This window comes from Pseudomonas sp. SDO5271_S396 (genome assembly GCF_054071795.1).
Genome location: NZ_JBSVWB010000021.1, coordinates 1 through 57671, shown reverse-complemented (window position 1 = coordinate 57671; position 57671 = coordinate 1). Strand labels below are relative to the sequence as shown.

49 protein-coding genes, 4 tRNA genes and 2 pseudogenes (1 of these 55 running past the window's edge) are annotated in these 57671 nt (G+C 60.8%); 17 read left to right on the top strand and 38 right to left on the bottom strand.

Going from position 1 to position 57671, the window contains the following annotated elements:
- On the top strand, positions 1-300 hold the 3' end of the coding sequence (locus tag ACW9IN_RS16045; protein WP_457366806.1) for an alanyl-tRNA editing protein. The gene continues 327 nt to the left of window position 1, outside the view; only the last 300 of its 627 coding nucleotides appear in the window; its start codon lies beyond the left edge, outside the window; its stop codon occupies positions 298-300.
- Positions 301-477: 177 nt separating this feature from the next.
- Positions 478-2217: a dipeptidase gene (locus ACW9IN_RS16040; RefSeq protein ID WP_457366805.1), complete on the top strand. Its 1740-nt coding sequence runs from the start codon at positions 478-480 to the stop codon at positions 2215-2217.
- A 43-nt stretch (positions 2218-2260) separates the two neighbouring features.
- Here ACW9IN_RS16040 and ACW9IN_RS16035 read toward each other — a convergent pair whose 3' ends face one another.
- Positions 2261-3922, bottom strand: coding sequence for a M24 family metallopeptidase (locus ACW9IN_RS16035; protein ID WP_457366804.1), 1662 nt, complete (start codon positions 3920-3922; stop codon positions 2261-2263).
- Between the two features lie 77 nt (positions 3923-3999).
- On the opposite strand from ACW9IN_RS16035, the gene pdxR reads away from it, so the two are divergent.
- Positions 4000-5481, top strand: a complete 1482-nt coding sequence (pdxR, locus tag ACW9IN_RS16030) for a MocR-like pyridoxine biosynthesis transcription factor PdxR (RefSeq protein WP_457366803.1) — start codon at positions 4000-4002, stop codon at positions 5479-5481.
- Between the two features lie 53 nt (positions 5482-5534).
- Here the strand turns inward: pdxR and ACW9IN_RS16025 are convergent.
- From ACW9IN_RS16025 to ACW9IN_RS16010, 4 genes are all read right to left on the bottom strand, one after another.
- A tRNA-Gly gene (locus tag ACW9IN_RS16025) sits at positions 5535-5610 on the bottom strand.
- Between the two features lie 4 nt (positions 5611-5614).
- Positions 5615-5690 (bottom strand) — tRNA-Glu (locus tag ACW9IN_RS16020).
- A gap of 104 nt (positions 5691-5794) precedes the next feature.
- Positions 5795-5870 (bottom strand) — tRNA-Gly (locus ACW9IN_RS16015).
- Positions 5871-5874: 4 nt separating this feature from the next.
- Positions 5875-5950: transfer RNA gene (locus ACW9IN_RS16010), tRNA-Glu, on the bottom strand.
- A 357-nt stretch (positions 5951-6307) separates the two neighbouring features.
- On the opposite strand from ACW9IN_RS16010, the gene ACW9IN_RS16005 reads away from it, so the two are divergent.
- A complete protein-coding gene (locus ACW9IN_RS16005) occupies positions 6308-7078 on the top strand; it encodes a hypothetical protein (protein ID WP_457366802.1) in 771 nt (256 codons plus the stop codon).
- Positions 7079-7209: 131 nt separating this feature from the next.
- Complete coding sequence (locus ACW9IN_RS16000; protein ID WP_457366801.1) at positions 7210-8022, top strand: alpha/beta fold hydrolase; 813 nt, start codon at positions 7210-7212, stop codon at positions 8020-8022.
- A 36-nt stretch (positions 8023-8058) separates the two neighbouring features.
- Here ACW9IN_RS16000 and ACW9IN_RS15995 read toward each other — a convergent pair whose 3' ends face one another.
- From ACW9IN_RS15995 to ACW9IN_RS15980, 4 genes and pseudogenes are all read right to left on the bottom strand, one after another.
- Positions 8059-8901 (bottom strand): methyl-accepting chemotaxis protein, encoded by an 843-nt coding sequence (locus ACW9IN_RS15995; RefSeq protein ID WP_457366824.1) that lies wholly within the window; start codon positions 8899-8901, stop codon positions 8059-8061.
- Between the two features lie 15 nt (positions 8902-8916).
- Positions 8917-9144, bottom strand: a pseudogene (locus ACW9IN_RS15990) (HAMP domain-containing protein); the annotation flags it as partial.
- A 997-nt stretch (positions 9145-10141) separates the two neighbouring features.
- Positions 10142-11554: an aminotransferase-like domain-containing protein gene (locus tag ACW9IN_RS15985; RefSeq protein WP_457366800.1), complete on the bottom strand. Its 1413-nt coding sequence runs from the start codon at positions 11552-11554 to the stop codon at positions 10142-10144.
- Positions 11555-11757: 203 nt separating this feature from the next.
- Positions 11758-12519 (bottom strand): SDR family oxidoreductase, encoded by a 762-nt coding sequence (locus tag ACW9IN_RS15980; RefSeq protein WP_457366799.1) that lies wholly within the window; start codon positions 12517-12519, stop codon positions 11758-11760.
- A gap of 232 nt (positions 12520-12751) precedes the next feature.
- Between ACW9IN_RS15980 and ACW9IN_RS15975 the strand changes: the two genes are divergently transcribed.
- Positions 12752-13759, top strand: a complete 1008-nt coding sequence (locus ACW9IN_RS15975) for an NADP-dependent oxidoreductase (protein ID WP_457366798.1) — start codon at positions 12752-12754, stop codon at positions 13757-13759.
- A gap of 99 nt (positions 13760-13858) precedes the next feature.
- Here ACW9IN_RS15975 and pyrF read toward each other — a convergent pair whose 3' ends face one another.
- Positions 13859-14557, bottom strand: coding sequence for an orotidine-5'-phosphate decarboxylase (gene pyrF, locus ACW9IN_RS15970; protein ID WP_457366797.1), 699 nt, complete (start codon positions 14555-14557; stop codon positions 13859-13861).
- A gap of 258 nt (positions 14558-14815) precedes the next feature.
- On the opposite strand from pyrF, the gene ACW9IN_RS15965 reads away from it, so the two are divergent.
- Positions 14816-15580, top strand: coding sequence for a response regulator (locus tag ACW9IN_RS15965; RefSeq protein WP_457366796.1), 765 nt, complete (start codon positions 14816-14818; stop codon positions 15578-15580).
- The gene (locus ACW9IN_RS15960) at positions 15580-16617 is read left to right on the top strand and encodes a sensor histidine kinase (RefSeq protein ID WP_457366795.1); all 1038 of its coding nucleotides are present in this window, start codon (positions 15580-15582) and stop codon (positions 16615-16617) included. The genes ACW9IN_RS15965 and ACW9IN_RS15960 overlap by 1 nt, the downstream gene beginning before the upstream one ends.
- On the opposite strand, the gene ACW9IN_RS15955 is transcribed toward ACW9IN_RS15960, so the two are convergent.
- The 9 genes from ACW9IN_RS15955 to ACW9IN_RS15915 all read right to left on the bottom strand — a co-directional run bounded on the left by ACW9IN_RS15955 (position 16614) and on the right by ACW9IN_RS15915 (position 24461).
- Complete coding sequence (locus ACW9IN_RS15955; RefSeq protein ID WP_457366794.1) at positions 16614-17675, bottom strand: AI-2E family transporter; 1062 nt, start codon at positions 17673-17675, stop codon at positions 16614-16616. The genes ACW9IN_RS15960 and ACW9IN_RS15955 overlap by 4 nt on opposite strands.
- A gap of 71 nt (positions 17676-17746) precedes the next feature.
- Complete coding sequence (locus ACW9IN_RS15950; RefSeq protein ID WP_457366793.1) at positions 17747-18568, bottom strand: DUF4892 domain-containing protein; 822 nt, start codon at positions 18566-18568, stop codon at positions 17747-17749.
- A gap of 102 nt (positions 18569-18670) precedes the next feature.
- Positions 18671-19525, bottom strand: a complete 855-nt coding sequence (locus tag ACW9IN_RS15945) for an alpha/beta fold hydrolase (RefSeq protein WP_457366792.1) — start codon at positions 19523-19525, stop codon at positions 18671-18673.
- A complete protein-coding gene (locus ACW9IN_RS15940) occupies positions 19522-20325 on the bottom strand; it encodes an alpha/beta fold hydrolase (protein WP_457366791.1) in 804 nt (267 codons plus the stop codon). Before ACW9IN_RS15940 ends, ACW9IN_RS15945 begins: the two co-directional genes overlap by 4 nt.
- Positions 20326-20422: 97 nt before the next feature.
- Positions 20423-20866 (bottom strand): hotdog fold thioesterase, encoded by a 444-nt coding sequence (locus ACW9IN_RS15935; RefSeq protein ID WP_457366790.1) that lies wholly within the window; start codon positions 20864-20866, stop codon positions 20423-20425.
- 30 nt (positions 20867-20896) lie between these two features.
- Positions 20897-22546 (bottom strand): AMP-binding protein, encoded by a 1650-nt coding sequence (locus ACW9IN_RS15930; RefSeq protein WP_457366789.1) that lies wholly within the window; start codon positions 22544-22546, stop codon positions 20897-20899.
- A gap of 85 nt (positions 22547-22631) precedes the next feature.
- Positions 22632-23081 carry a phosphohistidine phosphatase SixA gene (gene sixA, locus ACW9IN_RS15925; protein ID WP_457366788.1) on the bottom strand — a complete coding sequence of 150 codons (450 nt, stop codon included), beginning with the start codon at positions 23079-23081 and terminating at the stop codon, positions 22632-22634.
- The gene (locus tag ACW9IN_RS15920; protein ID WP_457366787.1) at positions 23078-23425 is read right to left on the bottom strand and encodes a DUF4389 domain-containing protein; all 348 of its coding nucleotides are present in this window, start codon (positions 23423-23425) and stop codon (positions 23078-23080) included. The genes sixA and ACW9IN_RS15920 overlap by 4 nt, the downstream gene beginning before the upstream one ends.
- Positions 23426-23435: 10 nt before the next feature.
- A complete protein-coding gene (locus ACW9IN_RS15915) occupies positions 23436-24461 on the bottom strand; it encodes an NAD(P)H-dependent glycerol-3-phosphate dehydrogenase (RefSeq protein WP_457366786.1) in 1026 nt (341 codons plus the stop codon).
- Positions 24462-24647: 186 nt separating this feature from the next.
- Between ACW9IN_RS15915 and ACW9IN_RS15910 the strand changes: the two genes are divergently transcribed.
- The 5 genes from ACW9IN_RS15910 to fabB all read left to right on the top strand — a co-directional run bounded on the left by ACW9IN_RS15910 (position 24648) and on the right by fabB (position 31605).
- Complete coding sequence (locus ACW9IN_RS15910) at positions 24648-26780, top strand: TonB-dependent receptor plug domain-containing protein (protein WP_457366785.1); 2133 nt, start codon at positions 24648-24650, stop codon at positions 26778-26780.
- A gap of 1 nt (position 26781) precedes the next feature.
- Positions 26782-27711 (top strand): ABC transporter substrate-binding protein, encoded by a 930-nt coding sequence (locus ACW9IN_RS15905; protein ID WP_457366784.1) that lies wholly within the window; start codon positions 26782-26784, stop codon positions 27709-27711.
- Positions 27708-29609 carry an ATP-binding protein gene (locus ACW9IN_RS15900; RefSeq protein ID WP_457366783.1) on the top strand — a complete coding sequence of 634 codons (1902 nt, stop codon included), beginning with the start codon at positions 27708-27710 and terminating at the stop codon, positions 29607-29609. Before ACW9IN_RS15905 ends, ACW9IN_RS15900 begins: the two co-directional genes overlap by 4 nt.
- A gap of 248 nt (positions 29610-29857) precedes the next feature.
- Positions 29858-30373: a 3-hydroxyacyl-[acyl-carrier-protein] dehydratase FabA gene (fabA, locus tag ACW9IN_RS15895; protein ID WP_010211704.1), complete on the top strand. Its 516-nt coding sequence runs from the start codon at positions 29858-29860 to the stop codon at positions 30371-30373.
- 11 nt (positions 30374-30384) lie between these two features.
- A complete protein-coding gene (gene fabB / locus ACW9IN_RS15890; RefSeq protein ID WP_457366782.1) occupies positions 30385-31605 on the top strand; it encodes a beta-ketoacyl-ACP synthase I in 1221 nt (406 codons plus the stop codon).
- 176 nt (positions 31606-31781) lie between these two features.
- Here the strand turns inward: fabB and ACW9IN_RS15885 are convergent, their stop codons facing one another.
- From ACW9IN_RS15885 to ACW9IN_RS15875, 3 genes and pseudogenes are all read right to left on the bottom strand, one after another.
- Positions 31782-32645 (bottom strand): methyl-accepting chemotaxis protein, encoded by an 864-nt coding sequence (locus ACW9IN_RS15885; protein WP_457366823.1) that lies wholly within the window; start codon positions 32643-32645, stop codon positions 31782-31784.
- A pseudogene (locus tag ACW9IN_RS15880) lies at positions 32637-33407 on the bottom strand (MCP four helix bundle domain-containing protein); the annotation flags it as partial. The gene ACW9IN_RS15885 and the pseudogene ACW9IN_RS15880, both read right to left, overlap by 9 nt.
- 96 nt (positions 33408-33503) lie before the next feature.
- Positions 33504-34517, bottom strand: a complete 1014-nt coding sequence (locus ACW9IN_RS15875; protein ID WP_457366781.1) for an amidohydrolase family protein — start codon at positions 34515-34517, stop codon at positions 33504-33506.
- A gap of 138 nt (positions 34518-34655) precedes the next feature.
- On the opposite strand from ACW9IN_RS15875, the gene ACW9IN_RS15870 reads away from it, so the two are divergent.
- Positions 34656-35072, top strand: a complete 417-nt coding sequence (locus ACW9IN_RS15870) for an OsmC family protein (RefSeq protein ID WP_457366780.1) — start codon at positions 34656-34658, stop codon at positions 35070-35072.
- A gap of 64 nt (positions 35073-35136) precedes the next feature.
- The gene (locus ACW9IN_RS15865; RefSeq protein ID WP_457366779.1) at positions 35137-36003 is read left to right on the top strand and encodes a pirin family protein; all 867 of its coding nucleotides are present in this window, start codon (positions 35137-35139) and stop codon (positions 36001-36003) included.
- Between the two features lie 99 nt (positions 36004-36102).
- On the opposite strand, the gene ACW9IN_RS15860 is transcribed toward ACW9IN_RS15865, so the two are convergent.
- The 4 genes from ACW9IN_RS15860 to ACW9IN_RS15845 form a co-directional block, all read right to left on the bottom strand.
- Positions 36103-36831, bottom strand: coding sequence for a dienelactone hydrolase family protein (locus ACW9IN_RS15860; RefSeq protein ID WP_457366778.1), 729 nt, complete (start codon positions 36829-36831; stop codon positions 36103-36105).
- Between the two features lie 135 nt (positions 36832-36966).
- Positions 36967-38871 (bottom strand): molecular chaperone HtpG, encoded by a 1905-nt coding sequence (gene htpG, locus ACW9IN_RS15855; RefSeq protein WP_457366777.1) that lies wholly within the window; start codon positions 38869-38871, stop codon positions 36967-36969.
- A gap of 87 nt (positions 38872-38958) precedes the next feature.
- Entirely contained in the window at positions 38959-39411 is a 453-nt protein-coding gene (locus ACW9IN_RS15850; protein ID WP_457366776.1) for a PaaI family thioesterase, read from the bottom strand.
- Positions 39408-39887, bottom strand: coding sequence for a PaaI family thioesterase (locus tag ACW9IN_RS15845; RefSeq protein ID WP_457366775.1), 480 nt, complete (start codon positions 39885-39887; stop codon positions 39408-39410). The genes ACW9IN_RS15850 and ACW9IN_RS15845 overlap by 4 nt, the downstream gene beginning before the upstream one ends.
- Before the next feature lie 158 nt (positions 39888-40045).
- On the opposite strand from ACW9IN_RS15845, the gene ACW9IN_RS15840 reads away from it, so the two are divergent.
- Positions 40046-40297 (top strand): hypothetical protein, encoded by a 252-nt coding sequence (locus ACW9IN_RS15840; RefSeq protein ID WP_010211724.1) that lies wholly within the window; start codon positions 40046-40048, stop codon positions 40295-40297.
- 216 nt (positions 40298-40513) lie between these two features.
- On the opposite strand, the gene brnQ is transcribed toward ACW9IN_RS15840, so the two are convergent.
- The 10 genes from brnQ to sdhC form a co-directional block, all read right to left on the bottom strand.
- Positions 40514-41827 carry a branched-chain amino acid transport system II carrier protein gene (brnQ, locus tag ACW9IN_RS15835; RefSeq protein WP_457366774.1) on the bottom strand — a complete coding sequence of 438 codons (1314 nt, stop codon included), beginning with the start codon at positions 41825-41827 and terminating at the stop codon, positions 40514-40516.
- 368 nt (positions 41828-42195) lie between these two features.
- Positions 42196-43077 carry a succinate--CoA ligase subunit alpha gene (gene sucD, locus ACW9IN_RS15830; RefSeq protein WP_457366773.1) on the bottom strand — a complete coding sequence of 294 codons (882 nt, stop codon included), beginning with the start codon at positions 43075-43077 and terminating at the stop codon, positions 42196-42198.
- The gene (gene sucC, locus ACW9IN_RS15825) at positions 43077-44243 is read right to left on the bottom strand and encodes an ADP-forming succinate--CoA ligase subunit beta (RefSeq protein ID WP_457366822.1); all 1167 of its coding nucleotides are present in this window, start codon (positions 44241-44243) and stop codon (positions 43077-43079) included. The genes sucD and sucC overlap by 1 nt, the downstream gene beginning before the upstream one ends.
- 202 nt (positions 44244-44445) lie before the next feature.
- Positions 44446-45882 carry a dihydrolipoyl dehydrogenase gene (gene lpdA, locus ACW9IN_RS15820; protein ID WP_457366772.1) on the bottom strand — a complete coding sequence of 479 codons (1437 nt, stop codon included), beginning with the start codon at positions 45880-45882 and terminating at the stop codon, positions 44446-44448.
- Between the two features lie 99 nt (positions 45883-45981).
- Positions 45982-47205 carry a 2-oxoglutarate dehydrogenase complex dihydrolipoyllysine-residue succinyltransferase gene (gene odhB / locus ACW9IN_RS15815; protein ID WP_457366771.1) on the bottom strand — a complete coding sequence of 408 codons (1224 nt, stop codon included), beginning with the start codon at positions 47203-47205 and terminating at the stop codon, positions 45982-45984.
- A 43-nt stretch (positions 47206-47248) separates the two neighbouring features.
- Positions 47249-50080 (bottom strand): 2-oxoglutarate dehydrogenase E1 component, encoded by a 2832-nt coding sequence (locus ACW9IN_RS15810; RefSeq protein WP_457366770.1) that lies wholly within the window; start codon positions 50078-50080, stop codon positions 47249-47251.
- Between the two features lie 260 nt (positions 50081-50340).
- A complete protein-coding gene (locus tag ACW9IN_RS15805; RefSeq protein WP_457366769.1) occupies positions 50341-51045 on the bottom strand; it encodes a succinate dehydrogenase iron-sulfur subunit in 705 nt (234 codons plus the stop codon).
- Between the two features lie 11 nt (positions 51046-51056).
- Positions 51057-52829 carry a succinate dehydrogenase flavoprotein subunit gene (gene sdhA / locus ACW9IN_RS15800; RefSeq protein ID WP_457366768.1) on the bottom strand — a complete coding sequence of 591 codons (1773 nt, stop codon included), beginning with the start codon at positions 52827-52829 and terminating at the stop codon, positions 51057-51059.
- A 3-nt stretch (positions 52830-52832) separates the two neighbouring features.
- Positions 52833-53201 (bottom strand): succinate dehydrogenase, hydrophobic membrane anchor protein, encoded by a 369-nt coding sequence (gene sdhD / locus ACW9IN_RS15795; protein WP_016974690.1) that lies wholly within the window; start codon positions 53199-53201, stop codon positions 52833-52835.
- A complete protein-coding gene (gene sdhC, locus ACW9IN_RS15790) occupies positions 53195-53569 on the bottom strand; it encodes a succinate dehydrogenase, cytochrome b556 subunit (RefSeq protein ID WP_457366767.1) in 375 nt (124 codons plus the stop codon). The genes sdhD and sdhC overlap by 7 nt, the downstream gene beginning before the upstream one ends.
- A gap of 364 nt (positions 53570-53933) precedes the next feature.
- Between sdhC and gltA the strand changes: the two genes are divergently transcribed.
- Positions 53934-55223: a citrate synthase gene (gene gltA / locus ACW9IN_RS15785; RefSeq protein ID WP_457366766.1), complete on the top strand. Its 1290-nt coding sequence runs from the start codon at positions 53934-53936 to the stop codon at positions 55221-55223.
- A 257-nt stretch (positions 55224-55480) separates the two neighbouring features.
- Here gltA and ACW9IN_RS15780 read toward each other — a convergent pair whose 3' ends face one another.
- Both ACW9IN_RS15780 and ACW9IN_RS15775 read right to left on the bottom strand, forming a co-directional pair.
- Complete coding sequence (locus ACW9IN_RS15780; RefSeq protein WP_457366765.1) at positions 55481-57139, bottom strand: cation acetate symporter; 1659 nt, start codon at positions 57137-57139, stop codon at positions 55481-55483.
- The gene (locus ACW9IN_RS15775) at positions 57136-57447 is read right to left on the bottom strand and encodes a DUF485 domain-containing protein (protein ID WP_457366764.1); all 312 of its coding nucleotides are present in this window, start codon (positions 57445-57447) and stop codon (positions 57136-57138) included. Before ACW9IN_RS15775 ends, ACW9IN_RS15780 begins: the two co-directional genes overlap by 4 nt.
- Positions 57448-57671: the final 224 nt, after the last annotated feature.

Below are 57671 nucleotides of genomic sequence, written 5' to 3'. Positions count from 1 at the left end.
TGGATGCCCATCAAGGCCCATCACTGGCCAGGCGAAGGCAAGATCACCTTTACACGCGGCGAAACGGCACAGCCCCTGGACGCCGAGACCGTTCAACGGCAGGTCGACCAGTGGATCGCCGCTGACTACGTCCGTCATACCACCCTGGAAGACGGCACCCGGGAAGTGGGTTTCGGCGAGCTGCCAGCCTATGCCTGTGGCGGCACCCATGTGCAGCGGTTGAGCGAACTGGGCCGGGTGACGATCCTGGCCCTGTCAGAGAAAAAGGGTGCGCTGTCAGTACGCTACAGCCTCGATTGAACCGCCAGGACAGCTCTGCGGCGCGGCTTTTCAGTTCTGCGCCGCTTTGTTTTATCCGAAGGACAATTCCTGCGTCACCCTCCCCAGCGCCTCCTTTGCAGTGTTAGTGTGTAAAATTGTTTCTGACTTTTTAATCAGAATCCTCCTACTCCCTTCTGCAAAGGAATGCCGCTCACCATGCATTTTCCACTCAAGCAATTGGCACTCGCGAGCCTGTTCGCGGCCGGTCTTTCGGCGTTCACCACCCCCGCTTCCGCCAACATCACGCCGGATCAAAGCCAGGCAATTCTCAAAAGCTTCAGCGAAACCTCCGTCACCGACTTTCGCGGTTTCCTCGAGACTCTGGCCAAGGGTGATCTGGGCAAAACCACTGACACAGGTCCGGCCATCAGCGCGTTTCTCGCCAACAAAACCCTGAGCGCCGACCAGCAGAACGAGATCAACCGCCTGCTGGGCCTGTACACACGAGCAAAGTACGGCAAGGCCGCCATCGAGACACTGCGCGAGCTGGTGGAAATCCCGACCTTCAATGTGGACGGCGTACCCCAGTATAAAAACCCGCAGTTCCTCAAGATCGCCGAGAAGATCGAGAGCCTGGCAAAAGCCTTCAACCTGAACTTCCGCAATATCGATAACCGGGTGTACGAGATTTCCCTGGAAGGCAGCGGCGATGAGGTGGTGGGTATTCACGCTCACGCGGATGTGGTGCCGGTAACGCCAGAGAACTGGGTGTTGAAGGATGGCACCAAGCTCGACCCGTTCAAGATCACGCTGATTGGCGACCGCATGTATGGCCGCGGCACCGAGGATGACAAGAACGGCATCGTGGTGGCGCTGTATGCCATGAAGGTGATCAAGGAAGAAAAACTGCCGCTGGCACGCACGTTCAAATTGCTGGTGGACACCACCGAAGAAACCCAGGGCGACGCGATCCCCTACTACTTCGAACATAACCCGATCCCGCAGTACAACCTGGCGCTGGATGGCGGCTATCCGGTGGTCATCGCGGAAAAAGGTTACGGTACCGTAATGGCCACCTTCCCCCGTCGCAAAGGCACCGGTAACGGTGCAGAAATCATTGCACTGACCGGCGGCATGGCGACCAACCAGATTCCGTCGGCCTCGGTGGCTACGTTTACCAGCGCCAAGCCCGCCGAGCTGGCCACTCAGTTGCAGAAGGCCGGCGCGGAGTATGTCAAACGCAATGGCGGCAACTTCGAGGTGGCTGCCAAGGTGGCCGGTAAAGAGGTCAGGCTGACGGTGACCGGAGTGTCTGCGCACTCGTCCGAACCGGAATCCGGTGTCAACCCGGTTGCGCGCATGCTGGAGCTGATTCACAGCCTTGAAGACAAGGTCGCCCTCAAGCACAACCACATCACTGATGCCGCGCGATATGCCGCCGACAACTGGGGCCTGGATTACCTGGGCGGCAAATTGGACGTGGGTTTCTCCGACGACTTCATGGGACCGTTGACCACGTCGCTCACCTTTGTTGGCCTGGATGACAAAGCCTTGAAGCTGGCCGTGAACCTGCGTGTGCCGAAGGGCAAGTCGCCGGAAACGCTGAAAGCGCAAATCGCCGAAAAACTGAGTGCGTGGGACAAGAAAACCAAGGTCGCGGTGGACTTCACGTATTCGGTGGCCGAACCGATGTACCGCAACCCCGAGGGAGAGTGGGTCAAAGCCTTGCTCGCGGTGGCCAGTGAAAACCTCGGCATGGCGCACAAGTTCGGCACCTCGGCTGGCGCGACCTCCGTGCATGAACTGCCCAATGGCGTGCAATTTGGTCTGGCGCGCCCGGAAGTGAAATACACCGGGCATACCGACAGCGAGTTCAAGACCGTCGACCAGTTCCTGCTGGACCTGCAGATCGTCACCGAGATGATGGGCCGTGTCGGGCAGTTGCCGAAACTCTGACCCAACCCACTGATATAAGCAGCCCGCCGCAACGGCGGGCTCTTCAGGCTTGCAGCATCAACATATCCTCGAAAAAACCACCGACAGGCTCCGTGGGATGGCACAGCTGAATTTCCAGCACCCAGGCCATTTCACTCGGCGGGATTTCCAGGTCTGCCAGCACCTTGCTCTCGAACAGCGCGTGGGGGAAATCCGCGAGGCGATGCCCAGCGAGGTTGCGCGCCAGCTTCCAGCCTTTTGACTCGGCGCTCTGCTCGGCAAAGTCATAGAGTTCGCGACCGGTGAGGCCACGCAACCAGGCTTCGCGGGTCTCGTCGAACACTTCATGCAGCGCGGTCCTGCATGCCAGGTGCAGCGGCGAGTCACCGAACACAAAGGTATCGCCATAATCGCCCTCATAGCCGTCCCAGACCGGGCCCAGGTCAACCACCACGATATCGCTGGCGCGCAGCCGGCGCTGGCGGTCAATGCCTTCGCGGGGTGGCCGCACCGTGTCGTCGCCAAAACGGATATAGGTGGGGTGCCACGTGTGGGACGCGCCCATGGCCTGCAATCGTTCGGCGGCCATGTCGAGGGCTTCGCCGGTGGTCATGCCTACTTGCAGTCGACTGGCAATCGCCGCGAGGGCCCGTATCGACTGATCACGCGCGGCGAGCATGCCGTCCAGCGAATAACGCGGGCCGACTTTTTCCCAGATCGGATGCAGCGGCTTCGATATGACTTCGGCGCCCGACCGACCGCTGGGCACAAAGGCTTCGGCGACAAACCGATGACCGGGCAGGCCTGCCTCCAGGCATTGCGCACGCACCTGATTGATCATTGCGCCGTTACCGCACGCATACACTTGGGCGGCTTCCCAGGCATGCCCGTGACTCAGGGCAACTTCCTGCACCCGTCCCTGGGACGCCAGCACCGGGTGCCAGTGAAAACGCGGATGATCAATGACCGATTGCTCCAGGAACACCCCGTCGTAAAAGTCCGCCGGCTGCGCACCACCCCAGTACAACGTGATGTCGACATCCCGCGTCAGGGCGGTCAACAGGATCGGCTTGATACCCGCGTAGCCGGTGCCCGTGGCGAACAGGACCACAGGCGCCTCGTCATTGTCCTGCCAGGTGCAGGCGCCAAAAGGCCCCTCCAGTTGCAACAGGTCACCCGCCTCAAGGTCGCCCAGAAGCGTTTCGGAAAACAGCCCGCCGCTCACTTGGCGAATCTGGAAGACCAGACGCCCATCGTCTTCATGCGGCAGGTTGGCGATCGAGAAACACCGCGAGTCGCCATCGACCAGACGAAATTTCAGGTACTGGCCGGCCCGCACTGCCAACGGCCTGTCCGGCATCACCACCAGCTCGACAATGTCGGGACTCAATGCGCGCTTGCCCACCACTTGCGCTTCGACCACCAGCGCGGGCGTGTCCAGCGACCAGCCTGGAATTTCCAGGCGCATATCGCCGCAGGCGTGGCTTTGGCACAACAACAGCTCATTGGCTGCCAACGGATAACACGGCGCAGGCGCGCCCGGCGCCAGCTGTTTGGCTCGGTATTCGCCTTGGGCGACCACGACCTTGCACGACCCGCAGGCACCGCGCCGGCAGGAAAACGGCACGGACAGGCCACTGGCAAGCATCGCGTCCAGCAGCAGCTCGTCACCGGCTTCAAAGGTTTTCCCCGAGGGGGACAGTTCGATGACATGGCGTGTATTCATAACGACCTCGGGTAAGTGAGGCTTGGATTGTTGCGCTAGACTAGGCCCATTAAAACCTCCAGTTTTGGATACTTCAGATGGTCCAGATGCGAAAATGGCGCCCGCTGCTCAAGCTGGACGACAGTGACAACCAGGCGTCCTACAGGAAGATTGCCGAAGGTCTGATGACCGCCATCGTGGAAGGTCGATTGCCGCCCGGCACCCTGTTGCCGGGAACCCGGGAAATGGCGCAGTTGCTCGACGTCAACCGCAAGACCGTGATCCTCGCCTACGAAGAAGCCATGACCAAAGGTTGGCTGGTCAGCGAGCCGCGACGCGGAACCTTCGTCAACACGCAGTTGATGCCCAAGCAACTGCCGAGCCGTGCGCAACAAGACTTCGCCCCTCCTGTGCTTGCTCATGTGGCCGCTCCATACTTCACCCAGAATGCCCAGGTAACGGCACTGCGGCATCGCCATGACGCATTGTTTTTCGATAACGGCACCAGTGACCACCGCCTCCTGCCCCAGGCCGTGCTGCATCGCTACTACCGCAACGCCCTGCGCAGCAGCTTTACCTCCAACACTGTGCGCTACGGCAGCGAGGGAACCGGCTATCACTTGCGGGGCACCCTGGCCGAGATGCTGCGCAACAACCGCGGGTTGACAGTCAGCGCCGAGAATATCTGCCTGACCCAAGGCACCCAGATGTCGCTGTACCTGACCGCCAGCCTGCTGCTCAAGCCTGGCGACGTGGTGCTGGTGGAACGCCTGAGCTACCCACCGGCGTGGGAAGTTTTCCGCAAACTGGGTGCGCAACTGGTCACGGTGGACATTGACGATGAAGGCTGCCGCACAGACCAGATCGATCAGCTGTGCCGCGCACATAACGTGCGGATGATCTACCTCACGCCGCACCATCAATTCCCCACCACCGTGAGCCTGCACGCCGCGCGTCGGCAACAACTGTTGGCATTGGCGGCGCAACATGACTTCTGCATCGTCGAGGAGGACTACGATCACGAATATCACTTCAACGGGCGGCCCTATCTGCCGCTGGCCAGCGACCGTTCGCAGCGCCATGTGATTTATGTCGGCTCATTGTCCAAGGCGCTTGGCTCAACCTTTCGTTGCAGCTATGTGGTCGCCCCGACGCAAGTGATCGAAGCCCTGCACCACAACGCCGCGCTGATGCTGGGGGATGCCGACGGAGTGGCGCAGAAAATGCTCGCCGACCTGATCAACGATGGCGAACTGAAGAAACACCTGCGCCGGGTTTCGAAGGAATACCGCGCCCGCCGCGAAGCCTTGCAGAATTGCCTGCATGACGCCTTCGGCGAACGAATCAGTGTGCGGGAGCCGGAAGGCGGCCTGGCGCTGTGGGTGCGCTTCGACGATGGGATCAACGTCGATCGGATGGCGGCCAGCGCATTGGATCACGGGCTGGTAGTGCGCAGTGGCCGGCAGTTTTCGCCACAGGACCTGCCAGAAAATGCGCTGCGCCTGGGCTTTGCTTCACTCAATCAGGAAGAAATCCGTGAAGCGACATTGCGCCTGGCCAAAGCGGCAAGCGCGCGATAATACGCGCACAAACAAAAACGCCGATCATTGCTGATCGGCGTTTTCATTGAATATGGAGCGGGAAACGAGACTCGAACTCGCGACCCCGACCTTGGCAAGGTCGTGCTCTACCAACTGAGCTATTCCCGCATATTGGCGTCCCCTAGGGGACTCGAACCCCTGTTACCGCCGTGAAAGGGCGGTGTCCTAGGCCACTAGACGAAGGGGACACACAACTGAAATACATGGTGTGTATTTCAGTGTCCAGAGATTAGATCCGAAGATCATGCCCTGGTTTCACTCAGTGCCGCCCGAGAGCAACACTGCTTAAATTTGGAGCGGGAAACGAGACTCGAACTCGCGACCCCGACCTTGGCAAGGTCGTGCTCTACCAACTGAGCTATTCCCGCATATTGGCGTCCCCTAGGGGACTCGAACCCCTGTTACCGCCGTGAAAGGGCGGTGTCCTAGGCCACTAGACGAAGGGGACACACGTACAACATTCACTCCCTGCCGCGTTTCGCTGTGTGCTTTACGCTGCAAGTGGCGCGCATTCTATGGATGGATTGAAAGGTCGTCAACCCCCAAGGATAAATTTATTTAAATCAATGACTTCGCCCTGCTTTGCGGGCTTTGTGGGCATTTTGCCCGTCCGGGCTTTGACGCCTATATTCTGGCGCCCGACAAGACGCTATAGTTCAGGCTGGCAAATGATGGCAATGTGCATCCATGCAGGGAACGCCAACCTATAGAGAAGAAAGTCGCTGGGCAACTGGTCGAACAGTCCTATCCGCCGGATGGCCCAATCACTACACTCCACTGTAAACCCTATAAAGAGGTCACACCGGTGACACCACTCATGATCACCCTGCTGGTAATAGCCGGGATCGCAATACTGATCGCCATTGGCTACATGAACCACGTGGTGGAAAACAACAAGCTGGAAAAGAAGCGCACCGAGATCGAACTCAACGATCGCCTGCGCCGTTGCGGTGAAATCACCGAGACCTTCCCCGGCCAGTTGATGACCCCGGCACTCAAGCTGTTGCTGACCCGGCTCGAGCTCAACGTCAACCAGCGCCTGTTGGCCCTCAACAAGTCCAGCGCACCGCTCAAGGCCCGTGTCGCCGAATTGAACACCCTGGCAGCCCAGGGCGAATCGATCCCGGTGAACAACCCGCCCTCCCCGATCCAGACCGAAGCCAAGGCCAAAGATGTGCGCTTCCTGCTCGAAGCCCTGCATGGCCAGGTTACCCGTGCGGCCCAGGACGGTTTCCTGCCGGCCAACGAAGCCAAGCACTGGATCCGGGAAATTCGTCATATCCTGGTGTTGTTGCATATCGAGTTCTTCAACAACCTCGGCCAGCATGCCTTGCAGCAAGGCCAGCCCGGTCAGGCCCGCCTGGCTTTCGAGCGTGGCGTGCAGTACCTGCGCAAGCAACCGGAACCGGTGGTCTACAGCGCCCAGTTGCAATTGCTGGAGAAACAACTGGCACGCGCCAACTCCACGGTGCTCACCAACAGCAAGCCGGCCGAAGACGAGGTCAACGAATTGACCGAAGGCCTGAAAGTGGTGGACGCCGACGCCGACTGGAAAAAGAAAGTCATCTACGACTGATCGCTGCACCTGTGGTGGGCGGGCCCGCTCACCACCTCCCTCTATGCAACATGCCATCACTTTGCATCTATCCTCCGCCCCGCGACTAGCGTAAAAACATGCCCCTCACTCCGTGAAGTCAGAGGCCTGCTATGCCTGTCGCCATCATTGATGGACAACCGCTGCACTACCTTGACCAGGGCACCGGCCCGGTCGTTCTGCTGGGCTCGAGCTACCTGTGGGGCCGCGAAATGTGGACGCCGCAGATCGAAGCCCTGTCGCAACAGTACCGCGTCATCGTGCCTGAGCTGTGGGGTCATGGCGAATCGGGCCAGTTGCCTGAGCACACTCGCTCACTGGACGACCTGGCACGCCAGACCCTGGCATTGCTGGACCACCTGGATATCGCCCAGACCAACCTGGTGGGCCTGTCGGTCGGCGGCATGTGGGGCGCACGCCTGGCATTGCTCGCCCCGGAACGCATCAACAGCCTGGTGCTGATGGACACCTACCTCGGCGCCGAGCCCGAGGCGACCCGCCAGTACTATTTCTCGCTGTTCAAGATGATCGAAGACGCCGGGGCCATCCCGGAGCCATTGCTGGACGTGGTCGCGCCGATCTTCTTCCGTCCGGACATCGACCGTGAATCCGCGCTGTACCAGGACTTCCGCCAGGCCTTGCAGGCATTCCCCAGAGAGCGCCTGCTCAATAGCATTGTCCCGCTGGGCCGGGTGATCTTCAGCCGTGATGATGTACTTGAGCAACTGTCACGCCTGGACGCCGATACCACCCTGGTCATGTGCGGCGAGCAAGACAAACCCCGTCCGCCGGCAGAGTCGCAGGAAATGGCCGAGCTCATTGGCTGCAGCCTGATCCTGATCCCGAATGCCGGGCATATCTCCGCCAGGGAAAACCCCGACTTCGTCAATGAAGCGCTGCTGACGTTCCTCGCCAACAACGCCTGAGGTGCCTGCCCTTTGGTCGCTGCGCTTGGGCAGCGATCAAAGGCGGAAGTGCCCCACCATTCCCTTGAGTTCAGCCCCCAACTGCGCCAGCTGAATGCTCGACGCGGCGTTGCCCTGCATGCTCAACGCCGATTGATCGGCGCTCGCACGAATGCTGGTCACACTGCGATTGATCTCTTCGGCCACCGAGCTTTGCTCCTCGGCGGCGGCGGCGATCTGCTGGTTCATCTGCTGGATCAACGACACCGCCACAGCGATGCTGCCGAGCGCGCTTTCGGTTTCCAGCGCATCGCTGACCGCCAGCTTCACCAGTTCCCCGCTCTGCTGGATCTGCTGTACCGATGATTGCGCAGCACTGCGCAAGGTGCTGACCAGCCGCTCGATTTCTTCGGTCGATTGCTGGGTGCGCTTGGCCAATGCCCGCACTTCATCGGCCACCACCGCAAACCCGCGGCCCTGCTCGCCTGCGCGGGCGGCCTCGATAGCGGCGTTGAGCGCCAGCAGGTTGGTTTGCTCGGCCACGCTTTTGATCACGCTCAACACCGTGCCGATATGCTGGATTTCCGCACTCAGGCTTTCGATGCTGGCGCTGGCACTGGTGCTCGAGGTCGCCAGCAATTCGATGCGCTGCAAACTCTGGCGCACCACCTGCTGACCACTGTCGACCTTGTCATCCGCCGTCTGGGCAGCCTGCGCCGCTTCTTCGGCGTTGCGCGCCACATCATGCACCGTGGCGGTCATCTGGTTCATGGCCGTGGCCACCTGTTCGGTCTCTTCCTTCTGGCTGCTGACCTCGACATTGGTTTGCTCGGTAACGCTGGACAGCGAATGGGCGGAACTCGCCAGTTGCTCGATACCCGCCTGCAACCCGCTGACCATCTGGCTCAGGCCGTTGCCCATCTGCTGCATGGCCTGCATCAACTGGCCGATTTCGTCGCGACGGCTGACTTCCATTCGCCCGCTCAGATCGCCCGAGGCAATCTGCTGCGCCACCGCGATCACACTGCGCAGAGGCGCGACGATCAGGCGAGTAATCACCCACGCGGCAATCAACCCCACCAACAGGGCCAAGGCCGACGACCCCACGATCAACAGCGCGCTTTTCTTCAACTGCGCCTGCATCGACTGGTCTTCGGCGTCATACGCCTGGTTGACCCGGCTGACCACTTGGTCGGCACGATCATGCAATTGCTTGTAGACCCCTTTCTCCTGGGCCAGCAACCCGGTGTATTCGCCGAGTTTTTCGCTGAAAGAGGCGATATGCCCCGAAACCTCGCCGAGCACCGTCTGGTAGCCCGCATCCTTGACCGAGGCTTTCAGTTGCTCGACCTGGGCCAGGGCCTGATCAGCCTGCTCGATCTTGCCCTGCTCGGCATTGTCTTCATCCCCCTTGCGACTCTGGTCGAGGCGCACCCGGGCTTCGTTCATGGCTTGCAACATCAGCCGCGAGACCTGGCTGACCTGCCCGGCCTGTTCGATGAACTCTGCACCCTCCTTGCCCTGGCTCTCCTTGAGGCCATAGGCGCCGTCGTCCGCGAGGCCGGCCTGCAACACGTCGAGGTTGTTGGCGACGCTGGAGACCGACCAACTCGCCATCTCCAGGGCCAGGTCCTTGGTCTGGGTCAACTCGACAAACTCATCGAACGCCTTGCGATACGCCGCCAGGGCTTGCTCGACATCGGTCATCACCGGCACATTCGCCGCCGACTGCGTCTTGAGGCTCGCGGCCAGGGTGGCCAGGGCATCGACACTTTCATGCAGGGCATCGACGGATTTGGGGTCGGCGTGCAACGCATAGTCCTGCTCGATCAGGCGTACCTTCAGCAAGCCACTATTGAGGGCGGACATGCTCTTGAGCCCTTCGAAGCGCTGCCCCACGGTTTGCAGGGACCACACGCCAATCGCCGCCACCACAGCGGTCAGCAAGAGCACCAGGGTGAAGCCCAGGCCCAGTTTTTTCGCCATACCCAGGTTGGCGAAACGTCGTTGCACGCCCGAAATCATTGCACTTGAATCCTCTCGCAATGGCAGATGCCATCAAGCCCGGTTTCCAGAACACGAGATTCGCAACGAGAAGGCATTGAACACAAGTCGTTGGCGCCGGAATAATGGCAAAAAGCTACACTCTCGTCGTTTTCAGAATGGTCGAGGTCGATCTGGCGGGCCCCATGGCTCGGAACAAGGCCAGTGCCCGCCGATCATCAGCATAGGCCACATTGATGCGCTGCCAGTCACTGTGTTCCTGCGTCGGACTGAACAGCGCCCCGGGAGACAGCAAGACCCCCAGCTTCCGTGCACAGACCTGCAGCTGAGTACCCACCCCCAAACGAGGCCGGGCCCACAGGAACATGCCGCCTGCGGGCACGGCGAACACCTCCCACTCTTCATCCTCCAATACCTGCAAGGTCGCGGCCATCTGGGTTTTCAGCCGCCTGCGCAGGCGCTGCACCCATTTGCGATAGGTGCCATTGGCCAAGAGCGTGGCGATCACCGCTTCGGCAAACCGCGATGTGCCGAACCCCGTCAGAGTCTTCACGCTTGCCAGTTGCTCGATGAATGCGCTGCTCGCACAAAGATAGCCCACACGCAGGGCGCTGCTCAGGGTCTTGGAAAAACTCGAGACATAGATCACCCGCCCATCATGGGGCAATGCCGAAAGCCGGGCGCAACTGGCATGTTGCAAGTCGCCGAACACGTCCTCTTCGATGATCAGGAAATCGTCCCGGTGGGCCAGTTGCACGATGCGTTCGGCGACCGCGCGCCCCAGGCTGGTCCCGGTGGGGTTGTGGTACAGGCTATTGATGAACAGGCACTTGGGACGATGACTCTGCAGCAGCGTTTCCAACCTCGAGATATCCGGCCCGCGGGAACTGCGCGGCAGCTCCAGCAGCGTGACCCCGTGAAAGGCCAGTTGTCGATACAGGTTGGCATACCCTGGTGTTTCAACAATGACCTTGTCACCCGCCTTGAGCAAGGTACGGATGAGCAAGTCCTGTGCATGGCTGGCGCCGGCCGTGGTGAGAATGCAATCGAGGCTGGTGGCCACCTGATTGCGGGCCAGACGCTTGAGCAATTGCTCGCGCAGCGCCGGCAGGCCCAACGGGGTGCTGTAGTTGAACAGCCCGGCGGTATCGGTGCGGGTGACTTCCCGGATGGCGTAACTGATGTCATCGCTCTCGTGCCAGGCTTCCGGCAACCAGCCACATCCCAGCTTCAACTCGCCCAGCGGGCTATCGGTAAAAGTCCCCCAGCCTTGTTCGGCGCCCTCATACCAATGCTGTTCAGGGAGCTTGAGCGGTTGCGCCACAACAAAACCCGCCCCCTGCCTGGAAGCCAGCAAACCTTGGGCTGCCATACGCTCGAACGCTTCGATCACATTCGACTGGCTGAGCAGGTTGTCGAGCGCCACTTGCCGGATGGACGGGAGGCGCGTCCCGGGCTCGGCACCACTCGTGCGAATCCAATCCGTCATTGCACTGACGATTTGCTGCACCACCGGTACAGGGGCTTGCCGATCGATCCCTAATTCCATGCGCCACTCACTTCAACTGTCTGTTATTCAACCCCAGCAGTTAAGCACAGAAGCCCATCGCTTCCGGTCGCCACATTTTATTAAATTATTGATTTTATTGAATTATTTACCTATTGACACACATTCGACCAAGGCGTTTTGCCAGCTTGGGAAAAACCTCACAGCGCTCCAAACCGCTTTCGGGTGGAGCGCAGCCAGAGTTCCTAGATGGCGGTGGCGCCACCGTCGACCGCCAGGGCCTGACCGGTGGTGAACGCCGCACCGTCACTGCACAGGTACAACACCGCGCCGGCGATTTCCTCGACCTTGCCAATGCGCCCCACCGGGTGCATGGCTGCTGCGAATTCGGCCTTGCGTGGGTCGGCTTCATAGGCGCGGCGGAACATATCGGTATCGATCACCGCCGGGCACACCGCATTGACGCGGATTTTCTTTTTCGCGTATTCGATGGCCGCCGACTTGGTCAGACCGATCACCGCATGCTTGGACGCCGCATAAATACTCATCTTCGGCGCCGCGCCCAACCCCGCGACCGACGCCGTGTTGACGATGGCCCCGCCGCCCTGGGCCAACAGCAACGGCAATTGGTGCTTCATGCACAGCCACACGCCCTTGACGTTGACCCCCATGATCGCGTCGAACTCATCCAGGGTGCCGTCTGCCAGCTTGCCTTTCTCGATCTCGATCCCGGCATTGTTGAAGGCATAGTCCAGTCGACCGTAAGCCGCGATGGTCTGCGCCATCAGTTGCTGCACATCCGCCTCCAGCGTGACGTTGCAGCGCACGAACAGCGCTTCGCCACCGCCCTGCTGGATCAGCGCAGCCGTGGCCTCGCCGCCCGCAGCATCCAGGTCGGCCACCACCACTTTCAAACCTTCCGCGGCGAACGCCAGCGCCGTGGCGCGGCCAATGCCGGCGGCGGCGCCGGTCACCAGGGCAACCTGGCCGGAAAACGTCATGCTCATGGGGAGATGTCCTCTGCAAGAAATAACCGTGGGCCGAGTCTAGCCAAGGCTGCGACGGATGCGTCAGCACTATCAAAAGGCCGGTTGAGACCGCATGAATCACAGTGATAACACCACCTGGACAACTATCAGCCACACCTATCGAGGAGCATTCGCCTCCCTGGCGGACCTTGCCCCGAGGCCGTTCCGGGTCTATCAATCAAAGTTCATTTCCAAGCAAAGAGTCGTTGCCATGACCGCCCAGACCAATCGCCAGTTCCTGCTTGCCAAACGCCCTGTCGGCGCGGCCACGCGGGAGACGTTCACCTACCAGGAAGTACCGGTGGGCACGCCCCAGGACGGGCAGGTGCTGGTACGCAACGAATACCTGTCCCTCGACCCGGCCATGCGTGGCTGGATGAACGAGGGCAAGTCCTACATTCCACCGGTGGGGATTGGTGAAGTGATGCGCGCGCTGGGAGTCGGTCAGGTGATTGCCTCGAGCAACCCTGAATTCGCGGTGGGGGACTACGTGAATGGTGCCCTGGGCGTGCAGGATTACTTCCTCGGCGAACCTCGGGGTTTCTACAAAGTCGATCCGAAACTGGCACCGCTGCCGCGCTACCTGTCGGCCCTGGGCATGACTGGCATGACTGCCTATTTCGCCCTGCTCGACACGGGTGCGCCCAAAGCCGGCGAGACCGTGGTGATTTCCGGTGCCGCGGGGGCCGTGGGCAGCATTGCCGGGCAGATCGCCAAGATTAAAGGCTGCCGTGTAGTGGGGATTGCCGGTGGGGTCGATAAATGCAAGTTCCTGGTGGATGAACTGGGCTTCGACGCGGCCATCGATTACAAGAGCGAAGACGTGCCCGCCGCGCTCAAGCGCGAGTGCCCCAAGGGCGTGGATGTGTATTTCGATAACGTGGGCGGTGAGATTCTCGACGCCGTGCTGAGCCGCCTGGCGCTGAAAGCCCGCGTGGTGATCTGTGGCGCGATCAGCCAGTACAACAACAAGGACGCGGTGAAAGGCCCGGCCAACTACTTGTCATTGCTGGTCAACCGCGCGCGCATGGAGGGATTTGTGGTGATGGATCATGCCGCGAATTTCGCCGCCGCCGGGAAGGAAATGGCGGGCTGGATGGCGCAGGGCAAACTCAAGAGCAAGGAAGATATCGTGGAAGGGCTGGAGACGTTCCCGGAAACCCTGATGAAGCTGTTTAACGGGGAGAACTTCGGGAAGCTCGTACTCAAGGTCAACTGAGTCGATCGTTCCCAGGCTTTGCGTGGGCGTTCAGCGCGTGACGCAGAGCGTCACAAAAGGCATTCCCACGCAGAGCGTGGGAACGAGCCAGACAAGCTATCAGGCGATTTCGGCGACGACTGTCGCCAGCGCCTTGGCCGGGTCCGCCGCCTGGCTGATCGGGCGACCGATCACCAGGTAATCAGAGCCCGCATCCAGTGCCTGGCGTGGAGTCAGGATACGGCGCTGGTCATCCTGGGCGCTGCCCGCCGGGCGAATCCCCGGCGTCACCAGTTGCAACGACGGGTGTGCGGTCTTCAGGGCCTGGGCTTCCAGCGCCGAACAGACCAGGCCATCAAGCCCCGCCTTCTGTGCCAGGGCCGCCAGGCGCAAAACCTGCTCCTGGGGTTCGATGTCCAGGCCGATGCCGGCCAGGTCTTCACGCTCCATGCTGGTCAGCACGGTGACGCCGATCAGCAAAGGTTTCGGGCCGCTGCGCTGTTCCAGCACGTCGCGGCAGGCCGCCATCATGCGCAGGCCACCGGAGCAGTGCACGTTGACCATCCACACGCCCATTTCGGCGGCGGCCTTGACCGCCATGGCGGTGGTGTTGGGGATATCGTGGAATTTCAGGTCGAGGAACACCTCGAAGCCCTTGTCACGCAGGGTGCCGACGATTTCCGCGGCGCAACTGGTGAACAGTTCCTTGCCCACCTTGACCCGGCAAAGCTTGGGGTCCAACTGGTCAGCCAGCTTCAGTGCGGCGTCACGGGTGGGGTAATCCAGGGCGACGATGATAGGCGTCTGGCAAACGGACATTGGAATGGGCTCTCAGGCAAGTCGAAATCGGCGCGGATTGTAGCGCAAGCGACGCCATTGCGGGATCCGATGATCGGTAAATACTCGTCAACCGCCGCCCGGCGGGCGTTACGGTCAAATATTTCAAAGCTGATACATTCACGACATGCCCTCAACACGCCCTACGGCTAGCCTAGCACGCACGACCCATTGTCCAGCACTTCCAGCCATGGGGCTGGACGCCTATGCTGGACATCACCCCCGGCAGATGATCGCACTATGCATACCCCTTCCGTCCCTGTGAACGACGAGCCAAAAAGCGCGGTGATCGCCGATGACAAGCGTTGGAACACCCGTGCGCTGATCGTCGATGACGATGTGCCGATCCGCGAGCTGCTGATCGATTACCTGGCGCGCTTCAATATCCTCGCCACGGGCGTGACCGACGGTGCGGCCATGCGCCAGGCCATGCAGGCCGAAACCTTCGACGTGGTAGTGCTCGACCTGATGCTGCCCGGCGAAGACGGCCTGTCGCTGTGCCGCTGGTTGCGCAACGAATCGGACATTCCGATCCTGATGCTCACCGCCCGCTGCGAACCCACCGACCGCATCATCGGCCTGGAGTTGGGCGCCGACGACTACATGGCCAAGCCGTTCGAGCCACGCGAGCTGGTGGCACGCATCCAGACCATCCTGCGCCGCGTGCGGGATGACCGCACCGAACAGCGCGCCAACATTCGTTTCGACAACTGGCGGCTCAACAGTGTGCTGCGCCAACTGGTCGCCGACGATGGGCTGGTGGTGCCGTTGTCCAACGCCGAGTTTCGCCTGCTGTGGGTATTCATCGAACGTCCGCGCCGGGTGTTGAGTCGCGAGCAGTTGCTGGACGCCGCCCGTGGCCGTTCCATCGAAGCCTTTGATCGCAGCATCGACCTGCTGGTCTCGCGCCTGCGCCAGAAACTGGGGGATGACCCGAAGGCGCCGCAATTGATCAAGACCGTGCGCGGCGAAGGCTACCTGTTCGACGCCCGAGACATCGGCTGATGCGCGCGCCCTTCAATACGCTGTTCGGACGGCTGTTCGGCGTATTGCTGGTAGCCATCGTGCTGGCCCATGGACTGGGGATTTTCTGGTTTCACCTCTACGGCCCGCCGCCCCCTCCCGTGGGCCAAATGTTCGTGCAACAAGAGGACGGCACGCTCAAGCCGCTGCACCGAAAACACCGCCGCCCCTGGTTTGGCGGGCCGGTGGTGCCGCTGACGTTCCAGTTCATCTCCCTGATCATCGCCGCCTGGTACGGGGCCAAGCTGCTGAGCCGGCCGATCCAGCGCCTGAGCGAAGCCGCCGAGCGCCTGAGCCTCGACCTGGACAGCCCGCCCCTCAACGAGTCCGGGCCACGTGAGGCACAACAAGCCGCATCGACCTTCAACCTGATGCAAAAGCGCATCCGCGAGCAGGTGAGCCAGCGCGCACGCATGCTGGGCGCGGTGTCCCATGACCTGCGCACGCCGCTGTCGCGCCTCAAGCTGCGTCTGGAGCAGATCGACGACAGCAAGTTACAGGGTCAGATGCGCCAGGACCTGGACGACATGATCGACATGCTCGACGCCACCTTGAGCTACCTGCACGAACAGCGCACCAGCGAAACCCGCCACTGGCTGGACGTGCAGGCGCTGGTGGAGTCCATGAGCGAGAACGCTCAGGATCAGGGCTCCGACGTGCAGTTTTCCGGCAGTTGCGCACCGTTGCAGGTGCAACCGATGGCCCTGCGCTCCTGCCTGAACAACCTGATCGACAATGCCTTGCGGTACGCCGGTACGGCGCGTGTGGAACTGGAAGACAGCCGCGACGCGCTGGTCATCCGCGTGATCGACCACGGCCCCGGCATTGCGCCGGACAAACGTGAGGCGGTGTTCGAGCCGTTCTTTCGCCTGGAAGGCTCGCGCAACCGCAATTCCGGTGGCGTAGGCCTGGGCATGACGATTTCACGGGAAGCCGTCGAACGCCTCGGCGGACGCCTGAGCCTGGAAGAAACCCCGGGCGGCGGCCTGACCGCCGTGATGTGGCTGCCCAGGGCTTAAAGGGTTTTGTCGTCGCTACGCCCCTGGGCCTGGGTCGCACTCCAGTCCATCAACAGGCTGTAGGCCACGGCCAATAAGGTCGGGCCGATAAACAGGCCAATGAACCCGAAGGCGATCAACCCGCCGAATACCCCCAGCAATACGATCACCAGCGGCAGGTTGCCACCTCGGCTGATCAGGTACGGCTTGAGCACGTTGTCCACGCCGCTGATGATGAAGGTGCCCCATACACCGAGGAATACCGCGTAGGTGTAGTCACCCTTCCAGACCAGCCAGGCCGTAGCGGGGATCCACACCAACGGCGGCCCCATGGGGATCAGGCTGAGCAGGAAGGTGGCGATCCCCAGCACCAGCGCACCAGGCACGCCGGCGATCAGGAAACCGATCAGCGCCAGCAGGGCCTGGGCGGCGGCGGTGCCGATCACGCCATTGACCACCCGTTGCACGGTGCCGGCCACCAGTTCGATGTAATAACCGGCACGTTCGCCAATCAAGCGCTCCAGCAGGCGATGCACGAACATCGCCAGCCGTGGCCCGTCGCGATAGAAGAAGAACACGAACACCAGACTCAAGGTCAGTTCGAGGATCCCGCCGCCAATCTGCGCGCTGCGCGCCAGCAGCCAGTTACCCACCTGCCCCAGGTACGGCTTGATGCTGACCATCAGCGCTGCGCCCTGCTGGTCAATGCTGTCCCACATGGCGACCAGTCGTTCACCGACAAACGGAATCGATCCCAGCCAGGTGGGCGCCGCCGGCAGGCCATCGACCTGGATATCCTTGATCAGGCCCACGGCATCCCGCACATGGTCAGCCAGATTGAAGCCCAGCCATACCAGCGGCACCGCCACCAGCAACATCCAGCCCAGGGTCAGGATGCCGGCCGCAAGGGATTCCCGACCGCCCAGCGAGCGCGTGAGCAGGCGCATCAACGGCCAACTGGCAAACGCCAGCACCGCGCCCCAGAACAGCGCCGACCAGAACGGCGCCATGACCCAGAAACTGGCGCCGAACAGCACCAACAGCAGGATTTGCACCAGCAGGCGATCATTATTGAGCATCGGGTATCTCGAGAGGCAGACAGTAGAAAGCAGCTTAGGCGAACGGCGCAGGTCCGTTCGCCCGATGATGCCTAGCGTATCAGATGCAGGTGCAGGCCCTTGGCATCGCCGCTGCCGGTTTCCATGCGTGCGGCACGCACGCCGCTGTCGATCAGGCCCTGGCGCCAGACTTCGGCATTGGGGCCGGTCAGACTGACCCGCAGCGTCGCATCCAGGTTCAGGCCACGGGAGATCAGCGTCAGCCAGGTGGTGTCGGGTTCGCCACCCAGCGCAGGGAAGTCCAACTCCCCGGTGCTTTTCAGCTCTCGCAGCAACGTCGCTGAAGTGGGGAGCAGATCACCCAGCGGCGCGCTGGCGTCCAGTTGTTCAACATGCAGATAAGCGCGACGGTTGCCCCGGGTGATGCCGTACAGCGCGATCAGGGAGTTGTCCTGCGGCGCAGCCAGGCGCAACAGCAGGTATTCCTGCTGACCATCGGCGCCTACCAGCTTGGCGTTGCCGAACACTTCATTGGCCCACAGGCTGCTTTCGCCGCAATCGCGGGCCTGGCACCAGAACAACAGTTGCGCGCCCCGGGCCTGCAACGCTTCGCGCGTAGCGGTAAATGCCGTGCTTGAGGTGTGTTCGGCCGGCAGCTCATAGGTGATGGCGGTGGTTTGGCCTCGGGCGGTGGCCTGTCCTTCGTAGCGCAACTGGCCGCTGATCTTGCGGATGGCGCCCATGGGGTAGATGCGCTCCCTCGCTTCGGCGGGACGGTAGTCGACGATCTGCGAATCGACCTGACGGGCCACGGCAGGCAGGTCCCGGCTGCCCGGGACGTCGGCGGCGAACACCAGAGGGCTGAAGAAACAGCACAGCCCGAAGGCACGGAAACTTCCTTTACGCAGGCTCATCGGATACATGAACCCTGGCCATCGGAGCGCACAGCGGTGTTGAGATGCTTCATGGTTGACTCCCTTTCAATCCGCCCAGCCTCGGCAGTTGACCCCGCCAAGTCAAGGCGTGGAGAAGAACCGATTGAAACAGTCTGCAACAAGGACCGCGCCGGACTCATCATTCAGGTGTAGATGATGGGCGCCTGGCAGCGTGTTCACCGCAAAGGGTAGCTGGGAAAGCAATTCGGAATGTTTCGCCAGCATGCCGTCCGCCGCGACGACCAACTGCGCCGGGCACGCCACCCGCCGCATGAAGGCCATGGCCTGTTCGTCGGTCAGACGCATCGGCGAAGCCAGGGTCAGGCGACTGTCGCTGCGCCAGGTATACCCGCCCGGCACGGGCATCAAACCACGCTGGGCCAACAGTTCCGCCGCTTCACGGCTGACGGCCACCACGCCTTTCATCCGCGCTTCAACCGCCCGGTCCAGGGTACCGTAGACCGGCTTGCGTTTGTCCTGCAGGTTCAATTGCGCCTGCAGCGCCATGCCCAGGCGTTCGGCAGCGTTCTCACCGCTGGCCGTCGGCGGTATCACGCCGTCGATCAATCCCAAGTGCGTCACCCGCTCCGGCAGGGCGCCGGCCAGCACCAGGGAAACGATGGCGCCCAGGGAGTGGCCAAGTAATGCAAAACGTTTCCAGCCAAGCTGCTCAGCGACTTGCAGCACATCGAACACGTAATCCCACAGGGCATAGCCCGCCCCCACCGGGCGATGTGCCGAATGCCCGTGCCCGGCCATGTCCAGCGCGACGATACGCAACCCCTCAAGCTTCGGCGCCAGTCGCGCGAAGCTGTTGGCATTGTCCAGCCAGCCATGCAACGCAATCACCGGCAAGCCATCTTCAGGGCCGAACAGGTGGGCGGCCAATTCGATATGGGGCAGGCTCAGGCGCACTTCTTCGACGGGCGTGCTCATGCGCAATCGCGCTCGCGGGCTTCCCAGCGGGAGAACAGGTTTTTGATCAAGGTCGCGGTGTCCTGGGGGCGTTCGAGCGGGAACATATGGCCACCGGGCATGGTGAGCATTTCGCCCATGGGCAGGCGCCCGACGCCGCTGGCGTGGTGACGCATCACCACCCGGCTCTGCCGGCCGCGCACCACCGCCAGCGGCACTTTCAACTGGCGCACCTGGCCAGGGCTGGTATGGGGTACGCCCCGGTAGATGCTGATCTCGGTCGCCGGATCGAAGCGCAACCGCAGGCGATCGCCCACCTGGTGCAGGCCGTGTTGCAGGTAGGCGTCGAAGCATTCCGGATCGAAGCCGCGAAACAGCGTCTTGCCGGCGAAATAACTGCGCGCGGCCTCAAGGTCAGTGAACTCCTCGCGACGGCCCAGGGTGCGGCCCGCCGGGGTCAGGCGGTCGATGAAGCCAAAGCGCTTGGCGGCGCGGATCACCCAGCGGTCGGCACGGGTCAACACCGGTGAATCGAGCATGACCACGCCACGATACAACTGCGGGCAGCGCATGGCCGCATGCAGGTGCAGCACCCCGCCCAGGGAATGCCCCACGCCCCACACAGGTTCCGGTTGTTGCTCCAGATGATGGATCAGTTCATCCACCAGGTTCTGCCAGTTGTCGTCCACCGGAAACCGGGGGTCATGGCCATGCTGCGGCAGATGCGCCACCGCATATTCCGGGGCCAGGGCGGCAAACAGCTTGCCGTAGGTGGCCGAGGGGAAGCCATTGGCGTGGGCGAAAAACACGTGCTGCGACATACCGGATCCATTCACGAAAACAGAAGTCGATTGTCCCCAGCCCTGGCCGCCACAGCAATGACTGTAACTGCCAGGAATGATGACACTCACGCCACGCCTATCGCGCCGGCGGAGTTTCGCCCAGGGGCACCACGGCGACGGTCAGCCGCGACACGCAATTGCTCTTGCCCTCGTCAGTGGTGAGGCGAATGTCCCAGACGTGCGTGGTACGCCCGATATGCACCGGCCTGGCCACCGCCGTCACACGTCCGCTGCGCACGCCGCGCAGGTGGTTGGCGTTGATCTCAAGGCCGACGCAATAGAACTTGCTGGTATCGATGCACAGGTACGCGGCCATGGAGCCCAGGCTTTCGGCCAGGACCACCGAGGCGCCGCCATGCAGCAAACCATAGGGTTGATGGGTGCGATGGTCGACCACCATGCTGGCGGTCAGGGACTCGTCGTCGAAGCTTTCAAAGCGAATGTCCAGCAGTTCACCGATGGTGTTTTTCTGCATCGCGTTGAGTTGCTCGATATTCGGTTGGGTACGCCACAGGCTCATGCCATTGTCCTTGTTGGTTTTATGATGACCCTAATCCTGCCACAAAATGGTTTCGGAACGCTCGTTCCATGCCTGCAATTGTGCACCGTAGGTCGATTCGATGACGTTGCGCTTGATCTTCAGCGTTGGGGTCAGGAAACCGTTTTCCACCGCCCAGTTGTCCTTCACCACCACCAGTTGGCGCAGGCGCTCGTGTTTATCCAGCGTCTGGTTGACCTGTTCCAGCCAGCGCTCGAGGCTGGCGTGCAAGGCTTGCCGGTCGTCACCTGCCGTCGACAGCACGCACAACCCCATCGGGGCCGTCAGGCCATCGCCCACCACGCACACCTGCTCGATACACGCATGTTCGGCAAGGCGGTTTTCAATCGGTGCCGGCGCCACGTATTTGCCCTTGCTGGTCTTGAAGATTTCCTTGAGGCGTCCGGTCAGGCGCAGATGCCCGTCGAGGTCCTGCTCGCCCTTGTCGCCGGTGCGCAGAAAGCCATCCGCGGTCAGGGTCTCGGCGGTTTTCTGCGGGTCCTTGAAGTAGCCGAGCATGGTCGCACCGCTGCGTACCTGTACTTCCCCGTCGGGATCGATGCGCACTTCGACGTCCGGACACGGCAGGCCGATCCAACCGATTTTCTGTTGCCCGGGCCGACACACATGGGAGTAGCCGCAGCTCTCGGTCATGCCATACACCTCAAGCACGTCCAAACCCAGGCGTTGGTACCAGCGCAACAACGCTTCGGGCACCGGCGCCGCGCCGGACAGTGCGATACGCAACGCGTCCAGTCCCAGCCCTGCAAGCACCTTGTGGCCCACGCGCTTGCCGATAAAGGGCAGGCGCAACAAGGTATCCAGGCGCTTTTCCGGGATTTTGGCGTAGACGCCCACTTGGAATTTGGTCCAGATACGCGGCACGCCGAACAATGCAGTGGGCCGCGCGCGGCGCAGGTCGGTCAGAAAGGTATCGAGGCTTTCAGCGAAAAACACCGTCTGCCCGGTGTAGATTGCCGCCATCTCGACGAACATTCGCTCCGCCACGTGACACAGCGGCAGGTACGACAGCAACCGGTCACCCTCCCCCAGACCGAACAGTTCGGTGCCCCGTGTGGCGGCAAACCCCAGGGCGCCGAAACTGTGCATCACGCCTTTGGGCAGGCCGGTGGTGCCGGAGGTGTAGATGATCGTGGCCAGGTCGGAAGGTGCGGGCGCCGGGTCATCGCGAATCGGCGAACAGCCTTGCAGGTCGGCCCAGCTCACAGCGAAATCCCCCGAGGGGCACAGCGGCAGACTGATGGTGGTCACACCCGCCGGTACGCCCGGCGCCATGGCGGGCCAATCATCGAGCTTGCCGATAAACGCCAGCGCCGCCTCGGAGTGCTTGAGCACATGGGCCACGGAGTCGGCGGTGAGGTTGGGGTACAGCGGTACCGAGACATGCCCGGCCATCCAGATCGCCAGGTCGGCGATGACCCAGTGCGCACAGTTTTTCGAGATCAGGGCAATGTGCGACCCGGGGGGCAATTCCCTGGCGCGCAGCCAGTGCGCCGCGCAACGGGCCTGGTGACCGACATCCCCCCAGGACAGGCTCTGTACTTCGCCGCCGCCCACAGGCTGCACCAGGAAAGGTTGGCGCGGGTGGCGCGCCTCACGTTCGAAGAAGACCTGCAACGGCAAACGAAAAGCGACAGACATGGAACGCGCTCCTGTGTGATCCGAAGATAGCCAACCAAGCACTTGCTCGGTTGACTATATAGCACACACAAAGCGGTGATCGTTCCTACGGATTCTTCACACTCACCAGCGTCATCAGCCCCGCCAGCGGGAAATCCCCTTCCAGTTCGGCCAGACTGGCGGTGTGCATCGGCTGCGGCTGGCGCTGATGGCCGTGTTGCAGGAAGCTGATCAAGCTGCCGACCAGCGGCTGATGGCTGACCAGCAGCACATTGTCATCCGTGTCGAGCTGCTCCAGTACCTGATGCGGATACCCGTCGGGGGTCAGCCACGGCACCGTACGAATATCCGCCGCGAAGCCCAGGGCTTCGCGCACCAGCTGCGCAGTCTGCTGTGCACGCACGTACGGACTGGCGATGATGGCACTGAGCGGCTGGCCGACCAGGTGCGCCGCACTGCGCAGCACTTCGGCGCGACCATGCTCGGTGAGGTTGCGCTCGGCGTCGGTGCGCGCGTGGCCTTCGGCCTCACCGTGGCGAAGAATCCACAGTTTCACAGTTTCGGCTCTTCGTCGCGCGCCGGGTGCGGCGCTGGTGGCACGCTGTGCGCCGCTTCGCCCTCGGGTGCGCGTGGCGTCGGCCAATCCGCGAACGGCCAGGGCTTCTGCTCGGTGTGGAAGCTGCCGAAGCGGCCGATCTGCGCGAGGAACTGGCTGAGGCTGTCACCGAAGTTCATCAGGCCCAGGTTCGGCGCGCCGTAGACCAGGCGGTAAATCAGTTGCACCACTACCAGTGCACCGAGCAGGAACTGCGCGACCTGCCACACCAGGGCGAACACCAGCATCCACAGGATGCGCAAGACAATGGATTCGTATTGGGGAGCTGTTTTCGGATCATTCATGGCGCGTTCCTCAGTTGAAACCGCTGGTGGAGATAAAGTCGACGTCGGTTTTCGGCTCGGCGCGCATCAGCAACTCGATGACCTGGTTGAGAGTGCGCCCTTCAAACAGGATCGCATGCAACCCGGCGACCAGCGGCATGTACACCCCCACCTCCTGAGCCTTGGCCTTCAAGACCTTGAGGGTGTTGACGCCTTCGGCCACTTCGCCCAGCCGCGTCACTGCGTCCTCCAGGCTCAAGCCCTGGCCGAGGGCAAAGCCGACTTGATAGTTGCGACTCTTCGGCGACGAACAGGTGACGATCAGATCGCCCACACCCGCCAGCCCCAGGAACGTCATCGGGTTGGCGCCCTGGTTCACCGCGAAGCGGGTCATTTCCGCCAGCGCACGGGTGATCAGCATGCTCTTGGTGTTTTCGCCCATGCCCAGCGCCACCGCCATGCCGGCAATGATCGCGTAAACGTTTTTCAGCGCACCGCCCAACTCGACACCAAAGCGATCGGCGCTGGCGTAGACGCGGAAGGTACGGCCATGCAACACCGCCTGGACGCGCTCGCACAGGTCCTCGTCTTCACTGGCCACCACGGTCGCCGTGAGCGCGTGCTCGGCCACTTCCCGTGCCAGGTTCGGCCCGGACAGCACGCCGATACGCGCGCGCGGGGCGATTTCCTCGAGAATTTCGCTCATCAGCTTGAAGGTTTGCGCCTCGATCCCCTTGGTCAGGCTGACCAGCAGCTTACCCGCCAGCCGCTCGGCATGGGGGGCCAGTACCGAACGCAAGGCGCTGGAGGGCAACGCGACGAAGCACAGGTCGCAATCGGTCAGGGTGGTCAACAGGTCGGTGACCGGCTCGACCGCCGGGTGAACCTTGATGCCTTTGAGATAACGGGGATTTTCGCGGTGCACCCGGATGGCCTCGGCCTGTTCGGGATCACGCATCCACTGGCGCACCGAATGGCCATTTTCAGCCAGCAGGTTAGCCACGGCGGTACCAAAACTTCCGCCTCCCAGGACCGCAATAGGGCGCTGTTCAGTCATATGCAATCCGTTAATCCATACCAGTGGCAATGGCGGCATTATACGGGGCGACCCGCTGGCGGCCAGCCCCTGTCACGCTTGTCGGAAAATGCCATGCCTGTATGAAGTAATTGCGAGGGCGACGACTGGCAAATGGCCCCGCCTCGGTTAACATGGGCGGCTATCCGTCATCATCAAGGCCGTTCCGTGTATTTGGGCCCTCCTCCCCGTTCGTCGCTGTGGTTGATGCTGCTGGGCATGCCGTTCGGCAGCCTGCCTGCACTGGCCGACGACTTGTTCCTCGACAGCCAGCCGCTGCCCCAGGTCTTGACCGCCACGCGCCTCAAGCAATCGGCCGCCGCCGTGCCCGGCAGCATGACCGTGATCGACAGCGAGCTGATCAAGGCCAGCGGTGCGCGGGACATCAGCGAATTGCTGCGCCTGGTCCCCGGCATGATGGTCGGCTACACCACCGGCAACCAGGCGGCGGTGAACTACCACGGCACCAGCGCCAGCGACGCACGCCGCATGCAGGTGCTGATCGACGGTCGCTCGGTGTACCGCGCAGGCCTGGCCACGGTGGACTGGAGCGACATCCCGGTGGCCATGGAGGATATCGAACGCATCGAAGTGTTCCGTGGCCCCAACACCGTCAGCTACGGCGCCAACGCGCTGATGGCTGTGGTGAATATCCTCACGCGCTCGCCGGCCAACAGCCAGGGCACGCGGGTCAAGGTGACCCGAGGCGAACGCGGCATCAATGACTTCTACGCCAGCCAGGGCATGGGCTGGGACACCGGCGATCTGCGCCTGTCCCTCTCGGGCCAGCAGGACGATGGTTTCGACAGCGATGCCATCGGCGCCGACCGCCGTGACAGCCGCCGTCTCAGCCGTTTCAGCCTGGCCGTCAGCCAGACCCTGAATGCGCAGCAAAGCATCGACTGGCAACTGAACGCCAAGGAAGGGACCAATCAACGTCCGTATACCTACGCGCCGGTATTCGCCGGCATTACCGAAGGCGGTAACAATTCCGACGTCACCGCCAAGGACTACGCCGCGTCCCTGCGCTGGAACTTCGATTTCAATCCCGAACACAGCCTGTATATCCAGGGCTCGGCGCAACAGTGGGACCGCCGGCAGATCTGGAAGGCCTGCGACGCCAAGGTCTCGTTCAGCCCGGAACTGACCCAGTTGTGGCAGCTCAACCCCAACTACGCCGAACTGCTCGCCCGGCACATGGACACTTACAGCCAGGGCTCCGCGCCCCCGGGCAGCGCCGCCGAGCAGGCACTGGCCAACCAGGTGCTGCAGCAATGGCGCGACGGTGCCAGCCAAAGCGTGTGTGGCGATATCGACCAAAGCACACGCGAAAGCCGCTACGACCTTGAGATTCAGGACACCCTCAGCCTGTCCGACAGCCTGCGCCTGGTCAGTGGCATGAACTACCGCTACGACCGTGCAGACTCCGATACCTACTTCAACGGCACCCTCGACGACACCACCTGGCGCCTGTTCGGCCAACTGGAATGGCGCGCCACCGAACACTGGTTGCTGCAAGGCGGCGCCATGTACGAAGACACCTACCTGAGCGGCAACTCGCTGACGCCACGGGTGGCGGTCAACTACCTGATCAACCCGCGCCATGGCCTGCGCGCGGTGTACTCCGAAGCGATCCGCTCACCGGACATGTTCGAGAACAACGTCAACTGGAGCTACCGCGTCACCAACCTCAGCTCGCCGGCTTTCGGGCAGACCAGCGGGCAATACTTCGTGAAGACCCGTGGCCCGGGCAACCTCGACAAAGAACTGATGCGCTCGCGGGAACTGGGCTACAACGGCTTTTTCGCCGACATCGGGCTGAACATGGACGTCAAGCTGTTCTATGACGAAATCACCGACATGATCAGTTCGCCCCTGCGCAATAACCAGTACATCGCCAGCAACGCCAACAGCGCACGCTTCACCGGCGCCGAATCGCAGTTCGACTGGCGCATGAGCAACGCCGACCGCCTGCGGCTGACCTATGCTTACGTCGACGCCTCCTCCACCAATCCGCTGGACAGGGCCCAGACAGCCCGCAACAGTGGTTCAGCCGGCTGGCTGCGCGAATGGGGCCAGGGCTGGTCCAGTGCACTGTTCTACTATGGCGACGACGCACTCAACGAATATCGCTTCGAACGGGTCGACCTGCGGGTGGCCAAGCGCATTGCCCTGGGCAAAGCCAATGTGGAGCTGGCCGGCATGCTGCAAGAACGCCTCGACAACCAGCCGACCACCTGGGCCGACAACAACTACGACCATCGCCACGTCCTCTACTTCAGCGCGGAGTTAGAGTTCTGACATGGGCGATTTGTCACGGATGACCTTCTTCTTCAACTACCGGCTCTGGCGCCGTGTGTGCGTGCTGGCCTGCCTGTGGCTGGCGGCACCGGCATGGAGCGCCGAAATCCTGCTGACCGCCGCCGAAGACAGCGCCGGCGTGCAGACCTTCACGCAAGCGCTGGCCCGGCAGCGCCCCGAAGACCGCGTGACCTTCACTGCCCTCAAGGATCTGCCGGCGCCGAATCAGTTACCGAGCGGTACGCGCCTGATCCTGCTGGACCTGCCCGGCCTCGACTGGCGCTTGCAGGACACCCAGGGCCCGCCGACGCTGGTGCTGCGCATCAGCCGTCTGCAAGCCCATCAACGCCTCGGCACCACGTCGCACACCCACATCAGCCTGTTATGGAGCGATCCGCCGCTGGATCGGCAGTTGCGACTGATCTCCAGCATCCTGCCCCAGGCGCGGCGCATCGGCGTGCTGTACGGGGCCGACAGTGAGTTCCTGCTGCCCGAACTGCGCCAGCATGCCTCCCCTCTGGGCCTGGAAATCGTGCCGCAGCGCTGGGACAACATCGGTGACAGCCGCCCGCTGCAAACCCTGTTCAGGAACAGTGACGTACTGCTCGGTCTCGATGACCCGCAGTTGTACAACCCGAAAACCGCGAAGAACCTGTTGCTGAGCAGCTACGCCCAGCAATTGCCGCTGGTGGGGCCGAACGCCGGGTTCGTGCGCGCCGGCAGCCTGGCCAGTACCTACAGCGACCAGGCCGACTGGCTGGCAGTGCTTGACCGCCTGCTGGACCACTCGCCCGCCAACTGGCCGCGCTCGCTGTACCCGCAAGACTTCAAAGTCGTGGGCAACCCGCAGGTTGCACGCTCACTGGGGATCGAACAGGTGGACGAAGCCAGCGTCGCCAGCCGATTGGCCGAAGGAGAAAAACGCCCATGACCTTGCGTCGTCGTTGGGACATCAACACCCGGACCCAGCTCATCACGCTGGGCCCTGCGCTGTTGCTGACGTTGCTGTTGATCAGCTTCTTCACCTTCGTGCGGATCCAGGACCTGCGCCAGGAACTGGACCACACTGGCCAACTGATCGCCAACCAACTGGCCCCCGCCACCGAGTACGGTGTGATCTCCGGCAACAATGATGTGCTCGACAGTTTGCTGCGTGCCACGCTGGCCACGCCCCACGTGCGCTTCCTGGAAATCCAGGACAGCACCGAGAACATCCTGGTGTACGTGGAACAGCCGTCGGAGCGACACGACCGTTCGCTGTCGGTAAAAGTGTTCCAGGCGCCGATCCGCTTGCAGCATATCCAGCTGGGCAACGACTTCTTCCAGGACAACCTCAACGAACCCAAAGCGCCCCGTGCCGATTATCTGGGCCGTGTGATCGTGGGCATGTCCAACGATGCGTTCAGCCAGCGCCAGCAGGAAATCCTGTTCAAAGCCGGCATCCTGGCCTTGTTCGCGCTGCTGTTTGCCTTCCTGCTGGCGCGGCGGCTGGCGGCCAGCCTGTCGCAACCGATCAGCGCCATGGGCCATGCGGTGAAGGCCATCCAGCAGGGTGAGTACAAAACGCCGCTGCCGATCGTGGACGATTCGGAACTGGGGGACCTGTCGCGGCATATCAACAACCTTGCCGAAGGCCTCAATCAAGCCAGTCGCGAACAGCACCAGGCCATGGCGCAGTTGATCCAGACCCGTGAAGAGGCCGAACGCGCCAACAACGCCAAGTCGGACTTCCTGGCGATGATGAGCCACGAGCTGCGTACGCCGATGAACGGCGTGCTGGGCATGCTGCAATTGCTGGAAACCACCGAGATGACCGACGAGCAGACCGAGTACGCGGCGCTGGCCTCGGAGTCCACCGAACATCTGCTCAAGGTCATCAACGATATCCTCGACTTCTCGCGCATCGAACGCGCCGCCCTGGAACTTGAACATATCCCCTTCAACCTCGCGGAGCTGATCAGCAGTTGCGCCCAGGCCTTCCAGCACAGCGCCCAGCAACGCGGCCTGAGCCTGAAACTGTCGATTCCGTCGGGCATGGACGCCCTGCGTGTGCAGGGCGACCCCACGCGCATCCGGCAGATTCTGGTGAACCTGATCGGCAACGCGCTGAAGTTCACCGAACAGGGCTCCGTCACGGTCGAGCCCCACTGGCAGACGCTGGACCATGAACTGGTGTGGTGTACCTGCACCGTGCGCGACAGCGGCATCGGGATTTCCGCCGAACGCCTGGAATTGATGTTCGATGCGTTCCAGCAGGCCGACAGTTCCATTTCAAGACGTTACGGCGGCACCGGCCTGGGCCTGCCCATTGCCCGCACGCTGGCTGAACGCATGGGCGGTACCTTGCGCGCCCAGAGCGAAGAAGGTCGTGGCTCGGTGTTTACCCTGGAAATCCCCCTGGCCATCGATCAGCAGACCCTGCCGACGCTCGCCGACGACGCCGAAGGCAAAGACAGTGCGGGGGACGGGCGCCACGTATTGCTGGTGGAAGACAACCCGGTCAACCGCACCGTCGTCGAAGCCATGCTGCGCAGTCTGGGGTTCGAGGTGAGCCTGGCCACCGACGGCGCCGAAGCTGTGCGCAGTGCCGAGAGCCTGATTTTCACCGCAATCCTGATGGATTGCCGCTTGCCGGTAATCGACGGTTATGAGGCCACCCGCCAGATTCGCCAGTTGCCGGGCTGCGCCGACCTGCCGATCATCGCCCTTACCGCCAACGCCTTGCAGGGCGACCGTGAAGCCTGCCTGGCAGCAGGCATGAACGATTACCTGGCCAAGCCGTTCAAACGCACGGATTTGCAGCAAATCCTGCAGCGTTGGCTGCAATAGCGCCACGCCATCAGCCAACTCCGACTGGCGTGAAAGACGAAAGTGCGGCAGTCTTAGGCACCCGTACGGGCTGATAAACAGGCCCGGTTTAAAATTTCAGTGAACAAGTGTACATTCAGTGCCTTGACGCTGTGACTTTCACTACAACGCAATAGTCTATGTGTAGGCTGCCGGCATGAGGCGTAACGCTTCAGTCGGTTCGGGAAGATTTGCCCTACCCTGCCGCATGGGATTATTGAGGAGCTCGCATGACCAAACAAAACGCCTTTACCCGGGAAGACCTGCTGCGCTGCAGTCGCGGTGAGCTGTTCGGCCCAGGTAACGCGCAACTGCCCGCCCCGAACATGCTGATGGTGGATCGCATCACCCATATCAGCGAAGAGGGTGGCAAGTACGGCAAAGGTGAATTGGTCGCCGAGCTGGATATCACCCCGGACCTGTGGTTCTTCGCCTGCCACTTCGAAGGCGACCCTGTGATGCCGGGCTGCCTGGGCCTCGACGCCATGTGGCAACTGGTCGGTTTCTTCCTCGGCTGGCAAGGCTTGCCGGGCCGTGGCCGTGCCCTGGGTTCGGGCGAAGTGAAGTTCTTCGGCCAGGTCCTGCCGACCGCCAAGAAAGTCACCTACAACATTCAGATCAAGCGCGTCCTCAAGGGCAAGCTGAACCTGGCCATTGCCGATGGTTCGGTGAGCGTCGACGGTCGCGAAATCTATACCGCCGAAGGCCTTCGGGTCGGCGTCTTCACTTCCACTGACAACTTTTAAGGGTTATCCGCATGCGCCGCGTCGTTATCACTGGTCTGGGCATCGTTTCTTGCCTGGGCAATGACAAAGAGACCGTCACCGCTAACCTGCGTGCAAGTCGCCCTGGCATCCGCTTCAACCCGGAATATGCCGAAATGGGTCTGCGTAGCCAGGTTTCCGGCTCCATCGACCTGCCCCTCGAAGAATTGATCGATCGCAAGATCTTCCGCTTCGTCGGCCACGCTGCCGCCTACGCCTACCTGGCGATGAAAGACGCGATCGCCGACTCCGGCCTGACCGATGACCAGGTCTCGAACGTACGCACCGGCCTGATCGCCGGCTCCGGCGGCGCGTCGACCCTGAACCAGATGGAAGCGCTGGACATCCTGCGCGAAAAAGGCGTGAAGCGCGTCGGCCCGTACCGTGTCACCCGGACCATGGGCAGCACCGTTTCGGCCTGCCTGGCCACGCCGTTCCAGATCAAGGGCGTTAACTACTCGATCTCGTCCGCGTGCGCCACCAGTGCTCACTGCATCGGTACTGCCGTCGAGCAGATCCAGCTGGGCAAGCAGGACATCGTGTTCGCCGGCGGCGGTGAAGAAGAGCATTGGAGCCAGTCGTTCCTGTTCGACGCCATGGGCGCGCTGTCCACCCAGTACAACGAAACCCCGGAAAAGGCCTCCCGCGCCTACGACGCCAAGCGTGACGGTTTCGTCATCGCCGGCGGTGGCGGCATGGTGGTGGTCGAGGAGCTGGAACACGCTCTGGCCCGTGGCGCCAAGATCTACGCGGAAATCGTCGGCTACGGCGCCACTTCCGATGGCTACGACATGGTTGCTCCAAGCGGCGAAGGCGCCATCCGCTGCATGCAGATGGCCATGTCCACCGTCGACACCCCAATCGACTACCTGAACACCCACGGCACCTCGACCCCGGTCGGCGACGCCAAGGAAATGGAAGGTGTTCGTGCGGTCTTCGGCGACAAGGCACCGGCCATCAGCTCCACCAAGAGCCTGTCGGGTCACTCCCTGGGCGCCGCCGGCGTTCACGAAGCGATCTACTGCCTGCTGATGATGGAAGGCAACTTCATCGCCGGTTCGGCCAACATCGACGAGCTGGACCCAGCCGTTGCTGATATGCCGATCAAGCTCAAGACCGAAGAAAACGCCAAGATCGACACCGTGATGAGCAACAGCTTCGGCTTCGGTGGCACCAACGCCACCCTGGTGCTGAAACGCTGGCAGGGCAAATAAGGCCTGTAGCTTGAACGCATGAAAAAGCCCCGACTGGTTCGGGGCTTTTTCATGGGCAGATGAATTTAATACCGAGTCGCCTTCATCGCAGTCAAGCCAGCTCCCACAGTGACCGAGTACATCCTGAAGGAATGCAGTCAATGTGGGAGCTGGCTTGCCCATCAAGACCTTGCGACCTACACCGAAAACCGCGCCACCAGGCTATTCAGATCCACCGCCAGTCGCGACAACTCCTGACTCGCCGCACTGGTCTGGTTCGCCCCCGTGGACGTCTGGTGCGCCAGATCACGAATGTTCATCAGGTTGCGGTCCACCTCCCGCGCCACTGCCGCCTGCTGCTCCGACGCACTGGCGATCACCAGGTTGCGCTCGTTGATCAGAGTGAAGGCCGATGCAATCTCTTCCAGCGCCGTACCCGCCGACTTGGCGATATCCAGGGTCGAACGCGCCCGCGTATTACTCTGCTGCATCGCGCTGACCGCCTGATCCGTGCCCTGTTGAATCCCGCCGATCATCTGCTCGATTTCCTGGGTGGATTGCTGCGTACGGTGAGCCAGGGCGCGTACCTCGTCCGCCACCACCGCAAAGCCACGCCCGGCCTCCCCCGCGCGTGCGGCCTCGATCGCGGCGTTCAGGGCCAGCAAGTTGGTCTGTTCGGCAATCGAACGAATCACATCCAGCACCTTGCTGATGCCATAGACCTTCTGAGCCAGGTCCTCGACCTGGGTCGCATTGGTGGTCACATCCAACGCCAGCGCCTCGATCGACACGACTGTCTGATGCACCTGCTCGCGCCCGCGCTGGGCAATACGGTCCGACTCACGGGACGCCTGGGAAGTAGCCACCGCATTGCTTGCCACTTCCTCCACCGCCGCCGTCATCTGGTTGACCGCCGTCGCGGCCTGTTCGATTTCCTGGTTTTGCTGGTGCAGGCCGCGCGTGGCGTCCTCGGTGACGCAACTCAGCTCTTCGGAGGCCGATGCCAGTTGGTTCGACGATTCGGCAATACGCCGGAGGGTATCGCGCAGGTTCTCCTGCATGCCCTTGAGCGCTTGTTGCAGGCGTGCGGGCTCATCATTGCCGCTCACGCTGATCTCACCGGTCAGGTCGCCGCTCGCCACCCCTTGGGCAACCTTCAGCGACTGCGCCAGTGGCAGCACGATACTGCGGGTCAACCACACCGCCAGGCCGATGGTAACCAGCGCCGTCAACAGCACGACACCGATTACCCAGGTGCGCGATTGATTGAACACATTCTGTGCCAGGTTCGCCGCGTGGTTGGCATTGGCTTTGTTCAAGGCAACCAGATCATGCAGGGTGCCGGCCATTTCATCGGCGAGCTGATTCATTTCACCGTTGACCACCCGGACCGCCTCGTCGAGTTGATTGGCCCTGGAAAACGCCATGACCTGCTCCTGGCGTTGCAGGTAGTGCTGCTCCTGAGCCTTGAAGCGGTCGAACAGCGCGCGCTCTTCGGGCAGCACAATCAACGCCTCATAAAGGCCCTGAGCCTGGTGCAGGCCATTCTTGAGGTCGGTGAGCTTCTGTTCGTTCTGGGTCAACGCCTGGGGATCGCGATTGAGCAACAAGCGCAGGGTCAACGCACGAATGCGCAACAGGTCCTGGCTCATCTCCCCTACCGCCATCACGCTGGGTAGCCAGTTGTTCTCCACCTGGTCCGACTGCTGGCGCATATTGGCCATTTGCAGCAAGGCGAAGCCGCCCAGGGCAAACACCAGCAACGCTAGCACACCAAAGCCCAAGCCCGCGCGGGGCGCGATATTCAAACTGCGGATACTCATGCCTGGATTCCTTCCAAATGCGCTGCATCCACCTGCAGCAGGTCTCTTGAAAGGTATCGGCGCGTCAGCGACTTTGCGTAAGACGAAAACGCGATATCAACGCACGCCACCATCGCGGGGCAGTATCGCCAGGAAGTTATCCCGCGCGACCTTGTGGGCTACGTCCTCCGGCAGCGCGTCCAGGAACGGGTCGAAGCGCCGCATTTCCCGGCCCAGCTTGGCGAAACGCCCTACCACATCCGACCCCAGCATGAAGCGTTCGGGAAAGCGCGCCACCAGCGCCAGCCATTCAGGCCGTGGCTGGCCGGCGTCATCCAGCAAATAGGGCGTGAGCATGCTCCAGGACAGGTCGATGTACAGATTGGGATAGGCCTCCAGCAAACGACTCAGGGTGGGCAGCAGGAAGTCCATCTGCACCTGATGGCGGTGGATCTCCTTGCTCGTCCCCGCGTGAGCCCAGATAAACCGGGTATGGGGATGATTGCGCAGCGGCTCCTCGACTTCAGCCAGGTACAACGGGTTGCGCTCGCGCTTGGAGGTGATATTGGAATGCAGCATCACCGGCAGGTCATTCTCTGCCGCCAAATGGTAGATACGCGTCATGGCTTCGTTGTTGGCACGCGGGGTGTCGCCGGCAGTGATGGCCGTGAGGTCGTCGTGGCGGGTAAAGACTTCGCCGATGCCCTGCCACAGTCCCGGGTTGAGGTCGAGCATGCGCTGGATGTGCGCAGCCGAATTCTTGTCGTTCGGGTTGAAGCCGGACAAAAACGGATGAAAGCGTCGGCGCTGCTCGGGCGCGAGCGCGTTCACGGCGGCGGCGACAATCACGTCGGTCGCGCTGTACCAATAGGCATCGGCATCATCACCGGCGTAGTACCGCGGACGCTTGGGTTCATCTTCGTGCCACTTCTTGGCCACCGGGATGCCGGAAATCATCACATGCTCGATGCGATTGTCAGCCATGGCCTTGAGCAACTTATCCATGCCGGCGGTTTCCTGGAAGAAATCGACGTAATGCAGGTGCGCATCGCTGTAGGCATAGTCGCGGGCCTGCGCGCCAAGGCTGACGGCGGCGAACAACAGGGCAAGGCTCAGATGGGTCCAGGGCACGGTGCAATCTCGGCAGGGGCTGATACCGGTAGACCTTGTGGCCCGTGGCCAGGTTCATCCGGCAAAAAACGTGGAACACCAGAGTGCCAGCATGCTCTATAACTGCATGACCTTCATCCTGCCCCTGTGAGGTGTGCCATGCCTGTTACCGTCAATACCCTGAACGCCGACAATTTTCGTCACAGCGTGAACATCAATCAGCACGAACTGTTCACCGACCTGCCCAAAAGCCTGGGCGGCGACGACTCGGCGCCCTCGCCCCATGACTATTTCGACGCGGCGCTGGCCTCGTGCAAGGCCCTGACCGTCAGGCTGTACGCTCAGAAAAAAGACATTCCGCTCACCGGCGTCACGGTCGAAGTCACCCACGACGCTGCCGAAGAACAAAAGGGCAAGTACAAGCTGAGCGTCAAACTGACCCTCAAGGGCGTGCTCACCGATAAACAGCGCGAGGAACTGCACCGCGTGGCCGACAAATGTCCTGTGCACAAGCTGATGACCACCGCCGAAATCAGCATCGAGACGAAACTGTCCGAAGGCGCCTTCAGCCAATAGCGGCAACATCCGATCGAGCGGGTTATGCTCACTGCCAGCCAACCCGCTCAGACAGGGATGTTCCATGCCGCCACTCATTGTGATTCGCCCACGTCCCGAAGAGGTCGAGGGCCAGCCCATTTTGCGTCCCCTGCCCTCGCGGGACTGCCGCAGCGTCGGGCCCTTCGTGTTTTTCGACCATATGTTGCTCACCCGCTATGCGCCGGGCAGCGGCATGAATATTCGCCAGCACCCGCATATCGGGCTGTCGACCCTCACCTACCTGTTCGAAGGCGCCTTGCAGCACAAAGACAGCCTGGGCTCGGATCAGGTGGTGCAGGCCGGCGATGTCAGCTGGATGACCGCCGGCAGCGCAATCGCCCACGTAGAACGCACGCCCGAAGCGCTCAGGGCCAGCGGCTTCAGCCTGCACGGGCTGCAAGTGTGGCTGGCCTCACCGCAAGATCACGAAACAGGCCCGGGACACTACAGCCATCATCCGGCGCAAAGCTTGCCGGTGAGTGACAACCTGGGGGTGCAGATCCGTCTGATCGCCGGCGACGGCTTTTGCCTGAAGTCCCCGGTGCCGGTGCTGTCGCCCACGCTGTATGCCGAAGTACGTATGCAAACAGCCACGACGCTGCTGATTCCTGATGAGCATGAGGAACGCGCAGTGTATGTGCTGGAAGGTGAGGCTCAACTGGATGGCGAAGCGTTGCAAGCGCACAGCCTGGTGGTGCTGCCGGTGGGCGAGGAGATGGCGCTGTTCGCCGAGACCGACTGTCATTTGGTGGTGTTCGGCGGTGCGCCGCTGGACGGTCCGCGACGGATAAACTGGAATTTCGTGGCGAGCGATCCGGCAGTGATCGAACAGGCCAGGCAGCGCTGGGCGGCCGGGGACTGGCCGACGGTGCCGGGGGAATCTGAAAGAATCGAGTTGCCGGTGCGATAGCTATCGCAGGCAAGCCAGCTCCCACATTGATCGGTGTTCGCCGATCAAACTGTGGGAACGGGCTTGCTCGCGAAGAGGCCGGAACCAGACGCTGAAAAATCAGCCCTTGAACACTTCATCCAGCAGATCATGCATCGACTTGAATGCCCGCTTGGCGGTCTTCGCGTCATACATCATCTTGCCTGGCACGTTGGCGTGCGGGTCGGTGAAGGAATGTACCGCACCGCCGTAGCTCAGCAGTTGCCAGTCCACACCGGCCGCGTTCATTTCTTCTTCGAACGCCGGCAGTTGCTCCCGCGGTACCAACGGGTCCGAAGCGCCGTGCAGCACCAGCACGGAGCCCTTGATGTGCTTCGCGCCTGCCGGGTTCCGGGTGTCGATGGTGCCGTGGAACGACACCGCAGCCTTCAAGGGTGCGCCGGTACGCGCCAGTTCCAGCGAGCAGAAACCGCCAAAGCAGAAGCCGAAGGTCGCCAGCTTCGAGGTGTCCACCGCGGCTTCGGTCTGGCTTTGCAGTTGTTCGAGGGCTGCTTGCAGACGCTTGATCAGCACCGGGTTGTCATTCTTCAGCGGCATCATCGCAGCGCCAGCCTCATCACCATTCGACGGGCGTACGCTTTGGCCGTACAGGTCGGCGATCAGCACCACGTAACCCTTGCTGGCCACGCTTTTGGCAATCTCTTCGGCCCCCGCACTCACGCCCATCCAGTTCGGCGCCATCAACAGGCCTGGCAACGGGCCCTGGTGGCTGGCATCGAACGCCAGGCGGCTTTCATAAGACTGGCCATCGATCTGATAGACCACGGAACGTACAGTGACTTGGCTCATCATTTACTCCAGTGAGAGGTCGGTTGAAACGGTGCGTTTAACCAGAACGCCGGTGTTATCCCTTGCATTCTTCGCGAGCGGGGCCGCGCCTACAAATGAAAAAACCCGCCGAAGCGGGTTTTTCTTACAACGGTGTCAGACCGACAGTTCCACCAACAGCTTGTTCAGGCGGCGCACATAGGCCGCCGGGTCTTTCAAGCTGTCGCCAGCAGCCAGGGCCGCCTGGTCGAAGAGGATGTGCGACAGGTCGCCAAAACGCTCTTCGCTCTGCTCGCCGTCGAGCTTCTCGATCAGCGGGTGCGCCGGGTTGAATTCGAAGATCGGCTTGGAGTCCGGGACCTTCTGGCCGCTGGCCTCGAGGATCTGACGCATCTGCAGGCCCAGGTCCTGCTCGCCAATGGCCAGGATCGCCGGCGAGTCGGTCAGGCGGTGGGACACCCGCACTTCGCTGACAGCATCGCCCAGGGCGGTCTTGATGCGCTCGACCAGGCCTTCTTTGGCCTTGGCGACTTCTTCGGCTTCCTTCTTCTCTTCGGCGGAGTCCAGGTTACCGAGGTCCAAGTCACCACGGGCCACATCGACGAAGGACTTGCCGTCGAACTCGTTGAGGTAGCTCATCAGCCACTCATCGATACGGTCGGTCAGCAGCAGCACTTCGATGCCTTTCTTGCGGAAGACTTCCAGGTGCGGGCTGTTCTTGACCTGGGCGTAGGTTTCCCCGGTCAGGTAGTAGATCTTGTCCTGACCTTCCTTGGCACGCGCCAGGTATTCGGCCAGGGCGACAACCTGCTCGCCATCTTCGCCTTGAGTCGAAGCAAAGCGCAGCAGGCCGGCAATTTTTTCCTTGTTGGCGAAATCTTCGGCAGGCCCCTCTTTCATGACCTGACCGAAGTTTTTCCAGAAGCCCTTGTATTGCTCGGGCTCGTTCTTCGCCAGTTTTTCCAGCATGTCGAGTACACGCTTGGTCAGCGCCGACTTCATGGAGTCGATGATCGGATCTTTCTGCAGAATTTCCCGCGACACGTTCAGCGACAGGTCATTGGAGTCGACAACGCCCTTGATGAAACGCAGGTACAGCGGCAGGAAGGATTCCGCCTGGTCCATCACGAACACGCGCTGTACGTAGAGTTTCAGGCCTTTCGGCGCTTCACGCTGGTACAGGTCGAACGGTGCGCGGGCCGGTACGTAAAGCAGCGAGCTGTATTCCAGCTTGCCTTCGACTTTGTTGTGGCTCCAGCTCAGCGGGTTTTCGTAATCGTGACCGATGTGTTTGTAGAACTCCTGGTACTCCTCGTCCTTGATCTCGGTACGCGGACGGGTCCACAGCGCGCTGGCGCGGTTGACCACTTCCCATTCCTGGGCTGGCGCCTCTTCACCTTCGGCAGCCGCTTGTTCTTTCGGCAGCTCGATTGGCAAGGCAATGTGGTCGGAGTACTTCTTGACGATGTTGCGCAGACGCCAGCCATCGGCGAATTCATCTTCGCCAGACTTCAGGTGCAGCACGATGCGGGTGCCACGGTCAGCCTTGTCGATCGTGGCGATTTCAAACTCGCCCTCGCCTTTGGATGCCCAGTGCACGCCTTCGCTGGCAGCCAGGCCGGCACGGCGGCTGAACACTTCAACCTTGTCGGCAACGATGAAGGCCGAGTAAAAGCCCACGCCGAACTGGCCGATCAGATGGGAGTCTTTCTTCTGATCGCCGGAGAGGTTCTTCATGAAGTCGGCAGTGCCGGATTTGGCGATGGTACCCAGGTGGGTAATCGCGTCTTCGCGGCTCATGCCGATGCCGTTGTCTTCGAGGGTGACGGTCTTGGCGTCTTTGTCGAAGCTCACACGGATTTTCAGTTCGGCGCCGCCTTCCAGCCACTCAGGCTTGGACAGGGCTTCGAAACGTAATTTGTCGACGGCGTCAGAGGCGTTCGAGATCAATTCGCGAAGGAAGATTTCCTTGTTGGAATACAGCGAATGGATCATGAGGTGCAGCAGTTGCTTCACCTCGGTCTGGAAGCCCAGGGTTTCCTTTTGAGTTTCCACACTCATGGTCATCAAACTCCAATTGGATGGCAGTGGCCGCCCTTGAGGGTGGGCGGCGGGTTGTCATCAAAGTTGGGGGCTAAGACCGGGATTTCAAGGGCAGCTCGGTTCCTCGATCTTGAAATGCGCGCGAGCGGTGGCGATCGGCTCGGCCGCCGTGCTCTGCCAGGCGGTGATCGCCACATTGGCCACCCGTCGGCCCTGGCGCCACACCTGGCATTTGGCATAGGTGTCACGAAACTGCCCGGCACGCAGGTAATCCAGGGAAAAATCGATAATCTTTGGCACCCCCGGTGCACCGGTGAATGCCAGCAGATGCAGGGCCGCAGACACCTCCATGAAGCCGGCGATCACGCCGCCGTGCAGGGCCGGCAATATGGGGTTACCAATATTGTCCTTGTTGGCCGGCATGCGGAAGAGCAACTCATCCCCCAGGCGTGTGCATTCGATGCCGATCAATTTGGCGTAGGGAATCAGGTCGAGCAGCGCCGCGTAGTCGCCCCGTACATGGGCCTGTTCCAGACGGGTCTTGAATCGATGGGTCATGGCCGCTGCTCTCCCTTGATCGCCTGACCGAGCCCCTGCGCCCCCTTGAGGCGCTTGCCCATGCGCATGAACGTGCCCACTACATGGGCAACCGGTTGTTGGGGATCATCCTGGTAGGCGAAACCACGGGTGAAAATCACGTCAGTGGTCACCCGGTAGCATTGCGCAAAACCGTAAACGGGCTTGTACGGCTCAGCGGGGTGCATGTAGTCGACGCGCAGATCGAGGGTCGGACACACCTCGAACTCCGGCAGCACGCACAGGGTGGCCATGCCGCAAGCGGTGTCCATCAGCGAAGTCAACGCGCCGCCGTGAATCACACCAGACCGGGGATCGCCGATCAGATGCGAGGCATAAGGCATGATCAATGTGATGCCCTCCTCGCTCGCCTGATGAGCGGTAATGCCCAATACCTGGCAATGGCGCAAGGCCGATACAAAGCGCGTCGCACGCTCTAACAGGGGATTTTCGGTCATTCGTTCCAGACTCTTATTAGTGTTGATCCGCAGAATGAGTGGGCCGGGTAAAAGTTCCTGTTAGTCAGTAATTTATATATCTAGAGAATAAAAGGAACTAATGCCGAACGGCCATGCTCGAAAGGCCAGTAGATATCTTCAATAAGGAGAAACACCCCATGCGCAAGACTTTAGCTATTTCCATGATGCTCGCCGCTGCCCTCGGTCTCGCTGCCTGCGACAAGAAATCCGAAGACAAAGCCCAGGACGCCGCCGCGCACTCCGAGCAAGCTCAGAAAGATATGGCGAAGGCTCAGGATAAAGTGAACGACGCCGCGAAAGAAAACGCCGATGCTGCCAAAGCTCAGGCTGAATCGAACGAAGCCGCCGCAAAAGAAGCAGCACCTGCTACCCCAGCCACCGGTTCCTGATACCGGCGCTTGAAACAGCGTTGTTGCACAAAAGAAAGGCCCGCTTATAGAGCGGGCCTTTCTTTGTCTGCTGTTTTTTATCCTATTCTTATTGCCGCGAAATGGACTAAGCCGCCCGAACCATGAAAAACACTAGATGGAATTTAACGATTCAGCCCATAAAAAATGCCCCGTATCGAAGGATACGGGGCATTTGAATACAACGATGAAACTGCCTTACGCGATAGCTTCGCTGCGCTTGCCCAGCAGACGATCAACCACCACCGCAACCGCCAGGGTCATCACCGAAGGCACCAGCCAGGCCAGGCCCTGCTCGCTCAGCGGCAGGTGCGCCAACTGCGCCGGCAACCAGTCAGCCAGGCCTGCGCCCTTGAGCGCGTCGACGCAGCCAAAGAGGAACGAAACCAGCATCACCGGGCCGACGATACGGCCCTGCTCGTGCCAGAAGTCTTTGCAGAAGCTCAGGGCCACCAGCACGATGCACGGCGGGTAGATTGCGGTAAGCACCGGGATCGAGAACGCAATCAGCTTAGTCAGGCCCAGGTTGGACACGAACAGCGAGAACAGCGCCAGGATCACCACCAGCGCCTTGTAGGACAGTGGCAGGATACGACTGAAATACTCGGCGCAGGCGCAAGTCAGGCCCACGGCAGTGACCAGGCACGCCAGGGAGATCAGCACAGCGAGGAAACCGCTGCCCAGGGAGCCGAAGGTATGTTGCACGTAGGCATGCAGCACTGCCGCGCCGTTGCTGGCACCGGCTGCCACCGCGTGGCTGCCGGAACCCAGGCGGAACAGGCTGATGTACACCAGGGCCAGGCCCACGCCGGCGATCAGTCCGGCAATGATGGCGTAGCGCGTGATCAGCTTCGGCGACTCGACGCCCCGTGAGCGAATCGCGTTGACGATGACGATGCCGAACACCAGGGCGCCCAGGGTATCCATGGTCAGGTAACCGTTGATAAAGCCTTGGGAAAACGGCGCAGCGACGTATTCCGGGGTGGCGACACCCACCTCACCGGCCGGCAGGGCAAACGCGGCAATCCCGAGGATGGCCAGCGCGATGATCTTCAGCGGGGCGAGGAAGCGACCCACGGTGTCCAGCAGTCGACCTGGGTACAGGGACACAAAAAACACCACCAGGAAGTACACCGAACTGTAGAGGAACAGTGCCAGCGGGCTTTCGCCGGTCAGCGGCGCCAGGCCCACTTCAAAGGAGACGGTCGCAGTACGCGGGGTGGCGAACAGCGGCCCTACCGCCAGATACGCCGCCGCCGCGAGCAGGCCACCGGCGATCTTGCCGATCGGGCTGCTCAACGCGTCCATGCCGCCGCCGACCTTGGCCAGGGCGATCACCGTGACCACCGGCAAACCCACCGCGGTGATCAAGAAGCCCAGCGCCGCCATCCAGACATGAGGCCCGGACTGCAAACCGACGATGGGTGGAAAAATGATATTGCCGGCGCCCACGAACAGGGCAAAAGTCATAAAGCCCAACGCCAGGACATCCTGGCTTTTCAACACTTTCATTTGAGGAAATACCACACTACTGAATCGGAATTTAGAGGGGGATTCCCTATGGATGAGGGAAATACTGCCGGCCCTTATGGCGGCCGACCGGTCTAGCGCGCGGCTTCCTTTTGGGATGCGAACGCATAAAGAGGCGGCTAGAGTACAGAAACCGGCTGACAAACGCACTGTCGTGGGGCGAACTGTCCGATAAGCGACACTTTCATGTCGCGTTTTCATACCTTTTGACAACCCGACCCTATGTGGGAGCTGGCTTGCCTGCTCCCACAGTTAACCGAGTAGACGCCCAACAAATGGGCAAACGCGGAAAGCACAAAGGCCACCCGAAGGTGGCCTTTGCCTGGTGAAGCGTCAGCTAAGCGCGAGGCTTACTTGACAGCCCAACCGGTCAGCTCGGCCAGGGCCTTGCCGATGTCTGCCAGCGAACGCACGGTTTTAACGCCTGCGTCTTGCAGCGCAGCGAATTTCTCGTCTGCAGTGCCTTTGCCGCCAGAGATGATTGCGCCAGCATGGCCCATGCGCTTGCCAGCAGGGGCAGTCACACCAGCGATGTAGGAAACAACCGGCTTGGTCACGTTTGCCTTGATGTAGGCAGCCGCTTCTTCTTCAGCCGAACCGCCGATCTCACCGATCATCACGATCGCTTCGGTCTTCGGGTCTTCCTGGAACAGTTTCAGGATGTCGATGAAGTTCGAGCCCGGGATCGGGTCACCGCCGATGCCGACGCAAGTCGACTGACCGAAACCGGCGTCAGTAGTCTGCTTCACAGCTTCGTAGGTCAGGGTGCCGGAACGGGAAACGATTCCGACTTTGCCTGGCAAGTGAATGTGACCTGGCATGATGCCGATCTTGCATTCGCCTGGAGTGATCACGCCTGGGCAGTTAGGGCCGATCAGGGTAACGCCCAGCTCGTCGCACTTAACTTTGGCGTCCAGCATGTCCAGGGTAGGAATGCCTTCGGTGATGCAGACGATCAGCTTGATGCCGCCGAATGCCGCTTCCAGGATGGAGTCCTTGCAGAAAGGAGCTGGAACGTAGATCACGCTGGCGGTGGCGCCAGTGGCAGCTACAGCGTCTTTCACGGTGTTGAACACTGGCAGGCCCAGGTGCTCGGTACCGCCTTTGCCCGGCGTTACACCACCGACCATTTTGGTGCCGTACTCGATGGCTTGCTGGGTGTGGAAGCTACCTTGCGAACCGGTAATACCCTGGCAGATAACTTTGGTGTCTTTATTGATCAGGACGCTCATTATTTGCCCTCCGCAGCTTTGACAACTTGTTGAGCAGCGTCGGTCAGGCTGGTAGCCGCGATGATGTTCAAACCGCTTTCTGCCAGTACTTTAGCGCCCAGTTCAGCGTTGTTGCCTTCAAGGCGAACAACAACCGGGATTTTAACGCCGACTTCTTTCACTGCACCGATGATGCCTTCGGCAATCATGTCGCAACGAACGATGCCGCCGAAGATGTTGACCAGTACTGCAGCGACGTTGGCGTCGGACAGGATGATCTTGAAGGCTTCGGTTACGCGTTCTTTGGTAGCACCACCGCCCACGTCGAGGAAGTTGGCTGGTTTGCCGCCATGCAGGTTGACGATGTCCATGGTACCCATGGCCAGGCCAGCACCGTTGACCATGCAGCCGATGTTACCTTCCAGGGCTACGTAGTTCAGTTCGAACTTGGCAGCGTGCGCTTCGCGCGGATCGTCTTGCGACGGATCGTGGAAAGTCTTCAGCTTCGGCTGACGGTACATGGCGTTGGCGTCGATGTTGATCTTGGCGTCCAGGCAGTGCAGATCGCCGTCAGCCTTGATCACCAGCGGGTTCACTTCCAGCAGGGCCAGATCGTGATCCTGGAACAGTTTGGCCAGACCTACGAAGATCTTGGCGAACTGGGCAACTTGCTTGCCTTCCAGACCCAGCTGGAACGCCAGCTCGCGACCCTGGAATGGCTGAGCGCCAACCAGTGGATCGATAGTGGCCTTCAGAATTTTTTCTGGGGTTTCGTGAGCGATTTTCTCGATGTCCACGCCACCTTCGGTGGAAGCCATGAACACGATGCGACGGCTCGAACGGTCAACGACAGCGCCCAGGTACAGCTCTTTAGCGATATCAGTGCACGATTCAACCAGGATCTTGGTGACTGGCTGGCCATTGGCATCAGTCTGGTAAGTCACCAGACGCTTGCCCAGCCACTGCTGTGCGAAGGCCTTGGCGTCTTCTTTGCTGCGAACCAGCTTAACGCCGCCCGCTTTACCGCGACCACCGGCGTGGACCTGGGCTTTGACAACCCACTCGCTGCCACCGATTTTGTCGCAAGCTTCTGCTGCTGCTTCCGGGGTGTCTACCGCGAAACCCTTGGATACTGGCAGGCCGTATTCAGCGAACAGCTGCTTACCCTGATACTCGTGAAGATTCATGCTTTTTACCGTCTTCGTTAGGTACTGCGCATTCGGCGCTGCGCTCATTATGAGTGCCGCGCCACCTGTGACTGCTGCTTGCACAACTTGCGGGGCTCAGCACCCCTGAAGCTGCGCAAGACTGCGTCCGGCGGACATTCCGCGGTGAGTCTTGCGCGCAAGGCTCACGACGGGCAGCCGCCGTGGTTTCTTATTATCTCGCTTAGCGCTTCTTGCGGTTGGCGATGTGGATGGCGCCGCCATTCACAGCCAACGCGGCTTCGTGCAACGCTTCGGACAGGGTCGGATGGGAGAAGACCATCATGCCCAGGTCCTCGGCACTGGTGCCGAATTCCATACCGATCGCGCCTTGCTGAACCAGCTCTGCAGCGCTTGGGCCGATCACGTGGACGCCCAATACGCGGTCAGTCTTGGCATCAGCGATGACTTTGACAAAACCACCGGTGTCGTTGGCTGCCATGGCACGGCCAGATGCAGCGAACGGGAAGGTGCCGACGTTAACTTCAACGCCTTCAGCTTTCAACTGCTGTTCGTTCTTGCCGACCCATGCAATTTCCGGGTGGGTGTAGATAACCGACGGGATCAGGTCGTAGTTCATCTGGGTCTTGTGGCCCTTGATGCGCTCGACAACCATGATGCCTTCTTCAGAAGCCTTGTGCGCCAGCATCATGCCGCGAACCACGTCGCCGATGGCGTATACGCCAGGCACGGTGGTCGCGCAGTGATCGTCGACGTGCACATAGCCGCGCTCGTCCAGGGTCACGCCGCTGTCAGCTGCCAGCAGGTCGGTAGTCACTGGACGGCGACCAACGGCTACGATCAGCTTGTCGAAAGTGATGGTTTTTTCGCCATCCTTGTCGGTGTAGTTCACAACGACTTCTTCGCCGTTGACTTTCGAGCCGGTCACGCGAGCGCCCAGCTTGATGTCCAGACCTTGTTTGGTCAGGGTTTTCAGCGCTTCTTTCGAAACAGCGGTGTCGGCAGCCAGCAGGAACGTGTCCAGGGCTTCCAGCACGGTCACTTCGGCACCCAGACGGGACCAGACCGAACCCAGCTCCAGGCCGATCACGCCAGCGCCGATCACGCCCAGGCGCTTTGGCACAGCCTGGAATTCCAGGGCGCCGGTCGAATCAACGATCACGTTGTTGTCGACTGGAGCCGGTGGAATGTCGATCGGGCGCGAGCCTGGTGCCAGGATCACGTTTTCGGCTTCGATGACTTCTACCGAGCCGTCCGGCTTGGTGATTTCAACTTTCTTGCCGGCCAGCAACTTGCCGTGGCCCTGCAGGGAAGTGACACCGTTGGCCTTGAACAAGGTCGCAACGCCGGAAGTCAGGCCTTTGACGATGTTGGCTTTACGGCCAACCATTGCCGGCACGTCCATGGACACGCCAGCGTGGCTGATGCCGTGGATCGCGAAACCGTCCTGGGCTTCGTGGAATTTCCAGGAGCTGTCCAGCAGCGCCTTGGAAGGAATGCAACCGACGTTCAGGCAAGTACCGCCCAGCGCCAGTTTGCCTTCCTTGTCGGTGTATTTTTCGATGCAAGCAGTCGAGAGGCCCAGTTGTGCGGCCTTGATGGCGGCAACATAACCGCCAGGACCTGCACCAATCACTACGACGTCAAATTTCTGTGTCATGAAAATAGATCCTCTATTTGCGACAAGCTTTTAGCCGCAAGCTGCAAGCCAAGCTGCTTTTTCTTACAGCTTGTAGCTCGCAACTTGCAGCTGCTTCAATCAGATATCCAGCAGCAGACGAGCCGGGTCTTCCAGCAGGTTCTTGATGGTCACCAGGAAAGTCACGGCTTCTTTACCATCGATCAGGCGGTGATCGTAAGACAGCGCCAGGTACATCATCGGGCGGATCACGACCTGGCCGTTGATGGCCATCGGACGCTGGATGATGTTGTGCATGCCCAGGATCGCAGCTTGCGGCGGGTTGACGATCGGGGTCGACATCATCGAACCGAAGGTACCACCGTTGGTGATGGTGAAGGTACCGCCGGTCATCTCGTCGATGGTCAGCTTGCCGTCGCGGGCTTTCTTGCCGAAATTGGCGATGCCACCTTCGATTTCAGCCAGGCTCATGTGCTCGGCGTTACGCAGAACCGGTACCACCAGGCCACGGTCGCTGGACACGGCAACGCCGATATCTGCGTAGCCATGGTAAACGATGTCGTTGCCGTCGATCGAAGCGTTGACTGCCGGGAAGCGCTTCAGCGCTTCGGTAGCCGCTTTCACGAAGAACGACATGAAGCCCAGGCGCACGCCGTTATGGGACTTCTCGAACAGATCCTTGTACTTCGAACGCAGGGCCATGACTTCGGTCATGTCGACTTCGTTGAACGTGGTCAGCATCGCCATGTTCGACTGGGCTTCAACCAGACGCTTGGCCACGGTGGCCCGTACGCGGGTCATCGGCACACGCTTCTCGGTGCGGTCGCCAGCGGCGAACACAGGCGCAGCGGCAGCCGGAGCAGCAGCCTTGGCAGGCGCAGCAGCCGGAGCGGCTTTCTTGGCAGCGACAGCGGCCACGACGTCTTCCTTGGTCACACGACCGCCTTTGCCGGTGCCGGCAACGGAGGCGATGTTGATGCCATTCTCTTCAGCCAGCTTGCGGGCAGCCGGTGCAGCGACAGGGTCGTCTTCGCCAGCGTCGGCAGCAGCAGCGGCAGGCGCGGCCGCCGGTGCAGCGGCGGCGGCAGGAGCGGCAGCAGCGGAACCGCCCTCTTCGATCGAGCCCAGTACCTGGTTCGACAGAACGGTGTCACCTTCATTGGCAACGATTGCACCCAGCACGCCATCCGCTTCAGCCAACACTTCCAGAACGACTTTGTCGGTCTCGATGTCGACGATCAGGTCGTCACGCTTTACAGCGTCGCCTGGTTTCTTGTGCCAGGTGGCAACGGTGCCATCGGCAACCGATTCCGGGAATGACGGGGCTTTGATTTCGATAGCCATTATCTGTGGTCCTTAAAATTCGGTTTCAGTCAGCGCGAAGGCGTTAAACAGTGAAAGCATCTTGCAGCAGTTTTTCCTGCTGCTCGGCGTGCATCGACGCATAACCGCAAGCCGGTGCGGCAGAAGCCTCACGGCCGGCATATTCCAGGTTCAGCGCCTTGTTATGGTTGCCGATGCTGCGACGCAGGTGATGCTGGCTGCTGTACCACGCGCCCTGGTTCATCGGTTCTTCCTGGCACCACACCACATTGGTGAGGTTGGTGTAAGGCGCGATGGCCTCCATCAGGTCGTCTTCCGGGAACGGATACAGCTGCTCGATACGCACGATGGCGATGTCTTCGCGGCCTTCGGCACGGCGTTTTTCCAGCAGGTCGTAGTAGACCTTGCCGCTGCACAGGATCAGGCGCGTCACTTTGGCCGCGTCCAGCGCATCGATTTCCGGAATAACGGTCTGGAACGAACCATCCGCCAGATCTTCCAGGGTCGAGATGGCCAATTTATGACGCAGCAACGACTTCGGTGTCAGCACTACCAGCGGCTTGCGCAGCGGGCGAATCACCTGACGACGCAGCAAGTGGTAGATCTGGGCCGGGGTCGTCGGCACGCACACCTGAATGTTGTGCTCGGCGCACAGCTGCAGGTAACGCTCCAGACGGGCCGAGGAGTGCTCAGGGCCCTGACCTTCATAACCGTGCGGCAGCAGCATGGTCAGACCGCACAGGCGGCCCCACTTGTGCTCGCCGCTGGTGATGAACTGGTCGATCACCACCTGGGCACCGTTGGCGAAGTCGCCGAACTGGGCTTCCCAGATCACCAACGCGTTCGGCGTGGTGGTGGAGTAGCCGTATTCGAACGCCAGTACGGCCTCTTCGGACAGGAACGAGTCGTACAGGTCGAAACGTGGCTGGCCTTCGTACAGGTGCTTCAGCGGAACGTAGGTGCTGGCATCTTTCTGGTTGTGCAGAACCGCGTGACGGTGCGAGAACGTACCACGGCCGATGTCCTGGCCGGTCATGCGGATCGGGTGGCCTTCGAACGCCAGGGTCGCGTACGCCATGGTTTCGGCGTAACCCCAGTTGATCGGCAGGCCGCCGGCTTGCATCTTCTGACGGTCTTCGTAGATCTTCGAAACCTGGCGCTGCACCACGAAGCCTTCCGGAATTTCCAGCAGCTTGGCAGACAGTTCCTGCAGGGTTTTCAGATCGAAACGTGTGTCGTGACGCGCGGTCCAGGTGTGGCCCAGGTACGGACGCCAGTCAACGAACAACTCTTTGTTCGGTTCCTTGACCAGGCTTTTCACCACATGCAGACCGTTGTCCAGCGCGTTGCGGTATTCATCGACCTTCGCCTGAACACGCGCATCGTCCACCACGCCGGCCTTGGTCAGGCTTTCGGCGTACAGCTCACGGGTGGTGCGCTGTTTGGTGATCTGCTGGTACATCAACGGCTGGGTGCCGCTTGGCTCGTCCGCTTCGTTGTGACCGCGACGACGGTAGCAGACCAGGTCGATCACCACGTCACGCTTGAACTGCATGCGGTAGTCGACGGCCAGTTGGGTCACGAACAGCACGGCTTCCGGGTCATCGCCATTCACATGGAGAATCGGCGCCTGGATCATCTTGGCAACGTCAGTGGCGTACTCGGTGGAACGCGCGTCCAACGGGTTGCTGATGGTGAAGCCCACCTGGTTGTTGATGACGATGTGAACGGTACCGCCGGTCTTGAAGCCGCGGGTCTGCGACATCTGGAAGGTTTCCAGCACCACGCCTTGACCGGCGAATGCCGCGTCACCGTGGATGGAAATCGGCAGAACCTTCTCACCGGTGGCGTCGTTGCGACGGTCCTGACGAGCACGTACCGAACCCTCGACCACCGGAGAAACGATTTCCAGGTGGGACGGGTTGAAGGCCATGGCCAGGTGAACTTCACCGCCAGTGGTCATGACGTTGGACGAGAAGCCCTGGTGGTATTTAACGTCACCGGAACCCAGCTCGACCTTTTTCTTGCCTTCGAACTCGTCGAACAGCTCGCGCGGGTTCTTGCCGAACGTGTTGACCAACACGTTCAAGCGACCACGGTGAGCCATGCCGATCACGATTTCCTTGGTGCCGTAGGAGCCGGAACGCTGGATCAGCTCGTCGAGCATCGGAATCAGGCTTTCGCCGCCTTCCAGACCGAAACGCTTGGTGCCCGGGTATTTGGTACCCAGGTATTTTTCCAGGCCTTCCGCTGCGGTCACGCGCTCAAGCAGGTGGCTGCGTACATCGGCGGACAGCACCGGACGGCCGCGCACGCCTTCCAGACGGTGCTGGAACCATTGGCGCTGCTCGGAATCGGTGATGTGCGTGAATTCAGCGCCGATGGTGCGGCAATATGTCTGCTGCAACGCTTCGTGAATTTCGCGTAGGCTCGCTTCCTCTTTGCCGATGAACAGGTCGCCGGCACGGAAGGTCGTATCAAGATCGGCATTGGTCAAGCCGTAATGATTGATCGACAGGTCAGCCGGTGCAGGACGCTGCCAGAGCCCCAGCGGGTCAAGCTGGGCCGCCTGGTGGCCACGCATCCGGAAGGCCTGGATCAGTCGCAGTACTTCAACTTGCTTCTTCTCGTGCTCACTGCTCACGCTGCCGGCGGAAACCGGTTGGGCGCGGCGCTGGTTCTTTGCCAGCAGCACGAACTGATCGCGAATTGTTGCATGCGATACATCGGTGGCAGCGTTGCCGTCTGAAGACAACGTCTGAAATTTGGTGCGCCATTCTTCTGGCACAGCGTTAGGGTCGTGCAGGTAGAGCTCATAAAGCTCTTCCACATAGGCTGCGTTACCACCTGAAAGATAGCCGCTTTCCCACATGCGCTGCATCACGCTTTCTTGCATGCTTGGTCACCCTCGATTTGGGGACACCACCGGCGATAACACCGAGTCTGCTTGCAAAAGGCCGAGTGCAGCGACCAAAACAAGCCACTTAGGATCACGCTGATAGTTCGGGTACCAACCCGAATGCCCCTGCTTGTCTCATTTCTTCAAAATAAGAGCCGCGCTTTGTAAATCGCTGCTCAAGTTAAAACTACGGCGCCGGTTGAAGCCTGCGCCGCAGCATTTACGGGCACAACGGTCCTGCTTTACTACAACGTCGGTTACACGCCGCTCTGCAGCAGCATGTTACGGATGTGACCAATGGCCTTAGTCGGGTTCAGGCCTTTGGGACATACGTTGACGCAGTTCATGATGCCGCGGCAGCGGAATACGCTGAACGGATCATCCAGCGAAGCCAGACGCTCGGACGTCTTGGTGTCACGGCTGTCTGCCAGGAAGCGGTACGCTTGCAGCAGGGCAGCTGGACCCAGGAACTTGTCCGGGTTCCACCAGAAGGACGGGCAGGAGGTCGAGCAGCAAGCGCACAGGATGCACTCGTACAGACCGTCGAGCTTGTCGCGCTCTTCCGGGGACTGCAGACGCTCGATGGCCGGAGCCGGCGTGTCGTTCTGCAGGAACGGCTTAACTTTCTCGTATTGCTTGTAGAAGATGCTCATATCAACGACCAGGTCACGGATAACCGGCAAACCTGGCAGCGGACGAACCACGAGCTTGTTCCCTTTCACCACGGCGGACAGCGGCGTGATGCACGCCAGGCCATTCTTGCCGTTGATGTTCATGCCGTCGGAGCCACAAACACCTTCACGGCAGGAGCGACGATAGGAGAAACCTTCGTCCTGCTCTTTGATCAGGGCCAGCACGTCCAGCACCATCAGGTCTTTACCACCGGTATCGACCTGGAATTCCTGCATGAACGGCGCGGCGTCCTGATCAGGGTTGTAACGATAAACACTGACTTTCAACATGGCAGCCACCCTTAGTAAGTCCGAATCTTCGGTTCAAACGTCGGAACCGTCTTCGGCGAGAAGTTCACGGCACGCTTGGCAACGCGCTTGTCACCCGGGAAGTACAGGGTGTGGCACAGCCAGTTTTCGTCGTCGCGGTCTTCAAAGTCTTCACGAGCGTGAGCGCCGCGGGATTCTTTACGAACCTCGGCAGCGATCGCAGTCGCTTCAGCCACTTCCAGCAGGTTTTGCAGCTCCAGCGCTTCGATACGCGCGGTGTTGAACGCCTGGCTCTTGTCGTTGATCTTGACGTTGGCGATACGCGTACGCAGATCCGCCAGTTGGGCGATACCCTTCTGCATGTATTCGCCTGTACGGAATACACCGAAGTAGTTCTGCATGCAGCTTTGCAGCTCGCGACGCAGGGTGGCTACGTCCTCGCCATCGGTGCGCTCGTTCAGCGCATTCAGGCGTGCCATGGCCGCATTGATGTTGGCTTCGGTGGCGTCATCGTATTCGATGCCGTCAGTCAGCGCCTTTTCCAGGTGCAGGCCGGCAGCACGGCCGAATACCACGAGGTCGAGCAGCGAGTTGCCGCCCAGACGGTTGGCACCGTGAACCGATACGCACGCCACTTCGCCTACGGCGAACAGGCCCGGGATGATGGCGTCTTTGCCTTCGCCGTCCTGGGTGATCGCTTGACCGTGGATGTTGGTGGCAACGCCGCCCATCATATAGTGGCAAGTTGGAACAACCGGAACCGGAGCAACCACAGGGTCAACGTGGGCAAAAGTCTTGGACAGCTCGCAAATGCCAGGCAGGCGGCTGTGCAGTACTTCTTCACCCAGGTGATCAAGCTTGAGCATCACGTGGTCGCCATTCGGACCGCAACCGTTGCCGGCGATGATTTCCTTGACCATCGAGCGAGCAACCACGTCACGACCGGCCAGGTCTTTGGCGTTCGGCGCATAACGTTCCATGAAACGCTCGCCGTGCTTGTTGATCAGGTAACCACCTTCACCACGGCAACCCTCGGTCACCAGTACACCGGCGCCGGCGATGCCGGTCGGGTGGAACTGCCACATTTCGATGTCCTGCACCGGAACGCCAGCACGCAAGGCCATGCCAACGCCGTCACCGGTGTTGATCAGGGCGTTGGTGGTCGACGCGTAGATACGGCCAGCACCGCCGGTCGCCAGCACGGTGGCTTTCGAACGGATGTAGGTGGTTTCGCCGGTTTCGATGCAGATGGCGATCACGCCAACGAATGCACCGTCGCCGTTCTTCACTAGGTCAACCGCGTAGTACTCGTTCAGGAACGTGGTACCGGCTTTCAGGTTGCCTTGATAAAGGGTGTGCAGCAGGGCGTGACCGGTACGGTCGGATGCCGCGCAGGTACGGGCAGCCTGGCCACCCTTACCGTAATCCTTGGACTGACCGCCGAACGGACGCTGATAGATACGACCCTGTTCGGTACGGGAGAACGGCAGACCCATGTGGTCCAGCTCGAACACCGCGGCCGGGCCTTCCTGACACATGTATTCGATAGCGTCCTGGTCGCCGATGTAGTCGGAACCCTTGACGGTATCGTACATGTGCCAGCGCCAGTCATCGTTCGGGTCGGCGGACGCGATCGCACAGGTGATGCCACCCTGGGCCGACACGGTGTGGGAACGCGTCGGGAACACCTTGGTGATCACGGCAGTCTTGTGACCACCCTGGGCCAGCTGCAGCGCAGCGCGCATGCCGGCACCACCGCCACCAATGATGATGGCGTCGAAGGAAATAGTTGGAATGTTAGCCATGAATCAGATACCCCAAAGAATCTGCACACCCCAGACGAAGTAAGCGAACATCGCGACGCCGCAGACTGCCTGGAAGAGGAAACGTACTGCGGTCGCGGACTTGCCCAGCGCCATCGGCGTCAGGTAGTCGGTCGCGATGGTCCACATGCCGACCCAGGCGTGAGCGCCCAGGGCTACAAGGGCCAGCAGACTGAAGATTCGCATCGCATTATGGGAAAACAGGCCATGCCATTGCTCATAGCTGATGCCTGGGTTTGCGACGAGGTATCCGATCAGGAAAATGAAATAAGCCGCGAGCACGACCGCAGACACACGCTGTGCCATCCAGTCATAGAGGCCCGAACGCGAAAGGTTCGTAACGCTGGTTACCATATCCAAACTCCTGCCAGAACGATCAGCACCACGGAAATGGCGATGATGATTTTCGAGCCACGGCGGCCGCCTTCCAGCGTCTCACCGATGCCCGCATCCATAATCAAGTGGCGCACGCCGGCTACCAGGTGATAGAGCAGAGCGGACAGGAGGCCCCATGCTACGAACTTGGCCAGCGGGCTGGTCAAGCATGCCTTCACCTCGGCATAACCTTCCGCCGAACCCAGGGATTTGCTCAATGCATAAAGCATGATGCCCAGGCCGAGGAACAGGATGATGCCGGAAACACGGTGCAGGAACGACGTAACGCCGGTGATGGGGAGTTTGATGGTCCTTAGGTCTAGGTTTACAGGTCGTTGGCTATTCACGGCTTTTTTTCACACTGAAGAGCCCCTAACAATCAGGGCAAAGTTGTTGGGGAGTGCACTGGTCAGGTAAGCACCACCCAGGGAGTGCGACCCCCAATGAAAGCAAGCCCAAAAGCCCTTGGCGGTCGGTGGCCGAGTATAGACAGTTAGGTTACTAATGACAACGCGCGCTCCTCACCCTAATAGCGGATTGCGCTGGCGGGATAAAAGGCGTAAATGGCAGTCAATTTCGAGGAAAAAGTACGGTTAAAGCCTTCTGGCGCAAGACTTTAGGCAAATTGACATCTGGATTTATATCAATATAGTGGTGCGGGCCCTGCGTGGGGGGTCTGTCTGATGATTTGAAGCATAAATAGGAGGCCACATGGCTGACAAAAAAGCGCAGTTGATCATCGAGGGCGCAGCCCCCGTCGAGCTGCCCATTTTAACCGGCACCGTTGGTCCCGATGTTATCGACGTACGGGGCCTGACGGCCACGGGCCGTTTCACATTCGACCCAGGCTTCATGTCGACCGCCTCTTGCGAGTCGAAGATCACCTATATCGATGGCGATAATGGCATTTTGCTGCATCGCGGCTACCCGATCGAGCAACTGGCCGAGAAATCGGACTATCTGGAAACCTGCTACCTGCTGCTGAATGGCGAATTGCCAACCGCCGAGCAGAAAGCCAAGTTTGTCAGCAACGTGAAGAACCACACCATGGTTCACGAGCAGTTGAAGACTTTCTTCAACGGCTTCCGTCGCGACGCCCACCCGATGGCCGTCATGTGCGGCGTGGTCGGCGCCCTGTCGGCCTTCTATCACGACTCCCTCGACATCAATAACCCGCAGCACCGCGAAATCTCCGCGGTCCGCCTGGTTGCCAAGATGCCGACCCTGGCCGCAATGGTTTACAAGTACTCCATGGGCCAACCCATGATGTACCCGCGCAACGACCTGTCGTACGCGGAAAACTTCCTGCACATGATGTTCAACACCCCGTGCGAGATCAAACCGATCAGCCCGGTGCTGGCCAAGGCAATGGACCGGATCTTCATCCTCCACGCCGACCACGAACAGAACGCCTCCACCTCCACCGTGCGCCTGGCGGGCTCTTCGGGTGCCAACCCGTTCGCCTGTATCGCCGCCGGTATCGCCGCACTGTGGGGCCCTGCCCACGGCGGTGCGAACGAAGCCGTATTGACCATGCTCGATGAAATCGGCGATGTCTCGAACATCGACAAGTTCATCGCCAAGGCCAAGGACAAGAACGATCCGTTCAAGCTGATGGGCTTCGGTCACCGCGTCTACAAGAACCGCGACCCACGCGCCACCGTCATGAAGCAGACCTGCGACGAAGTGTTGAAGGAACTGGGCATCAAGAACGACCCGCAACTCGAACTGGCCATGCGCCTGGAAGAGATCGCCCTGACCGACCCGTACTTCATCGAGCGTTCGCTGTACCCGAACGTCGACTTCTACTCGGGGATCATCCTCAAGGCGATCGGCATTCCAACCAGCATGTTCACCGTGATCTTCGCCCTGGCGCGGACCGTGGGCTGGATCTCCCACTGGAAAGAAATGCTCTCGAGCCCGTACAAGATCGGCCGCCCGCGCCAGCTGTACACCGGCTACGAGTCGCGTGACATCACCAAGCTGGAAGATCGCAAGTAAGCACTTGGCTACTTGGTTGCATTGAAAACGGCCTCCCTTAGCGGAGGCCGTTTTTGTTTGTGCCGCAATTGAGAAACTTATCGTTCCCACGCTCCGCGTGGGAATGCATACCGGGACGCTCTGCGTCCCAAAGCATGACGCAGAGCGTCACAAAAGGCATTCCCACGCAGAGCGTGGGAACGATCAAACACACAACCCAAGGCAATAAAAAATGCCCCGGCCTTTCGACCGGGGCATTTCTTCATACAGCGACAGCGTTAGTGGTTAACCGCCCCACTCGCCCCCAGGCCAGTCTGCGAACGCACAAACTGCGGGAAGTACAGCGCACGCTCTTTCTCTGCCGCCGCCGACTTGTCGGTGATGGAGAAGAACCAGATGCCGATGAACGCGATGATCATCGAGAACAGCGCCGGGTACTCGTACGGGAAGATGGCTTTTTCATGGTGCAGGATCGAGACCCAGATGGTCGGGCCGAGCACCATCAGGCCAACGGCGCTGAGCAGGCCCAGCCAGCCGCCGATCATTGCGCCACGGGTGGTGAGGTTTTTCCAGTACATGGAAAGCAGCAACACCGGGAAGTTACAGCTGGCGGCAATGGAGAACGCCAAGCCGACCATGAACGCGATGTTCTGGCTTTCGAACAGGATACCCAGGCCGATCGCCAATACACCCAAGGCAATGGTGGTGATCTTCGATACGCGAATCTCATCCTTGTCGTTGGCCTTGCCTTTCTTGATCACGCTGGCATACAGGTCGTGGGACACCGCCGAAGCACCGGCCAGGGTCAAGCCGGCAACCACCGCCAGGATGGTGGCGAACGCCACGGCCGAGATGAAGCCCAGGAAGATACTGCCACCCACCGCGTTGGCCAGGTGCACCGCCGCCATGTTGTTACCACCCAGCAAGGCGCCTGCGGCATCCTTGAACGCCGGGTTGGTGCTGACCAGCAGAATCGCGCCGAAGCCAATGATGAAGGTCAGGATGTAGAAGTAACCGATGAAACCTGTGGCGTAGAACACGCTCTTGCGAGCTTCCTTGGCGTCACTCACGGTGAAGAAGCGCATCAGGATGTGTGGCAGGCCAGCGGTACCGAACATCAGTGCAAGCCCCAGGGAGAATGCAGAGATCGGATCTTTCACCAGACCGCCCGGGCTCATGATCGCTTCACCTTTGGGGTGAACCTTGATGGCCTCGGAGAACAGCAGGTTGAAGTCGAAGTTGACGTGCTTCATCACCATCAACGCCATGAACGACGCGCCGGACAGCAGCAGCACTGCCTTGATGATCTGCACCCAGGTGGTCGCCAGCATGCCGCCGAACAGCACGTACAGCACCATCAGGATACCCACCAGAATCACCGCCACATGGTAGTCCAGGCCGAACAGCAGCTGGATCAGCTTGCCCGCCCCCACCATCTGCGCGATCAGGTAGAACGCCACCACCACCAGCGAGCCGCATGCCGACAGGCTGCGGATCTGGGTCTGGCCCAGGCGATAGGACGCCACGTCGGCAAAGGTGTACTTGCCCAGGTTGCGCAGGCGCTCGGCGATCAGGAACAGAATGATCGGCCAGCCCACCAGGAAGCCGATCGAGTAGATCAGGCCGTCATAACCGGAGGTGTAGACCAGCGCGGAAATCCCCAGGAAGGACGCCGCCGACATGTAGTCACCGGCAATGGCCAGGCCGTTCTGGAAACCGGTGATCTTGCCGCCGGCCGCGTAGTAGTCGGCCGCCGACTTGTTGCGCTTGGAGGCCCAGTAGGTGATGCACAGGGTGGCACCCACGAATGCAATGAACATCACGATGGCCGAGACGTTCAGCGGTTGCTTGTGCACTTCACCGGTCAATGCGTCCGCCGCCCAGAGCGCCGGAGCAAAGAGCGAAGCGCTGAATACTGCCAGTAGACGCCGGATCATTGCGCAGCCTCCTTGAGAATCGCAGCGTTCAGGTCGTCAAACTCGCCATTGGCCCGGCGCACGTAGATGCCGGTCAGCACGAAGGCAGACACAATCAGCCCGACGCCCAGGGGAATGCCCCAGGTAATCGACGAACCAGGGCTAAGCTTGGCCCCCAGTACTTGTGGCCCATAGGCGATCAACAGGATGAAAGCGGAGTAAAGCCCTAGCATGATCGCCGAGAGAATCCAGGCGAACCTTTCCCTTTTTCTCACCAGCTCCTTGAAGCGCGGGCTGTCTTGAATCGAGAGGTAAATGCTGTCGTTCATTGTTTTTATCCTCGCAGCACAGCTTTTTTATTATTGGAACGTATCCACTGTATGCGGCTGCACAAAGGGTTCCAGACGACCTTAGTAGTAGAAGGAGATAGCAACTTCGCAAGTTTTGCGGCCAACAAATAAACCGCAGCCTGAAATACACACAAAAATGTGGGAGCGGGCTTGCCCGCGAATGCCGTGGTTCAGTCGGCTTATGCATCGACTGGCACACTGCT

Coding starts and splice junctions, on each gene's coding strand:
- ACW9IN_RS16040 (WP_457366805.1), top strand. CDS start 478: ATGCATTTTCCACTCAAGCAATTGGCACTCGCGAGCCTGTTCGCGGCC.
- ACW9IN_RS16035 (WP_457366804.1), bottom strand. CDS start 3,922: ATGAATACACGCCATGTCATCGAACTGTCCCCCTCGGGGAAAACCTTT.
- pdxR (WP_457366803.1), top strand. CDS start 4,000: ATGGTCCAGATGCGAAAATGGCGCCCGCTGCTCAAGCTGGACGACAGT.
- ACW9IN_RS16000 (WP_457366801.1), top strand. CDS start 7,210: ATGCCTGTCGCCATCATTGATGGACAACCGCTGCACTACCTTGACCAG.
- ACW9IN_RS15995 (WP_457366824.1), bottom strand. CDS start 8,901: ATGGTCAGCGGGTTGCAGGCGGGTATCGAGCAACTGGCGAGTTCCGCC.
- ACW9IN_RS15985 (WP_457366800.1), bottom strand. CDS start 11,554: ATGGAATTAGGGATCGATCGGCAAGCCCCTGTACCGGTGGTGCAGCAA.
- ACW9IN_RS15980 (WP_457366799.1), bottom strand. CDS start 12,519: ATGAGCATGACGTTTTCCGGCCAGGTTGCCCTGGTGACCGGCGCCGCC.
- ACW9IN_RS15975 (WP_457366798.1), top strand. CDS start 12,752: ATGACCGCCCAGACCAATCGCCAGTTCCTGCTTGCCAAACGCCCTGTC.
- pyrF (WP_457366797.1), bottom strand. CDS start 14,557: ATGTCCGTTTGCCAGACGCCTATCATCGTCGCCCTGGATTACCCCACC.
- ACW9IN_RS15965 (WP_457366796.1), top strand. CDS start 14,816: ATGCATACCCCTTCCGTCCCTGTGAACGACGAGCCAAAAAGCGCGGTG.
- ACW9IN_RS15960 (WP_457366795.1), top strand. CDS start 15,580: ATGCGCGCGCCCTTCAATACGCTGTTCGGACGGCTGTTCGGCGTATTG.
- ACW9IN_RS15955 (WP_457366794.1), bottom strand. CDS start 17,675: ATGCTCAATAATGATCGCCTGCTGGTGCAAATCCTGCTGTTGGTGCTG.
- ACW9IN_RS15950 (WP_457366793.1), bottom strand. CDS start 18,568: ATGAGCCTGCGTAAAGGAAGTTTCCGTGCCTTCGGGCTGTGCTGTTTC.
- ACW9IN_RS15945 (WP_457366792.1), bottom strand. CDS start 19,525: ATGAGCACGCCCGTCGAAGAAGTGCGCCTGAGCCTGCCCCATATCGAA.
- ACW9IN_RS15940 (WP_457366791.1), bottom strand. CDS start 20,325: ATGTCGCAGCACGTGTTTTTCGCCCACGCCAATGGCTTCCCCTCGGCC.
- ACW9IN_RS15935 (WP_457366790.1), bottom strand. CDS start 20,866: ATGAGCCTGTGGCGTACCCAACCGAATATCGAGCAACTCAACGCGATG.
- ACW9IN_RS15930 (WP_457366789.1), bottom strand. CDS start 22,546: ATGTCTGTCGCTTTTCGTTTGCCGTTGCAGGTCTTCTTCGAACGTGAG.
- ACW9IN_RS15920 (WP_457366787.1), bottom strand. CDS start 23,425: ATGAATGATCCGAAAACAGCTCCCCAATACGAATCCATTGTCTTGCGC.
- ACW9IN_RS15915 (WP_457366786.1), bottom strand. CDS start 24,461: ATGACTGAACAGCGCCCTATTGCGGTCCTGGGAGGCGGAAGTTTTGGT.
- ACW9IN_RS15905 (WP_457366784.1), top strand. CDS start 26,782: ATGGGCGATTTGTCACGGATGACCTTCTTCTTCAACTACCGGCTCTGG.
- ACW9IN_RS15900 (WP_457366783.1), top strand. CDS start 27,708: ATGACCTTGCGTCGTCGTTGGGACATCAACACCCGGACCCAGCTCATC.
- fabA (WP_010211704.1), top strand. CDS start 29,858: ATGACCAAACAAAACGCCTTTACCCGGGAAGACCTGCTGCGCTGCAGT.
- fabB (WP_457366782.1), top strand. CDS start 30,385: ATGCGCCGCGTCGTTATCACTGGTCTGGGCATCGTTTCTTGCCTGGGC.
- ACW9IN_RS15885 (WP_457366823.1), bottom strand. CDS start 32,645: ATGCAGGAGAACCTGCGCGATACCCTCCGGCGTATTGCCGAATCGTCG.
- ACW9IN_RS15870 (WP_457366780.1), top strand. CDS start 34,656: ATGCCTGTTACCGTCAATACCCTGAACGCCGACAATTTTCGTCACAGC.
- ACW9IN_RS15865 (WP_457366779.1), top strand. CDS start 35,137: ATGCCGCCACTCATTGTGATTCGCCCACGTCCCGAAGAGGTCGAGGGC.
- ACW9IN_RS15860 (WP_457366778.1), bottom strand. CDS start 36,831: ATGAGCCAAGTCACTGTACGTTCCGTGGTCTATCAGATCGATGGCCAG.
- htpG (WP_457366777.1), bottom strand. CDS start 38,871: ATGAGTGTGGAAACTCAAAAGGAAACCCTGGGCTTCCAGACCGAGGTG.
- ACW9IN_RS15850 (WP_457366776.1), bottom strand. CDS start 39,411: ATGACCCATCGATTCAAGACCCGTCTGGAACAGGCCCATGTACGGGGC.
- ACW9IN_RS15845 (WP_457366775.1), bottom strand. CDS start 39,887: ATGACCGAAAATCCCCTGTTAGAGCGTGCGACGCGCTTTGTATCGGCC.
- ACW9IN_RS15840 (WP_010211724.1), top strand. CDS start 40,046: ATGCGCAAGACTTTAGCTATTTCCATGATGCTCGCCGCTGCCCTCGGT.
- brnQ (WP_457366774.1), bottom strand. CDS start 41,827: ATGAAAGTGTTGAAAAGCCAGGATGTCCTGGCGTTGGGCTTTATGACT.
- sucD (WP_457366773.1), bottom strand. CDS start 43,077: ATGAGCGTCCTGATCAATAAAGACACCAAAGTTATCTGCCAGGGTATT.
- sucC (WP_457366822.1), bottom strand. CDS start 44,243: ATGAATCTTCACGAGTATCAGGGTAAGCAGCTGTTCGCTGAATACGGC.
- lpdA (WP_457366772.1), bottom strand. CDS start 45,882: ATGACACAGAAATTTGACGTCGTAGTGATTGGTGCAGGTCCTGGCGGT.
- odhB (WP_457366771.1), bottom strand. CDS start 47,205: ATGGCTATCGAAATCAAAGCCCCGTCATTCCCGGAATCGGTTGCCGAT.
- ACW9IN_RS15810 (WP_457366770.1), bottom strand. CDS start 50,080: ATGCAAGAAAGCGTGATGCAGCGCATGTGGGAAAGCGGCTATCTTTCA.
- ACW9IN_RS15805 (WP_457366769.1), bottom strand. CDS start 51,045: ATGTTGAAAGTCAGTGTTTATCGTTACAACCCTGATCAGGACGCCGCG.
- sdhA (WP_457366768.1), bottom strand. CDS start 52,829: ATGGCTAACATTCCAACTATTTCCTTCGACGCCATCATCATTGGTGGC.
- sdhD (WP_016974690.1), bottom strand. CDS start 53,201: ATGGTAACCAGCGTTACGAACCTTTCGCGTTCGGGCCTCTATGACTGG.
- gltA (WP_457366766.1), top strand. CDS start 53,934: ATGGCTGACAAAAAAGCGCAGTTGATCATCGAGGGCGCAGCCCCCGTC.
- ACW9IN_RS15780 (WP_457366765.1), bottom strand. CDS start 57,139: ATGATCCGGCGTCTACTGGCAGTATTCAGCGCTTCGCTCTTTGCTCCG.
- ACW9IN_RS15775 (WP_457366764.1), bottom strand. CDS start 57,447: ATGAACGACAGCATTTACCTCTCGATTCAAGACAGCCCGCGCTTCAAG.